Origin of the sequence: Klebsiella sp. MBT K-1 (genome assembly GCF_002556465.1) — a bacterium.
Lineage (GTDB): Bacteria > Pseudomonadota > Gammaproteobacteria > Enterobacterales > Enterobacteriaceae > Klebsiella > Klebsiella grimontii.
The window spans coordinates 1-57,671 of sequence record NZ_PDEL01000016.1; the positions used below are offsets into that span (position 1 = coordinate 1).

Here is a 57,671-nt window from a genome sequence, read left to right on the forward strand (position 1 = left end):
ATGGGCCCGAACGTGGCGGGAGTGATTGGCTCGGCGATAGCCGCCGGGGTGATGCTCAAGTACGTGCTGGCGATGTAAATCGTTACCTTTCCCGGATTGCGGCTGACGCCTTATCCGGGCTACCGGCGCGATCGGGTAGCCCGGACAGGCGCTACGCGCCGCCTCCGGGAAATACCCCAGGCGACGGTGCCAAAGCCCAAACCGAAGGTACGTAAAACGTCGTATTCCGACTAAGCGAGTTCTGAAATCAGTCAATCTGTGGGCCGATTCCGCGCCGACGGCCACTAAAAAAGAGAAAATAACCTTTTGATGTCAATTCGCCCAATGTTTGCCCGAAAAATCACGCACTGGTTTGCCCGACGTTCGTTTCAGAACCGCATCTTCCTGCTGATCCTGTTTACCTCGACAATCGTGATGCTGGCGATGTCATGGTATCTCACCAACATTACCGAGGAGCGCCTGCATTACCAGGTCGGGCAGCGCGCGCTGATTCAGGCGATGCAGATCTCCGCCATGCCCGAACTGGTTGACGCGGTGGAAAAGCACGATTTACCGCGCATTAAAGCACTTATCGACCCGATGCGTTCGTTTTCCGACGCCACCTATATCACCGTCGGCGACGCGAAAGGCCAGCGCCTGTATCACGTGAATCCTGAGGAGATCGGTAAATACATGGAGGGCGGAGACAGCGACGAGGCGCTATATAACGCCAAAAGCTACGTGTCGGTGCGTAAGGGATCGCTGGGTTCTTCACTACGCGGCAAGTCGCCGATCCAGGACAGCACCGGGAAAGTGATCGGCATCGTATCGGTGGGATACACCATCGAACAATTAGAGAACTGGCTGAGCCTGCAAATCGGATCGCTGATGATCCCGATGGCGATTATGCTGCTCCTGCTGCTTTACTGCGCGCGGCGCTTCTCGCTGCATATTAAAAAGCAGATGCTAAATATGGAACCTCAGCAGCTATCACAGCTGCTCATCCAGCAGAGCGTCCTGTTTGAATCGGTCTTTGAGGGGCTGATAGCCATTGACTCTCATTACAGAATTACCGCCATCAATCAGACCGCGCGGAGGCTATTAAACCTGAGCCAGCCGGAAACCATCCTGATTGGCAAAAGCATCAATAGCGTGATCTCTCAGGAGGCATTCTTCTATGACGCGCCGCAGACCAATAAAAAAGACGAAATCGTCACCTTTAACCAGATTAAAGTGATCGCCAGCCGCATGGCCGTCACGCTCAATAGCGAGCCTCAGGGCTGGGTCATTAGCTTTCGCAGTAAAGACGATATCAACACCCTGAGCCTGCAGCTTAGCCAGGTTCAGCAGTACGCGGATAATCTGCGGGCCGTGCAGCACGAGCATCGCAATCTGATCTCCACCATCGCCGGGCTGCTGTTTTTAAAACGCTATGACAACGCGCTGGATCTTATTCAGCAGCAGTCTGAAAGCCACCAGAAGGTGCTCGATTTTATTGCCCGTAACTTTAAAGTGAATCACCTTGCCGGGCTGCTGATCGGCAAGTATTACCGCGCCAAAGAGCTCGGAATAGAGCTGGTATTCGATCCCGCCTGCCACGTTGAGACCTTACCCTCGTCGCTTTCGCATAATGAGTGGATCTCGATCGTCGGTAATTTGCTGGACAATGCCTACAACGCCACCTTGCGCCAGCCGACAGGTTCAAGGCAGATCGAATGCCTGATCAACAGCGAGGGCGACGAAGCGATCGTCGAGATCGCCGACCAGGGCTGCGGAATTGACGAATCACTGCGCGATCGTATTTTTGAACGCGGCGTCACCAGCAGCGACAGCGGCGATCACGGCATCGGACTCTGGCTGGTTCGCAGCTACGTTGAGCAAGCCGGCGGCAATATCGTCGTCGATAACAACATTCCTTTTGGCACCATTTTTACCCTTTATATCCCCCTGACCAGAGATGAACATCATGGATAGCATTACAACTCTTATCGTTGAAGACGAACCTATGCTGGCGGAAATCCTGGTGGATACGATCAAGCAATTTCCCCAGTTCGAAGTCATTGGCATTGCCGATAAACTGGAAAGCGCGAAAAAGCTGCTTCGCCTCTATCAGCCCCAGCTCACTCTGCTGGATAACTTCTTGCCCGATGGTAAAGGGCTCGATTTGATCCGCCACGCCGTCAACACGCATTATCAAGGGCGTATCATTTTCATCACCGCCGATAACCATATGGATACCATCAGCGAAGCCCTGCGGATGGGCGTTTTTGATTACCTGATTAAACCGGTTCATTATCAGCGATTGCAGCATACCCTTGAGCGTTTTGCCCGCTATCGCAGCTCTCTGCGCTCAAGCGAACAGGCAAGCCAAACCCATGTTGACGCCCTGTTCAATATCCAGGCAAAAGAGCATACGGAAGCCGCAGGCTCTCCGCTGCGCGGTATTGATGAGAGCACCTTTAACCGGGTATTGCAGCTCTTCGCCGACCCGGAAACGGTCCATACCGCAGACACGCTCGCCCGTATTCTCGGCAGCAGTAAAACCACCGCCCGCCGTTACCTTGAGCAAGGGGTTAAAAATGATTTTCTTGAAGCTGAAATCAGCTATGGCAAAGTCGGCAGACCGGAGCGGATTTATCACGGTAAACATCCTGCGCCTCTTTAAGCCCCAGGAGATGCCCTGTTTATCGCGCATCTCCTTTCATGCGCTTATTCCACGGTGTAGCTGACAATAATTTGGCCTTTTTTCATCTTCACCTGGCTAATGACGATTTTCCCCAGCTCGGACAGGCTGGCAACGTGCGTACCGCCGCAGGGATAGCTCTGCATATCGCCGAACCCAATCTGGCGCAGGCCATCGGCAAAAGCGACCTGACGCGGTAAATTTCCTGCCTGCCAGGCGGCGACTTTTTCCAGCAGCGCGCTGGCTTCGGGCAGCCCGCCGTTAGCCCCGGCGGCAAAAATGATACGGCTTTCTCCCGGCCAGTGATGTCCTTTCATCGGCTGCCAGCCTGACTGCTCGCCGGCCTGGGCAAGCACGTGCCCGGCGGAGTGCAGGCGCGCGTGAAGCCGTCGGCTTTCCGCATCGATACGGATCGTGACCTCGCCTGACGGCAGCGGCTGTGAAACGATATGCGCTACGCTATCGCCGCGCGAAACCACGCCTTCGACCGCCAGATCGGCAATCCAGCCGCGATCCGCCGGCTGCCCGCCGCCCTGCGGGTGAAACAGCGTACGGTCCAGCTCAATGGCATAGCGGCCATCGGCTTCGCTCAGGCAGTTGACGACTCGCGCCAGGCATTCAGTGGCGTCGCTGGTGTAATAAAGGCGTTCTGTCATGGTTGTTCTCCTCTCTGTCAGGACAGTATATTGATATTACTGGTGGCGATAATCCCGCCTGACATCAATGCAATTTTGCCCTGGAAGCACAAATGAATCTAAGCCTACTGCCCGACCTCGCCCTGTTTGTGCAGATTGTTGAACAGGGCAGCTTTTCCGCCGTCGCGCGCCAGACGGGCGCGACGCCCTCGGCTATCAGCCGCAGCGTTTCTCGCCTTGAACAGGAGATGGGCTGCAAGCTGCTGCATCGCACAACGCGCAAGCTACGCCTCAGCGAGTCCGGTAAGACGGTGTATGAACATGCGCTGGAGATGCTGGAGTCGGCGCGTCTAGCTATGGATTCCGCCAGCAGTACCCAGGCGGTGGCGCAGGGCAAGCTCACGCTAAGCGTGCCGAAAGCCGTGGGCCGGTTTGCCATTCACCCGCTGATGCTGGAATTTTTTACCCGCTATCCGCAGGTCGACGTCTGTCTGCGGCTTGAGGATCGGGTTCTCGATTTTATCGATGACGGTATTGACCTGGCGCTGCGTATCACCCATACCCCTTCCCCGGGTCTGCACGGTAAACCGTTGATGACGATAAGCCACGTCGTCTGCGCGACGCCCGGCTACCTGGAACAACATGGAACGCCGCGAATGCCGCAGGATCTGCGCGCTCATAGCTGTATCAGCCTTGGCGAAACGCCCGCCGATGCGCGCTGGAAATTCCGCCGTGCGGGGAAAACGGAGACGATCCAGACCCACGGCCGCTACGCCGCCAACCACACCGCCGTGCGCCTCGATGCCGTGAAGCAAAATCTGGGGATCGGCAGCCTGCCGCTGTTTACCGCCCGTGAGGCGCTGGCGCGCGGCGAGATTGTGCAGGTTTTACCGGAGTGGGAGTTTATCAGCAGCTATTCCGGCCAGCTGTGGCTACTGTGGTCGGGCAACAAGCATATGCCCGCCAGAATGCGGGCGATGATTGATTATCTCAGCGAGAAGATGCAGCCGGCTTCAGGCAGCACAGCCATAGCGCGACGATCAAAAACCATGGAATAATAAGGCACAGGGCGAACCACCATCCTGAACAACCGATATCGTGCATCCTGCGGCAGCCAACGGCCAGCAGCGGAACAATCATCGGCAGCGAAAGAAGACCGCTGAGCGGTGCAGCGAAAAAAATGAAAACGCCGTACTGAGAGTTATGCTGCATCGCCAAAAACCAGGTCGCCAGCGGCAGGGCAAGAATCAACAGGTTGATGAGCAAAAAAGACCAAAACTCCTGCCTGCTGGCCACTCCGCTAAAATCGAGGCCCTTTTTCCATCCGTTAAAATACGCTTGTCCATTCGTCATTTTTCTCTCCCTGTTCATAGCCCAATCCAGTATTGGCTGCGTACCGGAGAGATTACGCCAGAATAACCCATCATGCGATAGCGCAAAACGGCGAGAGTTTTGAACGTGAGTTATTTTGCCTCGGCTATGAATAAAACGGGGATGATATATCATCCCCGTTTTATTCATCTTGCCGATGAAGATCATTTAATGTTGGTGGGTTGTTAAGCGTAATTTATTATAATTAATTAAGCTCCCCGCTTTAATAATCTCCCGCTCTGATGCGGTTAATCCCTCCATATAAAGCGAGATCTCTTTAACGGGATGCTGAGGGCTAATCACGAAGGCGGTAATTTGACTCATATTGGTTTCCAAAGCGGACTTGATTCCCGGAATATAGATGAAGTCGCCCACTTCAAATTCCGGCAGCGCCTCCATCTGCAGCGGCAGCATCCCCCAGTTGATAACGTTTGAACGATAGCGCTTGGTCGCATACTGCTGGGCAATATTCGCCAGGCCGCCGAGGACTCTCTGGCAGCTGGCGGCCTGCTCGCGCGCGGAACCATCGCCGGGTTTTACCGCATACACCATACTGCCTATCTCCGTCTGCTCGAGGGTGACATTTTCCTGTCCCGGCAGCTGTCGGATCCGGGAAAAAACCGCCTCAAGCTCCGGCTCCAGACGACAAGGGTTGTCGCCTGTCATCCGCCGTGTTTCCAGAGCGGCAATCTTCTTACTGCGGCCAACGTAGCCCGGGTCGCGTCGTGAAAGGGTAAACTCGGCCAGCCCTAAAGGATTGGAGCGGAATGAAGAGGTTTCTCCTGATGGAATAAGTTCATCGGTGGTGGTCACCGGATCCATTATCTTTGAGGTCACGTTTAACAGAATATTTTCCGTTAGCGCACTCATCTCCGGCCAGTCTTTAATATTCGGACCATAAATCAGCGATTGTTGCGTCGCCCCCTTAATAAAGCCTTGATAAACGCGATTTTTATAAGGCGAAGCATCAAATTCATACTGCGGAATGTTTTCCCAGCAATCGAGTTCGCAAGCCGATGTCAGCACGCCCCCATTGGCTGCCGTCGCCGCAATGGAGCGGGCATCCATCAGCGCGACAGCCGACATTTGCCCATTCCCCGGTTTTGACCCTTCCCGGTTTGGAAAATTACGCGTCGTGTGGCGAATGCTTAATCCGTTATGCATGGGCGTATCGCCTGCGCCAAAACAGGGTCCACAAAATGCGGTGCGCATAATCGCGCCGGCGCTCAACAGCGCGCTGGTCATGCCTTTTTTAGTCAGGTCCATTAATACCGGTTGGGAAGAGGGATATATCGACAGAGAGAAAGCGTTGTCACCACAGGAGCGGTTTTTTAAGGCATGCGCCGCTTCGACCACGTTAACATAATTTCCGCCGGCGCAACCGGCGATAATTCCCTGCTGAATCCGCAGTTTGCCATTTTCGATTTTATCCCGCAGGGTGAGCGCTGCGCGTCCCTGGGAAATTTTATCGGCCGCCGTTTCGACCTCATGCAAAATATCCTGCAAATTGTCATTAAGCGTATCAATTTCATATACGTTGGCGGGATGAAAGGGCAAGGCGATCATCGGCTTGATGCTACTTAAGTCCACTTCTATGCAGCCATCATAGTAAGCCATCTCTTTTGCCGAGAGCGGACAATAGTCCTGCTCCCTGCCATGAAGGCGTAAGTAGTGTTTGGTCTCTTCATCGGTTTGCCAGATAGAGGATAAACACGTGGTCTCCGTTGTCATCACATCCACGCTATTTCTGAAGTCGGTAGACATCGTCGCCACGCCCGGGCCAACAAACTCCATAAGTTTATTTTTTACGTAACCGCGCTCAAACACCGCGCCAATGATCGCCAGGGCAATATCCTGAGGGCCAACGCCGGGAGAGGGTTTACCCGTCAGATACACCGCAACTACCTCTGGATAATCAATATCCCAGGTCTCACCGAGCAGCTGCTTAACTAATTCTCCGCCCCCCTCGCCAACCGCCATCGTTCCCAAAGCGCCATAGCGGGTATGGCTGTCTGAGCCCAGGACCATTTTCCCGCTGCCGGCCATCATCTCACGCATATATTGATGAATAACGGAAATATGGGGCGGGACATAAATGCCGCCGTACTTTTTCGCTGATGACAAGCCAAATATATGGTCATCGCTATTGATCGTCCCGCCGACGGCGCAAAGGGAGTTATGACAATTCGTTAAAACATATGGCAATGGAAAACGCTCCATGCCTGATGCCTTAGCGGTCTGGATGATGCCCACAAAAGTAATATCGTGGGAAGCCATTGAATCAAATTTAATTTTTAACTTATGATCATCCCCTGACGTATTATGGGCGGAGAGAATCGACCATGAGATCGTTCTCTTGCGCGCCTCCTCCTTCTCCTCTACCGCGGCTGAACGATTATCAGCACAAATAATACCATGCTGATGCGAGATATAGACTCCATGGTCATATAATTTAATCATGACATATATCCTTAGATGTAGAAAAAATCACGCCTGAGCGATTAGCCCTACTTTTTAAAAGATCGCTGGCCGCGATTAATAAAATGGAAAGAAAATGGGCAGCAAAACAAAGCTAACAATTACCGATATCAAAATAAGCGGCAAACCAACTTTTACATAATCGACAAACTTATATCCGCCGGCGGAAAAAATCATCATATTGGCAGGCGTTCCCACTGGCGTCGCATAAGCGCATGAACAGCCGATAACAATCGCCATTAACACCGCCCGGGGATCGGCGCCCATCGAATGGGCAATAGACAGGCCAATCGGCATTAATAAAGCCGCCGTTGCCGTATTTGACATAAAATTGGTTAAAATGCAGGAGATGATTAATACGGCGCTTAAAAGTAAGAAAGGCGAGGCCTGGTGTCCGAGCAAGTCTATTATTGAGCGCGCCATGATCGCGCCAGCGCCGGTGGTTTCCAGTGCCTTTGCTAATGCCAGAGTACCGCCGAACAGGAAAATCGTCTGCGAGTCGATGGCCTGGTAGGCCTGTTTTTCAGTAATCACCCGGGTAATAACCAACGATAAAGCGCCAATTGAACCAATAATCGCGATCGGCAAACCAATGCGCTTTTCGAAGATCATGCCCAATACCGTCGCGATCAATACCGACAGCGCAATCACCTGCTTATACGTCGGGCAATCGACCGTCCTGATGCTTTCAGCGCCGTGCTTCTGAAGCGTATTTTTGCCGGGTAATATCCGGTAGCCGATAGTCACAAAATAGAGAATACCGCAGGCTAACATGGGAATACCTAACTTAGCGTATTCAAAAAAACCGAAACTTTGGCCAACCTGTTCCAGCGCCGATTGCGCGATCAGGTTGCCGGGTGAACCGATCAGCGAAAGATTACCGCCCAACGCCGAGGCAAACGCCAGCGGCATAAGAAGCCGGGAGCGGGCGTACCCTGATTTAATCGCTGCGCCTATTACCACAGGAATTAAAACCGCCGCCGTGCCAGTATTGGACAAGACTCCGGAAAGGAGCCCACAGACTAACATAATGATGACAATGAGCTGCTTTTCGCTCCGCGCATAACGCGTCACAATACCGCCAATCTTATCCGTTACGCCGGTTTCAAATAAGGCGCCGCCGACCACAAACATTGCCACAAACAAAATGACATTTTGATTAATAAAACCGGAAAAAGCCGTTTGCACATCAAAAACGCCGGTAACCACCAGAGTAATACAAACAATCATGGCCGTTACAGCCAGCGGGATTTTTTCCCATACAAACATTACTATAGAAAAAACTAATAGCGACAATGTAATCGTAACTGGAGACATAAATATATCACACCTCACCTTATCAAAGGCCATATAATCATATTTGAAATCAGGTAACTTCACCCACACTTAAACGCTCAAATAAAAAGAGCAGATAAGCCACATGCCGCTCTGAATAATAAACCTTGCCCCTGGGCACCCTGTGATGCCCAGCTAAGCTATCATTTCCTCAAAAAATTTTTAAATTACCTTCCAGGCGATTAATATTTCCCACCACCATACTCCTAGCGTGATTTGCAGGAGGAAAGTAAGTAACGCTAATATTCCACCGATAATCCACCATGATTTAATATCATTATAGCCAACGCCAAAAATAACTGGCCCTGCCGCCCCGCCGTAGTGGGTTACCATGCCACCATAAGAGTTGCTGAAGAGTAAGGCGAGCGCAGTTAGCATGACCGGTGCGCCAGAAACGTTCGCCAGCATAGCAAAAACGGGAACCATCGCCACAATATAAGCGCTGCCTGACGCAAAGAAGTAACGCACTAAAATGCTTAAGGCAACAATAACGATGAAAGCGACATTACCATGACCGTTAAATGAAATATTATTTTTTAATAAATCAGCCAACCATAAGAAAAAGCCAACTTTGGAGAGCAGAGAACTTAAACCAATAATACCGCCGTACCATATGAGCGTATTCCATCCCCCCTTATTCTTAATCACGTCATCCCAGGTGACGATTCTCAACACCAGCATTAACGCCATAACGCCGATCGCCACGGTAGACTCATTCACTCCCAGCGATTGACTAAATACCCAACCGCCAAGCGCAAGAACAAAGAGGCAGGACAGCATCTTTTCACGTAGCGTCATTGGCCCCAAAGCTTCCATACCGGCTTTGGCGATCTTTTTGTTATCGACTTTCTTCAGTTCTGGCGGGTAAAGCTTGTAGGTAATCAGCGGCGTCAACAGTAACATGATAATTCCGGGTAATCCGGCCGCCAGCGCCCATCCTCCCCAGCTCAATTTTATATGGCAAATATCTTCGATCATTTTTAGCGCAAGTATATTTCCGGCCATCGCGGTGAAGAACATATAGCTGGTTGTTTTGGTCACCATATAGACGTTCAGCATGAGATAATGACCAACGCGCTTTGCGCTGCGCTCCGGCTCGGACCCAAGAGCGACGGCAACACTGTTAATAATCGGCAGTACAATTCCGCCGGCACGCGCTGTATTTGAAGGCGTCGCGGGCGCCAGGATCAGGTCAAGGAAGGCGGTAACGTAGCCCAGACCCAACGTCGTACTGCCAATTTTTCCGATCAGAATATACGCAATTCTTTTACCCAATCCGGTAATGACAAATGCCGCGCTCAGGGTAAATGCAGAAAACACCAACCAGGTGGTACCTGATGAATATCCGCTTAACACGCTGGCCGCTTTTATCGAACCGTCGCCTAAATTTCCCACAACCACCATTGATGCGGCCACCGCGATCAGCAGGACCACGGGCTCAGCAAAAGGTTTAATGACTAACCCGACAATCGCGGCCAGATAGATACCGGATAATACCCAGGCAAGTTTTGATAACCCTTCTGGCGCTGGGAATAAACTGATGAGTAACGGTATTGCTATTATAACAAGCAGTTTCCATAATTTATTCTTTTGCATTTCATTCCTTCCCTGCAATCAATATGTAAGGATGCTGGTGAAACGTATTCACATCACTCCCTCCCCGATTCCGGGTATTTTTATAGATACTCAGAGAGTGGGTATTTATTCGGGAATGTAAACCGTTCCTGAAAGGATCTTCCGCGCAGTACGAATAACCGAAGCCCGGATATCTTCTGGGCGTTCAGTCGTCTGGCTTAAGTCGACTTCAATACCGCCGCTGGGGTGTTCGACTTTAATGATTCCGTCGCCTGATAGCTTCGTCAGTTCATTAGCAATGGTTTTCGGAATAATACATGCGCTTGCCAGACCGATAGCACCGGTAATCGCCAGCGATTTATGGCAATTATGCGGCATAAAATAGCGTACGTTTATACTTCCGCCGCTTAATGCAGGAGAAATCAGAACCGGTTTTGGGATAACCCTATTCGTTACATCCCCAAACCCCATCGCCTTACCGGCCTGGATACGAATAGATTCAAGCGATTTTAATAACCCGCTATCCCGATCTAATTCACTCGCAGATTCATATCCGGTTTTGCCCAGACTCTGAGCCGGGATCACCACCATGGGCATCGCCATATCAATACAGGTCACTCGTACATCATCGAATACGTCCATACGATTACCCGTCGGGAAAAGGCGTCCGGATTTGGCCCCCGCCGCATTCAAAAAAGTCAATGCAACCGGCGCGGCGCGCCCCGGAACGCCATCGATTTGGCTATCCCCTTCATAGATAACCTTGCCGTCAGGTGTTTGAACGTCAGCGTCAATAAAAGTATTGGTGTTCACGTTTCTTATACGCACTCGCGTAACCGGAGACGCCGCCTCAACTAACCCATGTTCAATCGCAAACCCGCCTACCGCACACAGCATATTGCCGCAGTTTGGCGTTGTATCCACCCGCCGTTCATTAACGATGACCTGAACAAACAGATAATCGATATCCGCTTCTTCGCTAAGCGATTGACTGATAATCGCCACCTTACTGGTTTGTGGGCTCCCTCCGCCAATGCCGTCAATTTCCAGCTCATGACCCGAACCCATGATGGCTAATAAGCAGTCATCACGTTTCTGAATATCCTTGGGTAAATCATCTGCTAAAAGAAAGGCGCCTTTCGATGTCCCACCACGCATTAATACACAGGGAATGCTCTTCATAGCATGTTCCTTATTCGCTAAGAAATAGAAGAATGGTGTAAAACGGCTCCGTGAATTTAATTGGTTTTATGTTTTTTAAGATTTTTATTTACTTAATTAACGGCCAATATCAATCACCTCAGGCATTTTACAAATTCATTCTACTTGCCAGAATCTCACCGGTTGATAAAATTTTGCCATAACAGTTATTCCTGCTGAGTATTAATAAAAAAGCATTCCCGCTTAATAATGACTAGTCATCTACTTAGAGAAACGCTTATTAACCCCTACGGAGCAATAATGAAAAATGAACTATCCGGTATGAAGGCTTTTGTCACGGTTGCGGAGCTAGGCTCATTTAGTAAAGCAGCCGAGCAGCTCAACCTCACGCAACCCGCGCTGACTAAAAAGATAAAAAAAATAGAGGATAATCTGAATATTGCGCTGTTCGAACGAACCACGCGAAAAATTGCGCTTACTCAGGCCGGAAAAATGCTTCTCCCAAAGGCCAAAGCGTTGATTGCCAGCCTTGATGCGGCAATATTTAACCTCAACGATTTAACGTCTCAAATACATGATACGGTAACGCTATCTTGCATTCCGACCGCCGTATTTTACTTTTTACCGCGTGCTATCGTGCAATTTAACCAAAGCTATCCCAACATCAAAGTACGAATTTATGAACAAGGTATAGAAACGTGCATGAACTCGGTACGCAAAGGCGATGTTGATTTTGGAATAAACATGAACTTCATCACATATCCAGACATCGATTTTATCCCTCTGGTGAATGAACCTTTTGTTCTGGCGTGTCGGCAAGACCATCCGCTGGCGGGGAGACAATTAGTTGAATGGCGGGAACTGGTGAGCCAAACCTTAATCGGGGTAAGGAAATCAAGCGGCAACAGACAGTTAATCGAGAAATGCCTGGCTGATAAGCCCTGGCGACTGGATTGGTTTTATGAAGTCCGACACTTGTCGACCTCGCTCGGTCTTGTCGAAGCCGGGTTGGGCGTCTCGGCGCTCCCCTGCCTGGCGATGCCCCATAGCGGCAACAGCACCGTCGTGAGCGTTCCGCTTGTCGAGCCGGTGATCCGGCGCACGCTGGGTATGATCCGCGTAAAGAACCGGCCCCTTTCCGCGGCGGCAGAACGATTAGCGTCGCTATTACTGCTGATGTGGACCGATGAAGCGGGCACGCTATGGCGCAACGTCGTCGACCCCATTCAGAGCACCTGAGCGCCATGCCCGGCCGCTTCGTTACCGGGCTAGGGCGCCAGCGCAATCACCTCGGCCGCCCAGCGCTGAAATCCTTCGACATCCAGCCCCAGCGCCACCTGCGCATTTGCCGGTTGGCCCAGTTTGCCTTCGATATCCACCACCGTGGTGCCTGAGGTCCATATGCCCTGGGTTTCTACCGCCACAAAGCACGGTGCAAGGGTAAACAGCTGCGGACGGACCAGCCAGGCAATCGCGCACAGGTCGTGCATACGCAGCCCGCTGCTCATGCTCCCGCTACGGTAGTGGCTAAACAGCGCGTGCAGCATCTTTCCGGTCTGATTAAGCGTCGGCAGAGTGGCGAGATACGCCGGCGCCAGCATCGCCTGATTGGTGACATCCAGCCCGCACATAACGATCTCCAACCCGCTGCTGAACACTTTAGCCGCCGCTTCCGGGTCGATGGCGATGTTAAATTCCGCGTTCGGCGTAAAGTTACCGCGCCCGGCGGAGCCGCCCATAATCACCAGACGACGGATGTTAAAACGGCATTCAGGGTACTGGGTCAGCAATAGCGCGATGTTGGTTAACGGGCCAATCGCCACCAGCGTCATCGGCTCCGGAGCGTGCATCAGCGCGTCGCGGATCGCCTGAAACGCCGGTTTCGCCAGCGGCTGACGGTGATGTTCAACAAAATCGTAGCCTTCCATCCCGGATTCGCCGTGCACGGAAGCGGCGTCGCGCAGCGGGCGAACCAGCGGCATCGACGCCCCCTGGGCCAGCGGGACACCAGCGTTCCAAAAATGCAGAAGCTGCAGGGCGTTGCGGGTCGTTTTCTCCACCGACACATTCCCCGCGACCGTGGTCATCAGCTGCAGATCCAGCTCGGGGGCGAACAGCGCGGCGGCAATCGCCGCGGCGTCATCAATGCCGGGATCGGTATCCAGAATGATAGGTAAGCGCATAGTTTCTCCATAAAAAATGCCAGACGTTAAGCCTGGCATCTTCTCATACTGCGGCGGAAAAGAACTTACTCTACTTCACGGACGTCTACGCGCAGCTCTTTCGGCACCTCGAAAACGATGTTCTCTTCGCGCCCTTCCAGCGGCACCGCTTCGCCGCCGCCCAGCTCCTGCAAACGCGTAATCACGTTCTGGACCAGAATATCCGGCGCCGAAGCGCCCGCGGTGACGCCGACGCACTGCGCTTCTTTCACCCACGCTTCCTGGATATCGGTCGCGTCGTCGATCAGATAGGCCGCTTTCCCCATCCGCTGAGCCAGCTCGGCCAGACGGTTAGAGTTAGAGGAGTTCTTCGACCCTACCACCAGCACCACATCGGCCTGCCCGGCCAGCGCGCGGACGGCTTCCTGACGGTTAGTCGTGGCATAGCAGATATCATCTTTGCGCGGCCCGACGATTTTCGGGAAACGCTCGCGCAGAGCGTCAATCACGTCGGAGGTATCGTCGACGGAGAGCGTCGTCTGGGTCATAAACGACAGCTTAGCGTCGTTTTTCACGTCCAGCGTCCAGACATCGTCCGGCGATTCCACCAGGTACATTCCCCCCTGCGGGTTGCTGTACTGGCCCATGGTACCTTCGACTTCCGGATGACCGGCGTGACCAATCAAAATGGATTCTTCGCCGCGACGGCTGGCGCGGGCGACTTCCATATGCACTTTGGTGACCAGCGGACAGGTAGCGTCAAACACCGTCAGATCGCGGCTTTTCGCCTCGTTGCGAACGGCCTGAGAGACGCCGTGGGCGGAGAAGATCAGGATTGCGCCGTCCGGCACTTCGCTAATCTGCTCAATAAAAATCGCGCCGCGCTGCCGTAGGCTATCGACAACATAGCGGTTGTGCACGACTTCATGACGCACGTAGATCGGCGCGCCGTATAGCGTCAGCGCGTTTTCAACAATGCTGATAGCGCGGTCAACGCCTGCGCAGAAGCCGCGCGGGTTAGCCAACAGAATCTGCATCTTACCCCTCCAGCGCCGGATCGATCTCCAGCACTTCAACATCAAAATGAACGGTACGCCCGGCCAGCGGGTGATTGAAATCAACGGTGATCGAATCGCCGTTCACTTCGCGGATCACGCCGGGCATTTCGCTGCCATCCATTGCGGTAAAGAGCATAATCGCGCCGATTGAAGGCTCGCCCGCGTCGATAAATTCCCGGCGCGAGAAGTATTGGATCAGGTCCGGGCTCGGTACGCCAAACGCGGCGTCCGGCTCCAGCGAAAAGGTGGTTTTATCCCCTTCTTTCAGCCCCAGCAGATGCTGTTCAAGACCTTCAGAAAGCGAGGTATCGCCCAGGCGAAACAGCGCGGGTTTACCGTTATTGCGTGTTGACTCTGCGGTGGAGCCATCGTCGAGCTTTAAGGTGAAGTGCACCAGCACCGCACTGTTGCTCTGTACTGATTTAGACATGCAGGTTGCTCACTTGTTTTGCCCGGCGGCGATGGCGCCGCCGGGCGAGTTTTGTTACGCCTGTTTCTTCGCAGCCGCGTTCGGTAAGAAGCCTTCCAGCACGATCAGCGCCGCGCCGATACAGATAGCGGTATCGGCAAGGTTGAAGGTGGCGAAGTGCCAGTCCCCGACGTAGAAATCGATCATATCGACGACAAAACCATGCCACAGCCTGTCGAATAAATTCCCCAGCGCGCCGCCAATAATCAGCGCATAGGCAATGTTATTCAGCTTTTGCGTCGCCTTAGAACGATACATCAGCACCGCGAGGATCACGCAGATACCGATAGCGATACCGGCGAAGAACCAGCGCTGCCAGCCGCCGCTGTCGGCGAGGAAGCTAAAAGCCGCGCCATAGTTGCGCGCATAGTGCAGATTAAGCGATGGGAACAGCGATACCGTATCCCCCAGAGCGAAGTTCTGGAGGATCAGGAATTTACTGCCTAAATCGATAATCAGCACGGCTACGACGACCCACAGCCAGCGTAGCCCCGTTGAACAAATCGGTTTACTCATCAGGCAAACTTACGTTTTTCGCCGTCACCGGCGATGTTGCTGACACAGCGTCCGCAGATATCCGCGTGTTCCGCCACCTTGCCGATATCCGTGGTGTAATGCCAGCAGCGCGGGCACTTGTCACCTTCGGCTTTGCTCAGCACGACTTTCAGGCCTTTCAGCAGCTCACTCTGCCAGGCGTCGGCCGGAGCCTGCGCATAATCGGCAACTTTCGCCCCAGAGGTCAACAGGACAAATCGTAATTCGTCGCCCAGCGCGTTGAGCTTCGCCGCCAGATCGGCATCGGCGTACAGGGTCACCGCCGCCTCCAGCGAGCCGCCAACCTGCTTATCCGTACGCGCCTGTTCGATAACCTTGTTGACTTCGCCGCGCACCTTCAGCAGCGCGTCCCAGAAACCGTCGTTCATCGCTTCGTCAGCGTCCAGGCCAAACAGGCCGGTATACCATTCGCCGGTAAAGACGTATTTCTCGCGGTCGCCCGGCAGGTAACCCCAGATTTCGTCAGCGGTGAAGGACATGATCGGCGCCATCCAGCGCACCAGCGCTTCGGCAATATGGTACAGCGCAGTCTGGCAGCTACGACGCGCGATGCTGTCGGCCTTGGTGGTGTACTGGCGGTCTTTAATGATATCGAGCCAGAACGAGCCCATTTCGATGGAGCAGAAGCGCATCAGGCGCTGCACCACTTCGTGGAAATCGTAAGATTCGTAGGCTTTGACGATATCGTCCTGAGCCGCTTGCGCGCAGCCTACAGCCCAGCGGTCCAGTACGACCATCTCTTCCGGTTTCACCATGTCTTTTGCCGGGTCGAAGCCGTTGAGGTTCGCCAGCAGGAAGCGCGCGGTGTTACGGATACGACGATAGCTGTCGGCGGCGCGTTTGAGGATCTCGTCGGAGACGGCCATTTCGCCGGTATAGTCGGTGGAAGCCACCCACAGGCGCAAAATATCCGCACCCAGCTTGTTCATCACGTCCTGCGGCGAAACGGTGTTGCCGATGGATTTGGACATCTTGCGGCCCTGACCATCAACGGTAAAGCCGTGGGTCAGTACCTGGCGGTAAGGCGCTTTGCCCTTCATCGCGGTAGAGATCATCAGCGAGGACATAAACCAGCCGCGGTGCTGGTCGGAACCTTCCAGATACATGTCGGCGGCGTGACCGGTAAATTCCGGACGCACGTCAACAACGGAGGAGTGGGTCGACCCGGAGTCAAACCACACGTCCAGCGTATCCGGCACCTTCTCGTAGCTATCCGCATCGGCGCCGAGGATATCGCGGGAATCGAGATCCCACCACGCCTGGATGCCGTCAACTTCTACGCGTTTGGCGACTTCTTCCATCAGCTCCAGCGTACGCGGGTGCAGCTCTTGCGTCTCTTTATGCACGAACAGCGACATCGGTACGCCCCAGGTGCGCTGACGAGAGATACACCAGTCAGGACGGTTGGCGACCATCGATTCGATACGCGCCTGGCCCCAGTCCGGGATCCACTGCACGCCTTTGATTTCGGAAAGCGACTGCGCGCGCAGGCCTTTTTGATCCATGCTCACGAACCACTGCGGCGTGGCGCGGAAGATGATCGGCGTTTTGTGGCGCCAGCAGCACGGGTAGCTGTGCTGCATTTTTTCAACGTGCAGCAGCGCGCCTTTTTCTGACAGCAGCGCAACGACAACATCGTTAGCTTTGAAGACGTTTACGCCGTCCAGCGTCGGGTAAGTTCCCGGCAGGTAGGCGCCGTCCGGACCAACCGGGTTAGCGACTTCCAGACCATATTTTTGACCGATGACATAGTCATCCGGACCGTGGCCTGGCGCGGTATGTACCGCACCGGTACCCGCGTCCAGCGTGACGTGATCGCCCAGGATCGCCGGGACGTCGAAATCGAGGAACGGATGCTTAAAGCGCATCAGCTCCAGCTCGGCGCCGTTCACCACCGCCAGGATGGTGTAATCAGCAATGCCGGCGCGCTTCATCACGCTTTCGACCAGGTCTTTCGCCAGGATCAGCGCCTGATCGTCAACCTGCACCAGCGCATAGTCAAACGCCGGGGAGAGGGAGATGGCGCGGTTCGCCGGCAGGGTCCACGGGGTGGTGGTCCAGATAACCAGAGAAACCGGGCCGTTAACGTCGGCCACGCCGAATTTCGCCAGTACCGCCGCTTTATCGGTCGCGTGGAACGCCACGTCGATGGACGGGGAGGTTTTGTCGTAATACTCGACTTCCGCTTCCGCCAGCGCTGAGCGGCAGTCTACGCACCAGTGCACCGGCTTAGCGCCTTTGTGCAGGTGGCCGTTGCCGATGATTTTACCCAGCGCGCGGATGATGTTGGCTTCGGTTTTGAAGTCCATGGTCAGGTACGGGTGCGACCAGTCGCCGAGCACGCCCAGACGGATAAAGTCTTTACGCTGTCCGTCAACCTGGGTGGCGGCGTATTCGCGGCACTTGGCGCGGAACTCGGCGGCGGTGAATTTCTCGCCCGGCTTGCCGTACTCCTGCTCCACTTTCAGCTCGATCGGCAGACCGTGACAGTCCCAGCCCGGTACGTACGGGGAGTCATAGCCCGCCAGCCCTTTGGACTTAACGATAATGTCTTTCAGAATCTTGTTAACCGAGTGACCAATATGAATGCTGCCATTCGCATAAGGAGGGCCATCATGCAGAATGAAGGTTTTTTTGCCTTTTTTGGCTGCACGAATGATGCCGTACAGGTCATCATCGGTCCAACGCGCCAGCATTCCCGGTTCACGCTTGGCGAGATCGCCGCGCATCGGGAACCCTGTTTCCGGCAAATTCAGGGTCGATTTATAGTCACTCATCAGATTCTCGGTTCCGTATTTCGGTTTGATAAACACCGTCAGGGTTATGCCTGCCCGGTTAGCCCAAAGAAGTCGCGGGCCGTTAACTCATCACGTGCGATTTGCGTTTTTAGTTCATCAAGCGACGCAAATCGCTGCTCGTTACGTATTTTTTTACGCAGTATTACATCTATATGGCGACCGTAGAGGTCCATTACAACATCCAGGAGATGAACTTCCAGCTGCTGACGCACGCCGGATACCGTTGGACGAGTACCAATGTTGGCGACGCCCATAAACGGTTTGTCGCCAAGCCCTGTCACTTCTACCGCATAGACCCCTTTTACCGGGGAAACCTGACGGCGCAGCGGTAAATTCGCCGTCGGGAAGCCTATTGTGCGCCCGAGCTCATCGCCGTGCACTACGCGCCCGGAGATGGTAAACGGATGCCCCAGCAGCGTCTCCGCGAGGGGCAGATCGTCGTCAGCCAGCGCCTGGCGCACCGCCGTGCTGCTGATGCGCACGCCGCCTTCACAGAAGGTTTGGGTGCTGGTGACGTCAAAGCCATACTCCACGCCGGCTTTTTGTAATAACAAGAAATCCCCCTGGCGACCCGCGCCAAAGCGGAAATCATCGCCAACGGCGAGGAACTGGACTCCCAGCCGGCGGACCAGCAGTTCGCTGATAAAGTCCTGGGCGGTCAATGCGGCAAAGCGCCGATCGAAGCGCACGCACAGGACGTAATCGACGCCGCTTTCGGCCAGATAGTTCAGCTTCTCACGCAGGCGCGTTAATCGCGCTGGCGCTTTATCGGCGGCAAAAAGCTCAAGCGGCTGTGGTTCAAAAATCATCACCACCACCGGTAAGCCACGCTGGCGACCTTCTGCGCGCAAACGCTGCAATAATGCCTGGTGCCCGCGATGCACGCCGTCAAAATTTCCAATGGTCAGCACGCACCCGTGCGGGGCCTGACTGAGATTATGTATGCCGCGTATCAGCTTCATGTCTGGCTCAAAACAGTGAAAATCGTCCGAGTATACCTTGTACAACTGGCGACGTTAACCAGCGATTGCACCTCTTCACTGAAAGATCCCGGTAATTCATTCACTCAGCGCGAGATTGCGGGAAAATCTCTCCGGCATCGTCGATTTTTATGGTCGAAAGGCTGTATTCGCCAGCAACAAGCTGGTAGAATCTTGCGCCATCACTACGTAATGAAGCGTTGTTAGTTTGAACGACGCTTATTTGCACAAATCCATTGACAAAAGAAGGCTAAACGGGCATTCTCCTCGGCCTTTGAATTGTCCATATAGAACACATTTGGGAGTTGGACCTTGGCTAATATCAAATCAGCTAAGAAGCGCGCCGTTCAGTCTGAAAAGGCCCGCAAGCACAACGCTAGCCGTCGCTCTATGATGCGTACTTTCATCAAGAAAGTATACGCAGCTATCGAAGCTGGCGACAAAGCTACTGCACTGAAAGCATTTAACGAAATGCAACCAATCGTGGACCGTCAGGCTGCTAAAGGTCTGATCCACAAAAACAAAGCTGCGCGTCATAAAGCAAACCTGACCGCTCAGATCAACAAACTGGCTTAATCGCCAGCGCGTTGTCGCTTTGAAAAAAACCCGCGAAAGCGGGTTTTTTTATGTCTGCCATTTATGACGCTGGAGCCTGGACCCGGCCTCGGCATTGTCCTCGTGCAGCCCTACGCCTGAGGTGGCGTAAAAAGCGCCGAATAGTCACGGTTACAAATCCGCTGCACCGCCGGATGCTGGATCATTCGTTCCGCAAAGATGGCGTGATACTCTTCCATGACGTTGTCCATGCGCCCGATCTCAACTATCGATTCATCGCTATAGAAATCATGCGCATATAGCGTCGGCGCAACGAAAATCGCATTGTGCGCCGCGCCGAAGGCCTTCATCAACGCCGCATCGTCAAACTCGCCCAGAATTTCCACCTGCAGCCCCTGCGAGTTAAACCAGTTGAGCAGCTTGCGCCCTAACATGGAACGACGGCCGGGGATCAGCAGACGACGTTCTTCCAGGCAGCCCGGGAAGGGTTTTTCCGGCGGCGGATTCATGCACCAGAAGCTCACGCTGCACTCGCCGATTTTTACCGAAAATAGCCCTTCCTGCTGAGTGGAGTCGATGGGGCAGTCGGAGATGATCATATCGAGCTTATGCTGGCTTAGCTGCTCAAGCAGCATTTCGTGGGTCGACTCGAAACAGCGTAAATGGATCTGTTCGTTATCGACGACGGCGGCATCCAGTACACCGCTGACCAACCGTTTCGACAGCGCGTCCGCGACGCCAACATCAAACAGCAGATTCGACTCTTTACGATAGTTAACGATGTCGAGCATTTCCTGGCTTAGCGTAAACATACGATCCGCGTAGCGGAACACAAGCTCACCGAGTTCGCTGGGCTCCAGCCCTCTTCCTTTGCGCTTGAACAGCTTCCCCTGCAGGCGCTCTTCCAGGGCTTTAATTTGCCCGGTAATGGTCTGCGGCGTCAGGAACAGCGCTTCCGCGGCGCCGACAACGGAGCCTTCTTTGTAGACGTGCCAGAAGTAGTACAGGTGATTGTAGTTGATATGCGACATGCTTCTCTCCCTGATAATGTCCTGGAGAGCCGTAGCCGGCTCTCCGTGAGATGTTAAGCCGCGTAGCCCGAATCCGTTACGCGCTTACGCAATATGATGTATCCCGTGACGGCCGATAGTATCGATCCAATCAGGATGCCAAGCTTAGCCCAGTTGATCAATCCGGGGTCTACGCTGCCGAAGGCCAAAGTGGCAATAAAAATCGACATCGTGAAGCCAATACCACACAAAATGCCGACCGCCATAATCTGCTTACAGGTAGTCCCTTCAGGCAACGAGGCCCATTTCAGCTTCAGCGCCAGCCAGCAGAACACGCTAATGCCCAATGGCTTACCGATAAACAGCCCGGCAATAATACCCAACGGCAGCAGCGAGGTCAGCCCTTCCAGCGTCACGCCTTGCAAAGACACACCCGCGTTAGCGAAGGCGAACAGCGGCAGGATCAGGAACGCTACCCATGGATGCAGAACGTGCTCAAGATGCTTCGCCGGTGATTTACCGTTCTGCTCTTTTAGCGGGATCATAAAGCCGACGATGACGCCAGCCAGCGTGGCATGAACCCCCGATTTCAGCACCGCGGTCCACAGTATGGCGCCGACCAGGATATAGATACCGGTCCGCCTTACGCCACACAGATTTAACGCCGCCAGCACAATAATGGCTCCGGCAGCGACAACCAATGACACCACGGAAAGATCGTGCGTATAGAACAGCGCAATAATAATGATGGCGCCCAGATCGTCGATGATAGCCAGCGCCATCAGAAAAATCTTCAGCGCAGCGGGAACCCGATTACCCAACAACGCCAGTACGCCAAGTGCGAAGGCAATATCGGTCGCCGCCGGAATCGCCCAACCCTCTCTGGCAATCGGATCCTGGCCGTTAAACGCGAGGTAGACCAGCGCCGGAACCACCATTCCGCCCAGCGCCGCGACGACCGGAAACACAGCCTGTCGACGGCTGGCCAGCGCCCCTTGATTCATTTCACGCTTCACTTCAAGGCCGATAAGCAAGAAAAATACCGCCATCAGCGCGTCGTTAATCCACAACAGCATGTTCTTGTTGATCTCAAGCGCGCCAACCTTTAGCTGAACCGGCGTCTCAAGGAAAGCATGATACCAACCGCTGGTCAGGCCGACATTAGCCATCAGCATAGCCAGCGCCGCGGCGATGATAAGAATGATGCCCCCGGAGGCATCACTACTAAAAAAACGATGCAGATGTTTCACTTTTTATAATCTCTTTCTGGGGAATACTTCGTAATTACTATCCTACTCCGCTTGAATCATCGTTAAAATTAGATTATACATGATAAATGGATCGGTTTTTACGAACTATAAAACCCACAACTGGTGATGTCATAGCGATAACCTGCGCCATTAGTTATCTCATTTTTGTAATAACCTGAGATCATCGTCGCTTCAAAAGCACGGTTTTCGTTTCAGGTTCAATCTCCTGCAAGATCAGATATGGAGATTAACGATAAGATGCACAATCCAGCTGTCGTTATCCGCTGGCAGCAGGATTTTGTTATCATCCCGGGAGCGGAAATTACCGTTATCAAGGACCATCAACTCAACGATTCCCGAACTGTCGTTCGCGAGCTCCACAACCTGGTGCTGCCGGCCGTTTCCATCTCACGGCCCGCAGCGTATCCAGCGACATGAACAGTTTTGCATGCGGGTTATACCGGTACATTTCCAGCGTAATACGCTGAAAGATAATAGTTTTCGGCAATGCCAGTGCTTCCACCGTCGGGATCAGCCCGTATTTACCCCTGACGAAAAGTTGCTCATTATAAAAAAGCTGTAGCCTGGTTAGCGCGATGGAAACAGCCGCCGACGTTTCGGATAATCGTTTTGATGCTTTTGTCACATTCCCTGCCGATATAACGGCATCCAGCACTTTCACCAGATTATAATCAACCTCTTTTTAAAATTTCCTGAATTCCCCCCCTGAAATAAATACAATACAAATAATTATTTAAGCAATGCACATCATATATAAAAAGGTATTTTGAGCACTATATCGCTCGTCTTGCATGCATTTTTGTAAGGTGTTTACGGTAGATAAAATAAAATCAAAGATGACCCAGGAAAAATAAAATCACCATAAAAAACAAAGAATAACATTACCACCAAAAAATTGAATATTTATTACCGAGGAAAAACTTTTTATTGCCAATACGTAAGATATAAAAAACCCGAAATAAATTTCGGGTTTTTTATATAAAGTGATGATTAACGCGTCAAATCATCGAAAAATTTCTTCACACCGTCGAAGAAACTTTTGGAGCGTGGACTGTTCTTCTCGCCCGTCGGCCCGCCAAAGCTTTCCTGAAGATCTTTCAGCAGCTGCTTTTGTTTATCGTTAAGACCAACCGGCGTTTCGACCACCACGCGGCACAGCAGATCGCCCTGCGCGCCGCCGCGCACGGACTTCACGCCTTTGCCACGCATCCGGAACAGCTTCCCTGTCTGCGTCTCGCCAGGCACCTTAAGGTTCACGCGACCGTCCAGCGTCGGGACCTCAATCTCGCCGCCGAGAGCGGCCATGGTGAAGTTAATCGGTACTTCACAGTACAGGTTGTTGCCTTCACGCTCGAAAATGGCGTGCTGCTTAACCTGAACCTGAACATACAGATCGCCTGCTGGCGCGCCGTGCTCGCCGGCTTCACCTTCGCCAGCCAGACGAATACGGTCACCGGTATCGACGCCCGCCGGAATTTTAACCGACAGCGTTTTGGTTTTCTCTACGCGACCATGACCATGGCATTTATTGCACGGATCTTTGATCAGCGTACCGCGTCCCTGACAATGCGGACAGGTCTGCTGAACGGCGAAGAAGCCCTGGCGCATCTGCACCTGACCCGCACCGTGGCAGGTAGGACAAGTCTGCGGCTGGCTTCCTGCTTTGGCGCCGCTGCCGTGACAAACGTCGCACTCTTCTAGCGTCGGAATGCGGATCTCTTTAGTGACTCCGCGAACCGCCTCTTCTAAGGTCAGATCCATGTTGTAGCGCAGGTCTGCGCCGCGCGATGCGCGCTGGCGACCACGACCGCCGCCAAAGATATCGCCGAAAACATCGCCAAAGATATCGCTGAAATCCGCGCCGCCGCCAAAACCGCCGCCGCCCCCGCCCATACCGCCTTGCTCAAAGGCGGCGTGGCCGTACTGATCGTAGGCTGCGCGCTTCTGGGCATCGGTCAGGACTTCATACGCTTCTTTGATTTCTTTGAATTTAGCTTCAGCCTCTTTATCGCCCTGGTTACGGTCCGGGTGATACTTCATGGCCAGGCGCTTATACGCCTTTTTGATTTCACGCTCTTCCGCCGATCTGGAAACGCCTAAAATCTCGTAATAGTCTTGCTTTGCCATTGGTGTTTTTCAGCCCCTTAACATGCGTGCACGGGCGGAGAGGAAACCTCTTCGCCCGTGCCAGTGTTTTACCCGTTCAAAGGGCGATTATTTTTTGTCTTTCACTTCTTCGAACTCAGCGTCAACAACATCGTCGTCCTTCGCGTTGCTCTCGGAAGCGTCAGCGCCGCCAGCCTGCTGCTGAGCGTGCTGCTGCTGCGCGATTTCCATCAGCTTCTGAGAAGCCTGAGCCAGCGCCTGCATTTTCGCTTCAATATCAGCTTTATCTTCACCTTTCAGGGAAGTTTCCAGCGCGGTCAACGCAGACTCGATAGCGGTTTTATCGTCAGCCGGCAGCTTGTCGCCTGCTTCCTCAACCTGCTTACGCGTGCTGTGCAGCAGGTGGTCACCCTGGTTGCGGGTCTGTACCAGCTCTTCAAACTTACGGTCAGCTTCCGCGTTCGCTTCAGCATCGCGAACCATTTTCTGAATCTCTTCTTCGTTCAGACCAGAAGACGCTTTAATGGTGATCTTCTGCTCTTTACCGCTGTTTTTGTCTTTCGCGGAAACGTGCAGGATACCGTCAGCATCGATATCGAAGGTCACTTCGATCTGCGGCATACCGCGCGGCGCCGGGTTGATACCATCCAGGTTGAACTGACCCAGTGATTTGTTATCAGAGGCGCGTTTACGCTCACCCTGAATAACATGGATGGTTACCGCGGACTGGTTGTCTTCAGCGGTAGAGAACACCTGGCTGTGCTTGGTCGGGATCGTGGTGTTCTTATTGATCAACGCAGTCATCACGCCGCCCATGGTTTCGATACCCAGAGACAGCGGGGTAACGTCCAGCAGCAGTACGTCTTTCACTTCACCGGTCAGGACACCGCCCTGTACGGCTGCGCCAATGGCGACGGCTTCGTCCGGGTTAACGTCTTTACGCGGTTCTTTACCGAAGAACTCAGCGACTTTTTTCTGCACCATCGGCATACGGGTCTGACCACCGACCAGGATAACGTCCTGGATATCGGATACGGACAGGCCAGCATCCTGCAGAGCAACTTTCAGCGGCTCGATAGAACGGTTAACCAGATCTTCAACCAGGCTTTCCAGTTTCGCACGGGTCACTTTGATGTTCATGTGTTTCGGACCGGTGGCATCTGCGGTGATGTACGGCAGATTGACGTCGGTCTGCTGAGCGGAAGAGAGTTCAATCTTCGCTTTCTCAGCGGCTTCTTTCAGGCGCTGCATAGCCAGCGGGTCGTTACGCAGGTCAATGCCCTGATCTTTCTTAAACTCGTCAACGAGGTAGTTGATCAGACGAGTATCGAAGTCTTCACCGCCCAGGTGGGTATCACCGTTGGTCGCCAGAACTTCAAAGGTTTTTTCGCCGTCAACTTCGTCGATTTCGATAATGGAGATATCGAAGGTACCACCACCGAGGTCGTATACCGCGATGGTGCGGTTGCCGACTTCTTTATCCAGACCGTAAGCCAGCGCGGCGGCGGTCGGTTCGTTGATGATACGTTTGACTTCCAGACCTGCGATACGGCCGGCGTCTTTAGTTGCCTGACGCTGAGCATCGTTAAAATAAGCAGGTACGGTGATAACCGCTTCAGTTACTGGTTCACCCAGGTAATCTTCAGCCGTTTTCTTCATTTTCTTCAGCACTTCAGCAGAGATCTGCGGCGGTGCGGTTTTGGTGCCTTTCACATCAAGCCATGCGTCGCCATTGTCTGCGGCAACGATTTTATACGGCATGATAGAAACGTCACGCTGGACTTCTTCGTCCTGGAAGCGGCGGCCAATCAGGCGTTTAATCGCAAACAGGGTGTTTTGCGGGTTTGTCACTGCCTGACGTTTAGCCGGCTGACCAACCAGAGTTTCACCATCCTGGGTATAGGCAATGATAGAAGGCGTGGTGCGATCGCCTTCGGCGTTCTCCAGCACGCGTGCAGTAGTGCCATCCATAATCGCTACACAAGAGTTGGTAGTACCCAGGTCGATACCAATAATTTTACCCATCTAAACGTCTCCACTAAAAATTCAGTCAACATGTGGTTGTGAACCTGTAATAAGGGCGAAACGTGCGGTTTCAACTGCCCAGACATCATTTTTTTTCAGGTTCATTCACTGCGGTTGACTACAAGATGGGGTCACCCGCCGCTTCATCAAGGGGGGGATACAAAAAATTTTTGTCCTGATCCTGCCGCAGAGGGGGACCGGGCATCAGAAGAAGGCCGAAAAGCGGGTTTAAAAATGCACAATATATAATGAATAAAAATAATTAAATTAAAATTCATTCATATTGTAATTGACATAATCCGCAATGATTACGCGCTAAAGACAATAAAGTTCTGGTGATAAAATATTTATCACTGATAACACATCAAATAATAAGGAAATCCTCATGAAATCACTCATTCATATATCAGCAGGATTATTGTTAAGCGCCGCGTTAATCACATCCGTTTCCGCTAACGATCATAAAATTTTAGGCGTTGTCGCCATGCCGCGAAATGAGACTAACGATCTCACCCTGAAGCTGCCGGTTTGCCGGGTGATTAAGCGAATCAAGCTCACCGCCGATCGCGGCGATATCCAGCTTTCCGGCGCGACGGTGTACTTTAAAGCCAGCAATAGCGCCAGTCAGAACCTCAGCGTGCCGTCAACCATCAAAGAAGGGGCAACCAGCGACTGGATTAACATTAATAGCGACAACGATAACAAGCGCTGCGTTAAAAAAATCGCTTTTTCCGGCCACACTATTAACTCTTCTGACATGGCTTCGCTAAAAATCATTGGCGACGATTAATATCACTGTTCACATTATCTGAGATTTATGAAAATTAATTATCTGGATGATGAAGACCTCTCTTTTCTTCATCGCTGCAGCGAAGAGCATCTGGAAACATTCACCAGAATTCTGACCCACAATGAGAATGGTAAGCCGCGGCTTTCAAGCGCGCTATTGCGTAATGAAAATTTTCAGGCGATGGCCGGGCATCCTGAGCGCTATCGTCGCAACTGGCAGCTTATTGCCGGCGAGCTCCAGCACTTTGGCGGCGACAGCATCGCCAACACGCTGCGTCGTCACGGAAAGTTCTACCGGGAAATTTTGCTGGACGTCTGCAAGAGGCTAAAAATCAAAGTAGAAAAACAGATGTCTACGCCGGAAATCGAGCAGTATCTTCTGGAGCATTTTCTGGAACATAGCTGGAAGAAGATGGACGATCGGCAGAAGGCTGACTTTTTCATTGCCGTTGAGTGTCGGGTCAACGAGCATAAAGAGATACTCCCCTTTCTGCTACAGACGAATAAGCTGGCGCAGGGCGTCTCGCATCTTCTCGAGGCCCGGCTGACGAAGATCCTCCGCACGCACGCCGCCGTTAGCGTAATCGGCCACGGTTTGGTGCGTGGAGCCGGACTTGGCGGCCCTCTCGGCGCCGCGTTTAATGGCGTCAAAGCCGTGAGCGGCAGCGCTTATCGCGTGACCATTCCGGCCGTGTTGCATATTGCCTGTTTGAGGCAAATGACCAGACTTCATCAGGTGAAAAATGAAATTGGTGAAAAATACCCCGCCAGATCATAGACAGTAACGCAGCGCCTAATTATTATGCCGCGCCCCGCCGCTGAGTGGCGGGGAATGCTTCCCTTTCTAATCATTATTTTGAGGAATTATGGGCAACACTAAGTTGGCTAATCCGGCACCGCTGGGCCTTATGGGCTTCGGCATGACCACTATTCTGCTTAACCTGGCAAATAGCGGCCTGTTCGCGTTTGATGTAGCTATCCTGGCGATGGGCATTTTTTACGGCGGCATTGCGCAGATTTTTGCCGGTCTGCTGGAATTTAAAAAAGGCAACACTTTTGGTTTAACCGCATTCACGTCTTACGGCGCTTTTTGGCTGACGCTGGTTGCCATTCTTTTGATGCCGAAAATGGGGCTTGCAGAAGCGCCTAATGCGCATTTCCTCGGTATGTACCTTGGACTGTGGGGCATTTTTACCCTGTTTATGTTCTTTGGCACCCTGAAAGCCGCGCGTATGCTGCAGTTTGTATTTCTCAGTCTGACCGTGCTGTTCGCGCTGCTGGCGATTGGTCACCTGGCTGATAACGAAGGCATTGTGAAGATTGCAGGCTGGGTCGGTCTGGTCTGCGGCGGCAGCGCCATCTATCTGGCGATGGGTGAAGTGCTGAACGAACAGTTTGGCCGTACCGTTCTGCCAATTGGCGAAAAGCATTAATTAACTTCGCCGCCCGTCCGCGAGCGGCGAAGTAAGCCCTATCGATTTACGGCAGGCGCTGCAGTTCAGCTTTCGGCGCAGCGACCTGCTCATCCAGTCCCTGGCGTAGCCAAATCCCCAGCCCCAATCCCATAAACGACAGTGCCAGTACGTACCACGCGGGCGCCATCGGCGAAACGCCCATCAGCATGGTCACCGCAATCGGCGTCAGGCCGCCAAAGATGGCATAAGAGACGTTATAAGAGAATGAAATCCCGGTAAAACGCACTTCAGCCGGGAACGCGCGCACCATCACATAAGGAACCGCCCCTACCACGCCGACGCACAGGCCCACCGTACCGTAGAGCAGAAACAGACGCTGCGGGCTAGCGCCGGAAAGATGGTAGAAAGCCCAGCTTGCCGCCGCGAGGAATACGCTGCCGACAATAAACGTGCGGCTGGCGCCAAAACGGTCGGCGGCAAGGCCTGCCAGCAGGCAGCCGATACACAGCATGATGGTGGCGATACTGTTCGCCTGCAGGGTGATGGCGGGGGCAAAGCCGTAGTGTTTTTGCAGCCAGACCGGCGACATCAGGATCACTACCACCACGCCGGCGGATAAAAGCCAGGTCAGCAGCATTGAGACCGCCACCGCTTTCTGATGCTTCAGCGCGACGGCCTTAACCGGCAGCTCCTGCGCTAACGCCTTGCGCTGCTGCATTTCGAGGAAAACAGGCGTCTCCTGGAGCCAACGGCGCAGATACATGGCGACGAGCCCAAACGCGCCGCCCAGCAGGAATGGAATACGCCAGCCACCCTCATGGATCCCCTGCGGCGTCAGGTTGGTATTAATCAGCGTCGCCACGACCGATCCCAGCAGGATCCCAACCGTCAGGCCGGCGGTCAGCGTCCCGCAGGCGATACCGATTCTTTTTTCCGGTACATGCTCCGCCACAAAAACCCAGGCGCCGGGGACTTCGCCGCCAATCGCCGCCCCCTGAAGAATACGCATAAATAGCAGCAAAAGCGGCGCCACGATGCCCACCGACGCGTAGGTGGGCAGCAGGCCAATCGCCAGCGTAGGCAGCGCCATCAGTAAAATGCTCAGAGTAAACATTTTCTTACGCCCGACCAGATCGCCAAAGTGGGCCATAATGATGCCGCCAAGAGGACGCGCTAAATAGCCCGCCGCAAATATGCCGAAGGTCTGCACCTGGCGCAGCCATTCCGGGATATCCGCTGGGAAAAATAGCTCGCCGACGACGGCGGCGAAGAAGACAAAGATGATGAAATCGTAAAACTCCAGCGCGCCGCCGAGGGCGGCTAGCGTCAGCGTTTTATAATCCTGTCGATTCAGAGGTCGGGTGCAGTGTGACATAACGGGCAATCATCCAGAGGTATGAAGTTATTCTACGTACTGTGTAAAGTAAAAAACACTATATCGTAAATAAAACAACACACCACTGGTGATGCAGGTTATATCAGGAATACGATAAATTCAGGATAATGTTTCACGCCTGGCGCTTTTAGGACGGAAAGCTGCTACTACCTCGCCGTTTGTTTCCACATAAGGCCCCTCAAGTAGCTGTACACAATACGGTACACTTGCGAAAACGCCGTGCACCAGCACGTTACCTTCCGCATCTTTCACGCCTTCCAGCGTTTCCTCAATCGCCTTTGGCTGGCCGGGCAGGTTAAGGATCAGCGCCTGCTTGCGGATAACGCCAACCTGACGAGAAAGAATGGCCGTCGGTACAAAGTGCAGGCTCACCTGACGCATTTGCTCACCAAAGCCGGGCATCACCCGATCGGCAATCGCCAGCGTCGCATCCGGAGTGACGTCACGACGGGCCGGGCCCGTGCCGCCGGTAGTCAACACCAAATGGCAGCCCATTTCATCCACCAGCTCGCACAGCGTTTGCTCAATAATAACCTGTTCATCCGGGATCAAGCGGGTCTGCAATTCGAAAGGCGTGGAGAGCGCGCGGGCCAGCCACGCTTCAAGCGCGGGGATGCCTTTATCCTGATAGACGCCGCTGGAGGCGCGATCGGAAATGGAAACTAAGCCGATTCGTAAGGTGTTCATGATTATTCCGTTCAAACAGTATCAATAAACAGAATAATACACCGAGGGGAGCAAGGCAGACAGTTTAATGTGGCCGACGGGCGTCGGCCACATGCGGGATTACAGCAGATCGCCGATCATTTTTTCCAGTTTTTCCTGGTCGATCGCAAACTTGCGGATACCTTCCGCCAGTTTGTCTACCGCCATCGGATCCTGATTGTGCTGCCACAGGAACTCGGATTCGGTGATACGAGCCGGACGCGCTTTAACTTCGCCGCTAAAGGCCAGTTTACGCTCGATAGCGCCTTCGCTTTCCGCCAGCTCTTTCAGCAGCGCCGGGGCGATAGTCAGGCGATCACAGCCAGCCAGCTCCAGGATCTCGCCGAGGTTACGGAAGCTTGCGCCCATAACCACCGTCTCGTAGCCGTGCTGTTTGTAGTATTCATAGATTTCGCTTACCGAAACCACGCCCGGATCTTCTGCCGGCGCGTATTCTTTCTTATCGGTATTGGCTTTGTACCAGTCGAGGATACGGCCAACGAATGGAGAAATCAGGAATACCCCCGCTTCCGCACAAGCGCGTGCCTGAGCGAAGGAGAACAGCAGCGTCAGGTTACAGTTGATGCCTTCTTTTTCCAGCTGCTCGGCGGCGCGGATGCCCTGCCAGGTCGAAGCCAGTTTGATCAGAATGCGATCGTTACCGATGCCGGCATCGTTATACAGCTTGATGAGACGCTTAGCTTTGGCGATAGATGCCTCGGTGTCATAAGACAGGCGAGCATCGACTTCGGTGGAAATACGGCCAGGGATCAGCTTAAGGATTTCGAGACCAATATTCACCGCCAGCTTATCGGAAGCATCGATAATCTGCTGCGCGCGGTCGCTGCTCTGGCCGCGAGCCCATGCAACAGCGTCATCAATCAGCTTACGGTACTCAGGGATCTGAGCCGCGCCGAGAATCAAAGAAGGGTTAGTCGTGGCGTCCTGAGGCTGATACAGCTTCATTGCCGCGATATCTCCGGTATCAGCTACGACAGTGGTGTACTGACGCAGAGAGGTCAATTTATCCGTCATGATAGTGTTTCTCTTAAACAGCAGTTAAGGGGATGTAACCGGTCTGCCAAGATGATAACACGCTGCCGGGGCAGCGCAACCGCCTACAATGCATGAGCGCAGAGTGTGATAAACTGGGTCAATTAATTACCTGAACACTAAAGGATTGTCACTGGATTGGTAGCGCTTACACTCGCGCACCGATATGGGCAAGAGGATGCTTGATGCCTGATTTTCTGTCGTTTATCAATGAAATACTCTGGGGCTCGGTAATGATTTACCTGTTACTGGGCGCCGGCGTCTGGTTTACCTGGCGAACAAAATTCATTCAGTTCCGTTATATCCGTCAGTTCAGCAAAAGTCTGAAAAGGAGCCTTCAGCCGCAGCCCGGCGGCTTAACGTCTTTTCAGGCGCTGTGTATGAGCCTGGCGGCGCGCGTGGGCAGCGGCAATATGGCAGGCGTTGCGCTGGCCATTGCCGCAGGCGGCCCCGGCGCCGTTTTCTGGATGTGGCTCTCGGCGCTACTCGGTATGGCCAGCAGCTTCGCCGAATGTTCTCTCGCCCAGCTTTATAAAGAGCGCGACTCCCGCGGGCAGTTTCGCGGCGGCCCCGCCTGGTATATGGCCCGGGGACTCGGTATGCGCTGGATGGGCGTGCTGTTTTCCATTTTTCTGCTGCTGGCCTACGGGATCATCTTTAATACCGTACAGGCCAACTCCGTTGCCCATGCCATGGCGTATGCATTTCATTTACCTGAGGCGATTACCGGCGGCGTCCTGGCGGTTCTGACCCTGCTGGTCATCGTTCGCGGCATTCGCGGCGTAGCGCGAATGATGCAGTGGCTTGTGCCAGTGATGGCCCTGCTATGGGTGGCGACCAGCCTGGTCATCGGCCTGTGGCATATCACCGCCCTGCCGACGATTTTTGAAACCATCTTCCGCTGCGCTTTCGGCTGGCAAGAGGCCGCCGCGGGCGCAGTCGGCTATACCATCAGCCAGGCGCTAACCAGCGGCTTTCAGCGCGGGATGTTTTCCAATGAAGCGGGGATGGGCTCAACGCCTAATTCCGCTGCCGCCGCTGCCTCCTGGCCCCCTCACCCTGCGGCGCAGGGGATCGTACAGATGATTGGCGTTTTCATTGACACCATCGTGATCTGTACCGCCAGCGCCGTCATCATCATGCTGGCGCCGCGAGACGGCAATGGAGAAGCGGTGAACGGCATTCAGGCTATTCAGCACTCGATGAACAACCTCATCGGCGACTGGGGTTCCAGCTTTGTCGCTATCGTGGTGCTGCTGTTCGCCTTCAGCTCGATCGTCGCAAACTATATCTATGCCGAAAATAATCTCATTTTTCTCCGCATGGATAGTGACCGTAATATCTGGCTGCTGCGTCTGCTTACGCTGTGCATGGTTGCTACCGGGGCGATGATCGGCCTACCGGTGGTGTGGCAGATGGCGGATACCATCATGGCGCTGATGGCGATAACCAACCTGACGGCTATCCTGCTGCTCTCGCCGACGGTACGCATCATTGCCAGTGATTACCTGCGGCAGCGGCGGCTGGGCCAGCGGCCGGAATTTGACGTCACCCGCTACCCTGAGATTCATCAGCAGCTGGTGCCGGGTACCTGGGACAACCTGCCGCGCGAATAGCGCGGCAATCGCAGCTATCGATCCTCTCATGACGTTTTTTTGCTAAAGTCGTCAAAAATTTCCCGCAAGGACTGGATATGCTCATTCTGATTTCACCTGCAAAAACGCTCGATTATCAAAGCCCGCTGGCAACGACGCGTTATACCCAACCTGAACTGCTGGAACACTCTCAGGAGCTTATCGGTATTGCCCGCCAGCTGTCGGCGCCGCAGATTGGCAAACTGATGGGTATCAGCGACAAGCTGGCTGACCTGAACGCGACTCGTTTCCACGACTGGCAGCCAGACTTCACCCCGGACAACGCCCGTCAGGCGATTCTGGCGTTTAAGGGGGATGTCTATACCGGCCTGCAGGCAGAAACCTTTAGCGAGGCTGATTTCGATTTTGCCCAGCAGCATCTGCGAATGCTTTCCGGCCTGTATGGCGTTCTGCGCCCGCTGGATCTGATGCAACCTTACCGCCTGGAAATGGGAATTAAGCTTGAGAACGCGAAAGGCAAAGATCTGTATCACTATTGGGGAGACGTGATTACCGATAAGCTGAATCAGGCGTTGAAAGCCCAGGGCGACGATATTGTGGTGAATCTGGCTTCTGATGAGTACTTCAGGTCGGTTAAACCCAAACGGCTTGAGGGGCAATTGATTAAGCCGGTGTTCCTCGATGAGAAAAACGGCAAGTTTAAAGTGATCAGCTTCTACGCTAAGAAAGCGCGCGGCTTAATGAGCCGTTACATCATTGAAAATCGTTTAACGAAGCCGGAGCAGCTGACCCGCTTTGACAGCGAAGGTTATTTCTTTGACGCCGACGCGTCGGGCAAAGGGGAGTTGATCTTTAAACGCCACGAGCAGTAAAAGAAAACTCCCCTGCCGCGGATAACGCAGCAGGGGAGCGCGAGCTCGGGTTTAACCCATCATCAGCTTACGCAGCGCGGCAAAATCGGCCGGCAGATTATGCGACAGCAGCGGCAGGTCTGCGCGTTCGGCCAGCTCTTTTGGCAGCGGCAGCGTCTCTTGCAGAATCTCTTCCACGCTCTCTTTAAATTTCGCCGGATGCGCCGTGCCGAGGAACAGGCCGTACTCGCCCGGCTGCAGCTGGTCGCGCAGCGCGCGATAGGCAATCGCCGCATGCGGTTCTGAGGTATAGCCGATGGCCTTCAGCTCGCGCATGGTCTCTTTGGTGGTTTCATCATCCACCGCCGCGTAGCCCAGCTCATTCAGACGCCAGATTTTACGGCGGAACAGCTCTTCCACGCGCGGCCAGTTATTCGGCTGGCTGACGTCCATGGCGTTGGACAGCGTGGCCTGAGTCGCTTTCGGCGACCAGTTGCCGTCCTGCAGGAAGCGCGGCACGGTGTCATTGGCGTTAGTTGCCGCGATAAAGCGTTTGATTGGCAGACCCAGGGATTTGGCCAGCAGGCCGGCGGTCAGATCGCCAAAGTTACCGCTGGGTACAGAGATAACCAGCTGATTACGGGCTTCCTGAGGCAGTTGAGCAACGGCTTCAAAGTAGTAGCAAATCTGCGCCAGCAGGCGGCTGATATTGATTGAGTTAGCCGAGTTCAGACCCAGAGCGGCCTTCAGCTCTTCATCATCAAAGGCCTGCTTAACCAGCGCCTGGCAGGCATCAAAATCACCGTCGATAGCCACGGTTTCAATATTGCCGCCAAGGGTGCAGAACAGCTTTTCCTGCAGCGGGCTGATCTTGCCGCGCGGGTAGAGAATGACGACTTTGACGTTTGGCAGGCCATAGAACGCATGCGCGACCGCCGCGCCGGTGTCGCCGGAGGTTGCCGTGAGGATAGTGACCGGTTTGTCGCCGGCGATATGGGTCAGCATCTGCGCCATAAAGCGGCCGCCGAAGTCCTTAAACGCCAGAGTCGGGCCGTGGAACAGCTCGAGGCAGCCGACATCGTCCTGCACTTTGCTGACCGGCGCCGGGAAGGTGAACGCGTTGCCGATGCGCGCTTGCAGCACGTCCTGCGGGATCTCGTCGCCGATAAATGCCGACAGGATTTTCGCGCTACGCGACACCAAGTCCTGCTGCAGCATTTCGTCGATTTCAGTCAGGCTGAATTCCGGCAGATCGTGCGGAAAGAACAGCCCCTGATGCTTGCCAAGCCCCTGAGTGACGGCCTGCGCAAAGCTGACCTGTTCGTTATGATCTTTTAAGTTATAGAGTTTCATTGGTTATCCCACTACTCGAGCGCCCGCCGTGTCCAGCCGGCAAATATGAACGAAGCCTTCCTGATTTTGCAGATAGTGCGTAGCCAGCCAGTCGGCGACGCGCTGCGCGGTTTCCGGTTTATCGCATAATGCGAACAAGGTTGGACCGGAACCGGAAATGCCGCACGCCTGCGCGCCAATTTCCATTGCTGCCTGACGCGCTTCGCTGAAGCCCGGCAGTAGTTTGGTACGATACGGTTCGGCAATCACGTCTTTCATCAATTTCGCCGCCAGCTGAGGCTGACGGGAATAGCAGGCGTGAATAAAGCCCGCCAGGTGACGACCGTGGGCAATACAGTCCTGACGGCGATACTGCGCCGGCAAAATTGCCCGCGCTTCCGCCGTTGAGACCTTAATCCCCGGATAGGCCAGCACCCACAGCCACTCGTCGAAGGACGGAATCTGCTGGCTGATGATGCCGTTTTCCTCAAGCATCAGCTGTATCCCGCCAAGATAGCACGGCGCGACGTTATCGTAATGGATACTGCCGGAAATCCGCCCTTCCATCTCGCCCATCAGCGCCAGCATTCGGCTCTCATTGAGCGGCTTGCCGCAGAACTCATTCATCGCCACCAGCGCGGCGACCACGGAACAGGCGCTGGAGCCCAGCCCGGAACCGATCGGCATGTTTTTTTCCAGCGTCATCGCCACCGGTACCTTCTTGCCAATCTCCTGGCAAAAGCGCTCCCAGCATTGATAGACGATGTTTTCCTGCGGCGCCGTCGGCAGCTTGCTGGCGAAGCGACCCACGTTTTGCAGGCTAAAGCTCGCCGCCGCCTCAACGGAGACGTTGTCCCCCAGCAGCGTGCCGTCAACCGGCGTCACCGCAGCGCCCAGCACGTCAAACCCGACGCTCATATTGGCACTGGAAGCCGGGGCATATACTTTGACCATCTTAAACTCCTAACTTCCATGACAGGGTACGCAGCAGGTCGGCGAAAACGCCAGCCGCCGTCACATCGTTCCCCGCGCCATAACCGCGCAGCACCAGCGGCAGCGGCTGGTAATAGTGGCTGTAGAACGCCAGCGCATTCTCGCCGTTTTTCACTTTGAACAGCGGATCGTTGCCGTCAACCGCGGCGATTTTGACGCGACAGGTGCCATCCTCTTCGATATTACCGACATAGCGCAAGACTTTACCTTCATCGCGCGCTTTGGCGACCCGCGAGGCAAACTCATCATCCAGAGAAGGCAACCGCGCCATAAAGCTGTCGACATCGCCACTGGCATCAAACCCCGCCGGCAGCGCCGGTTCCACGATAATGTCAGACAGTTCGAGCTCACGTCCGGTTTCACGCGCGAGGATCAGCAGCTTACGCGCGACATCAACGCCAGAAAGATCGTCGCGCGGATCCGGTTCGGTATAGCCCATCTCACGCGCCAGCCTGGTCGCCTCAGAGAAGCTCACGCCCTCGTCGAGCTTACCGAAGATAAACGACAGCGAGCCGGACAGAATACCGGAAAAGCGCAGCAGCTCATCGCCCGCGTTCAGCAGATTTTGCAGGTTTTCGATAACCGGCAGCCCCGCGCCGACGTTGGTGTCGTATAAAAACTTACGCCGTGAGCTGCTCGCGGCGTGGCGCAGCTGATGATAGTAATCCAGCGATGAGGTATTGGCCTTTTTGTTCGGCGTGACCACGTGGAACCCTTCGCGCAGGAAATCGGCGTACTGATCGGCCACGGCCTGGCTGGAGGTACAGTCGACAATCACCGGATTCAACAGATGGTACTCTTTCACCAGACGAATGAGTCGGCCCAGATTGAACGCCTCTTTGGCTTCCGCCAGCTCGTCGCGCCAGTGTTCAAGGTTCAGGCCGTGTACGTTAGTCAGTAAAGCGCGAGAGTTGGCCACGCCGCAAACGCGCAGATCGATATGCTTACTCTTCAGCCAGCTCTGCTGGCGTTTGATCTGTTCGATCAACGCGCCGCCGACGCCGCCGATACCAATGACAAACACTTCAATAACCTGATCGGTATTGAACAGCATCTGGTGGGTCACGCGCACGCCGGTGGTGGCGTCATCGTTGCTGACGACAACGGAGATAGAGCGCTCGGAAGAACCCTGGGCAATGGCGACAATGTTGATATTGGCGCGGGCCAGCGCAGCGAAGAACTTCGCAGAGATGCCGCGCAGCGTGCGCATACCGTCACCGACAACGGAAATAATCGCCAGACGCTCCATTATCGACAGCGGCTCAAGCAGCCCCTCTTTCAGCTCCAGATAAAATTCATCTTCCATCACCCGCTTCGCCCGGGCGCAGTCGCTCTGCGGTACGCAGAAACTGATGCTGTATTCGGAAGAGGACTGGGTGATAAGCACCACTGAAATTCCCGCGCGGGACATGGTGGCAAACACCCGCGCCGCCATGCCAACCATGCCCTTCATCCCCGGACCGGAGACGTTGAACATCGCCATGTTATTGAGGTTGGAGATCCCTTTCACCGGCAGGTCGTCTTCATCGCGGCTGGCGCCGATAAGCGTACCCGGAGCCTGCGGATTGCCGGTATTTTTGATTAAACAGGGGATCTGGAACTGGGCGATAGGGGCGATAGTACGCGGGTGCAAAACTTTAGCGCCGAAGTAGGACAGCTCCATCGCTTCCTGATAGGACATCGACTTCAGCAAACGCGCATCCGGGACCTGACGCGGGTCACAGGTATAAACGCCGTCAACGTCGGTCCAGATCTCGCAGCAGTCGGCGCGCAGGCAGGCGGCCAGCACCGCGGCGGAGTAATCAGAGCCATTACGGCCCAGCACCACCAGCTCACCTTTTTCGTTACCCGCGGTGAAGCCCGCCATCAGCACCATATGGTCCGCCGGGATCTGGCTGGCGGCAATGCGGCGAGTCGACTCAGCGATATCAACGGTGGATTCGAGGTAATGGCCAACGGCCAGCAATTTTTCAACCGGGTTAATCACCGTGACGTTATGACCGCGCGCTTCCAGCAAGCCGGCCATAATGGCGATAGAGAGCTTTTCTCCCCGGCAAATAAGGGACGCGTTAACGCTATCCGGGCACTGCCCAAGCAGGCTAATGCCGTGCAGGACGTGTTTGATTTGTGCGAATTCCTGCTCAACAAAAGCTTTCAGCTGCGCGAGCGGAAAACCCGGTTGTGCATCGGCGAGACCTTGCAGAAGTTCGGCGAAAATGCGTTCGGCATCGGCGATATTGGTCAGCGCATCCTGCCCGCCAATGGTTTTTTCGATCATGGCAACCAGGTGATTAGTGATCTTCGCCGGGGCAGACAGTACGGTCGCTACCTGCCCCTGCCTGGCATTACTCTCCAGAATATCGGCAACGCGCAGAAAACGTTCTGCATTTGCCACTGATGTACCGCCGAACTTCAACACACGCATGGTTATGACCCCTTGATTTTTTATCGAAAAAAAAGCCCGCACTGTTCAGGTGCGGGCTTTTTTCTGTGTTTCCTGTACGCGTCAGCCCGCACCGTTACCTGTGGTAATAGTGGTGGTGATAATCGTGGTGATCATGCCGATGCGATTCATGGATGTTGTGTACTCTGTAATTTTTATCTGTCTGTGTCCTGTGCCTATATTGGTTAAAGTATCTGTCGACTTAAGTCAACGAATTTCTACTTTTGGCCCATTTTTTCACACCTGGCCAATACGCCATGGCCCCCTGATAATTCATCCGCATTTGCGCATCAGGAGGCCAATAATTAGCACATAAGACCATATGAAAATAATATGACAGAACTTTAATCTGGAAGGTTTTTTTCAATATCGTGCAGTAAACGATGCAGCATGGCGGTGTCCCGCTGCTGCAAAAGACCCATTCGCTGCTGGAGCCAGTCGGTCAGTTTTATATCGTCCTCCACGCCGAGGCGCTCGAGCAGATCGCGAGTGCGAAGGCGTAGCGCCTGCAGCTGATTGTCATCCCCGCTGGCGGATGTTGACGGGGTATTCTGCAGCAACGAAGTCAGCTGATAGCAATAGACCATCACCGACTGCCCCAGATTGAGCGAGGGATAGTCAGCCACCATCTGCACGCCGCTCAGCACATCGGCAAGGGCCAGCTCTTCATTGGTTAATCCGGAATCTTCCCGGCCAAACACCAGCGCGGCATGATGCATCCACTGCGCTTTTTCTTCCAGCAGCGGCAAGAGCTGTTGCGGCGTTGCGTAGTAGTGAAAACGCGCCCGGCTACGGGCGGTCGTAGCGACGGTAAAATCAACATCGTGCAGCGCCTGCTCTAACGTGGCATAAGTTTTAACATTATCGAGGATCTCGCCAGAACCGTGCGCGACCCAGCGCGCCGCAGGCTGCAAATGAGCATCGCTATCGACGATACGCATATCGCTAAACCCCATGGTTTTCATCGCTCTGGCTGCCGCGCCCACGTTTTCTGCCCGAGCCGGGGAGACTAATACAATTGATAAACGCATTTGGTTTCTCTTTTACTTTTTAGGCGGCGGGAATGACGATTTTTCCCTTCATATTACGCGCCGTGAATTTACAAATTTGCAACAAAAATCACTAAATTTGAGCTTTATCACCCATAAAAAAAACTAAACTATTCCCAAGGCACCATGTCACAGAGTATGTTAACAGAACGGCTTTATCCGTATGTTTGGCAATGAAATTTATGTCCGAATACGTTTTGAGGCTTTGGATTCATCACGTTTATTATTTTCTTAGCGCAACTAATTGTGCAGGATATGAATTGTGACGATGAATCCCGTTTAGATGCAATGATTTCACAAGACTGTTAACGTGCTACAATTGAACTTGATATATGTCAACGAAGCGTAGTTTTATTGGGTGTCATGCCTCACTTAGCCTGTTATGTTGCTGTTAAAATGGTTAGGATGACAGCCGTTTTTGACACCGTCGGGTCCAGAGGGAAAGTACCCACGACCAAGCTAATGATGTTGTTGACGTTGATGGAAAGTGCATCAAGAACGCAATTACGTACTTTAGTCATGTTACGCCGGGCATGTTAATTTGCGACATGCACCAGGCAGGTCAGGGACTTTGGTACTTCCTGTTTCGATTTAGTTGGCAATTTAGGTAGCAAACATGCAGACCCCGCACATTCTTATCGTTGAAGACGAGTTGGTAACACGCAACACGTTAAAAAGTATTTTCGAAGCAGAAGGTTATGATGTATTCGAAGCGACCGATGGCGCGGAAATGCATCAGATCCTGTCTGAAAATGATATCAACCTGGTGATCATGGATATCAACCTGCCAGGCAAAAATGGTCTCCTGTTAGCACGCGAGCTGCGTGAGCAGGCGGACGTCGCGCTGATGTTCCTCACCGGCCGCGATAACGAAGTGGATAAGATCCTCGGCCTCGAAATTGGCGCCGATGACTATATCACTAAACCGTTCAACCCACGTGAACTGACGATTCGCGCTCGCAACCTGCTCTCCCGTACCATGAATTTGGGTACCCCGAGTGAAGAACGCCGCAGCGTAGAAAGCTATAAGTTCAACGGCTGGGAGCTGGATATCAATAGCCGTTCGCTGGTTAGCCCTAATGGTGAGCAGTACAAGCTGCCGCGCAGTGAATTCCGCGCCATGCTGCACTTCTGCGAAAATCCGGGCAAAATCCAGTCGCGCGCGGAACTGCTGAAAAAAATGACCGGCCGTGAGCTGAAGCCGCACGACCGCACCGTGGACGTGACCATCCGTCGCATTCGTAAGCATTTTGAATCCACTCCGGACACCCCGGAAATTATCGCCACCATCCATGGCGAGGGGTACCGCTTCTGTGGAGATCTGCAGGAATAACATCATTTTTCTTGCTGTCATAACGTAAAAACGGCGCAATTCGCGCCGTTTTTTTATTTCCAGATCCTCAACTTATCGTCATCATCACCGCCCTCGGGCTGCCTCTCTTTTGGCTTCGGGAGAGATAGCGTGTACCAGTCAACGCGACGGGTCAGGAACATCAGCGCGCTGAGCGCCAGCAGTAGCACTCCCGTTCCCAATAGCAGCGCGCTATCTTCCGAACGCAATAGCATCCACATAACGCCATCCAGCAGCAGCAATGCGCAGACAAAAAGAAAGCTGTTAAGCCATCCCTTCAGCACCGCATTCAGATAAACCCCATTGATCAGCGCCCCTATCAGGCTGGCAACAATCCATGACGGCGTAAAGCCAATATGCTCGGACAGGGCCAGTAATATCAGATAGAACATCACTAGCGACAAACCAACCAGCAGATACTGCATCGGGTGTAAACGGCACTGAGTCAGGCTCTCGAAAACGAAAAACGCCATAAACGTAAGGGAGATTAATAGAATGGCATACTTTGTCGCCCTATCGGTCAGTTGGTACCGATCGGCCGGCGTCGTAACGTTAACGTTGAAAGCAGGCAGTTGACGCCACTCAATCTCGCGATCGTCCATAAAAAACCGGGCCATATTGTTCGCAAACCAGCTACTCTGCCAGCGGGCGCTATAACCTGATGGGGAAACCTCACGACTAACCGGGAGAAAATCGCCCAGGAAACCAGGATGCGCCCAGTTACTGGTCAGCTGTAATTGGCTATTGCGTCCGAGCGGCGCGACTGAGAAGCTTCCGGTTCCGTTCAGGTTGAGTGTGAATTCAACATCCAGCGTTTTTTGTTGAGGAGTTAACAGCGGCATTGGCATATGAATTCCCTCTCCGCTGCCGCTGATACCGATTCCGGGCTCCACTGGGAGTGCCTCTCCGTTAATTTTCGGAGCAATAATGGTGCCAATCCCGCGTGCATCGCTAACGCCGACCACCATAACCGGTTTACCTAACGTAATATTATCTTTTCTGAGTTCAGCCAGACGGGAAACATCAAATTGCGCCTTAATCCCCAGATCGTTGTGCCAGATTTGGCCTTCATAAATCCCTATTTTTCTGGATTCAACGTTCTGTTTTCCGGCTATCGCCAGCGACTCAGGTAACCAGTAATGCAGCCAGTGACGTTGATATGTGACCTCTTTTTTATCCTCAATGCGGGTCAATACCTCGGTCACGGGAATGGCGATCAGCGGCCCGACCAGTTTCTGCGATCCGCTGGTACTGTTCTCCAGAGCTTCGATGACTTCGCTGCGATAATCCGCGCGTTCAACGATCAGCTGCCGGACGATCATCAGCGGGATCGATAACAGTAAAATACACCCCAGCAGGGTGCTCATTTTCCAGAATAGTGGTGATTTCAACATAGCCCTCTCCTTAGTAATGCGCTTACCTTAAAGGGGCTATGTGTGGAGAATTTGAAGCTATGTGAAGTGAGCGTGAAGTCTCAGCAAAGCGCACACGCCGCCTTCCGTGCGATTAACCAGCTCGATATCGCCCTGATGCAGGCGCGCAACTTCACGAACAAACGCCAGCCCCAGGCCGCTGCTTTTTTGGCCATTGTCACGGGGAAGAGAATAGAAACGCTCAAAAATACGCCCTAGCGCGTAGTCGGGAATGCCGCTTCCCGTATCGCATACGGTTAATCGCACGCCGCCATCACCGTCTTCCGCGCCAAGAACAATCTCCCCTTCGGCAGGAGTGAAATCGATAGCATTATCAAGCAGATTACCCAATGCTTGCGCCAGGAGCTCACCATCGCCCTCTACCGTCAGAGACGTTTCCTGCCAACGCAGCGTGAGGTTTTTCGCCGCCAGCGCGATGTCGCGCTCCTCGGCCAGACGACGAAAAAGCGCAGCGACGGAGACGGGACGTTGGGCGATCTCCAGCCGATTCTCCAGCCGGGCCTGCTGAAGTAAATTTTCCACCAGTGCCTGCATGCGCGCATTCTGCGCCAGGATATTGCGAGTAAAACGCGCGGCGACCTCAGGCGGAGGCGCCTCCCGAAGAATTTCTGCCGCGCCGCGAATCGCCGCCAGCGGGCTCTTCAGTTCATGGGTCAGCGCATAAACGTAGTTTTCAATCGCGTTTTTACCTTCAAGCTTAAGACGCATACTTTCCAGCGCCTGCGCCAGCTTGCGCAGTTCGCTGCTGCCCGCGTCCGGCAACGGAAGCGGACGGTCGGCGGTCACGGAGTCGGCGTAGCGAACCAGCTTGCCGATGGAAAAGTTAATCCACCATACCATCGCAACGCCGATCAGTAGCGCGATCCCCAGCAGCGCCCCTCCGGCCCACAGAATACGCCGCTCGCTGCGTTTGATGACCGGCGCCATGGCCAGATTAGGTTTTCCGACGCTGAGCACGCCAATGATTCGACCGTTATCCGTCACCGGCGCGGCAATATACATCACCGAGCTATTATCATCGTTCGGATCGCTTCGCGTGCTGCGCGCCCCGTATTGCCCGCGTAAAGTGAGCCAGACATCGTTCCAGCGCGAATAGTCCTGCCCCTGCGCGTTGCCCGCGGAATCAAACACCACCTTGCCCTGCGCATCGGTCATATAGACGTGATATTCGTTGCGAACTTTCTTAATGCCGGCAATATTGGCGTTGATCGGCTGGCGATGCAGCGTTTGAAAAGCCTGGGCCAGGCGCCCGTGCTGGGGATCGGCGGAGAGTAAATCCTCACGGGCCAGCTCGGCAAGCAGGGTCGCCGTATCAATCAGCGTCCCTTCCGTTGCGCGCCGAACCCCGGGTTTAATCTCCTGAACGAAGATAGAAAGCACAAACCAGGCAGCGATCGCCACTATCAAAAAGTAGCCCATCAGCAGCCGCATACCGATGCGCATCAGAAGCCTCCAAGGCTGTATCCCATACCGCGGTGCGTGTTGATCGGGGAGAGAACGGGATTCACTTCTCGCAGCTTAGCGCGCAGCGTTTTGATATGGGTATCAACGGTACGATCGAAGCTCTCGTTCGCGTCGCCCCATACTTGCTCCAGCAGCAGCTGGCGGGAAAAAATGCGCCCAGGAGAATGAAGTAGCGTTTTTAATAATAAAAACTCATAGCGGGTCAGATTCAGACCCTGGCCGCACCACGTAACCTGAGCCGCGGCGTCATTCAATGTGAATTCCCCCACGCGCAAAAGCGGTGAAGGGGCGGCGAATTTCTGCAGCCGCCGCAGGACGGTGCGAACCCTGGCGCAAACTTCACGGGGGGAAAATGGCTTGGCGATATAATCATCAGCGCCGATTTCCAGACCGAGCAGCTTATCCACCTCTTCGCTGCGGGCCGTCAGGAACAGCACCGGCAGCGCCGGATAGCGGGCCAGCAGTCGCCGACATAGCTCAAACCCGCTGATATCAGGCAGGCCGACGTCCAGAATCGCGAGGTCGGGTTGGTGATGATGCGCCGCGTCCAGCGCAGGGAGCCCGCGCTCGAACGCCGTAACGATAAATCCTTCCTGTTGCAGCATGTAGACGAGCGTATCGGCGATACTCATCTCATCTTCCACCAACCAGATCCGCGGTTGTTGCATCGGCGTTCCCTGTTATTTATTCCATGGCATAATCGGCACGGCGCTAAGCGCATTTTTCGGCGAGCCATCGACGATTTTATCCGAATAGGTCAAATAGATCAGCGCATTGCGTTTGGCATCGTAAAAACGCACGACCTGCAGTTTTTTAAATACCAGCGAGGTCCGTTTCTGGAACACCACATCGCCCTGCGTTTTACCGTTTTTGATTTTATCCGCCAGCTCAATCGGCCCCACCTGCTGACAGGAAATAGCGGCATCAGAGGTGTCTTCCGCCAGCCCTAACCCGCCTTTAATTCCTCCGGTTTTCGCCCGGCTGATGTAGCAGGTGACGTTCTGAACGTCCGGGTCGTCAAAGGCCTCGACGACGATTTTATGATCCGGTCCAAGGAACTTAAATACGGTATCCACAGAGCCGATTTGTTCCGCCTGCGCCATCTGGCAGCCCGCCAGCAAAAGCATTCCCGCCACTAACTTCTTGTATTTCATATTGTTACCATTCTTAAAAATTTAGCTGAGTGATTATCACACATTAAGAAGAAAAGTTTTATAGATCACAGCTTTACAAAATTACCACCGAAACTTCTGGAAGAATCGCATTTAAAAGCAAAAAAAACACTGAATGCTAAAACATCAAAAAATGCTATTATCCGCTACCTTTAGTATCAGGCACCTGAGTTTAAGGATGGGGATATTTTATGGATCAAGCAGGGATTATTCGCGATCTCCTTAGCTGGCTGGAAGGTCACCTGGATCAGCCTCTCTCACTGGACAATGTGGCAGCGAAGGCGGGCTATTCCAAGTGGCATCTGCAAAGAATGTTCAAGGACGTGACCGGCCATGCTATCGGTGCCTATATTCGCGCCCGTCGCTTATCTAAGTCGGCGGTTGCCCTACGCCTGACCGCGCGTCCGATTCTTGATATTGCGCTGCAGTATCGCTTTGACTCGCAGCAGACTTTTACTCGCGCCTTTAAAAAGCAGTTTTCGTTGACGCCAGCCCTCTACCGACGCTCTCCCGACTGGAGTTCCTACGGTATGCGCCCTCCGCTGCGTCTGGGCGAGTTCACCATGCCGCACTATGAATTCGTCACGCTGAACACCACTCAGCTGGTCGGCGTCACCCAGAGCTATACCTGTAAGCTGGAGGAGATCTCCGATTTCCGTAATCAGATGCGCGTCCAGTTCTGGCGGGAATTCCTCGCCAATACGCCATCGATTCCTCCGACGCTGTACGGCCTGCATGAGCCGCGTCCTAGCCTCGATAAAGACGATGAGCAAGAGGTGTTTTATACCACCGCGCTGACGCCGGAGCTGGCAAACGGCCACCTGCATAACGCCCATCCGGTAACGCTGGAAGGCGGCGAATACGTGATGTTTACCTACGAAGGTTTGGGCACCGGGCTGCAGGAGTTTATTCTGACGGTTTACGGCACCTGCATGCCGATGCTTAACCTCACCCGTCGTAAGGGCCTGGATATTGAACGTTTCTTCCCGGAAGATGAAAGCCGGAATCAGGAACCGCCTATTCAGCTGCGCTGCGAATACCTGATCCCGATTCGTCGTTAACGCTGGAGCTCATCCATCGCGGGGGCATCAAGATGCGACACATCCCCCGCGGTTTCCACCACCCATCCCGACGCCAGCCAGGGGCTTTGCTGATAGTCAACGCGGGAAATAGAGCAGTTGCGTAGACGCAGGCGACGCTCCGCGTAAGCGGGCAGACCAAGAATCGTACTCACCAGACATCCCAGCGCCATCCCGTGGCTCACCAGCAGCGGTCGGCTACCCGCAGGCAGTTCCAGACAAGACGTCAGCGCCGCGTGCATACGCTCGCTCAGCTCCTGCATTGACTCCCCCTGCGGGATACGCCCGTCGGGCGTGCCGTTAACCAGCTGTCGACGCCAGCCCTCCTCTTCTTCGCTCAGCGAGTCGATATGGCGCTTTTCAAGCACGCCCATATCCAGCTCACGCAAGCGTGAATCGGTCACGACGCTGCATCCGCAGGCTTCAGCGATGATTTCTGCGGTACGGCGCGTGCGGCCTAAATCGCTGGCGATAATATGCGTAATTCCCAACGTTCTGGCGCGCTCGCCCACCTGCCAGGCCTGACGCTCACCGTGGGCGGTAAGCGGGCTGTCGGACTGGCCCTGAATACGTCGCTCGGCGTTCCACTGCGTTTCACCGTGGCGAACAAGGTATACCTGTAACATGCTTTATTATCCGTTCTGAGCTCTTAACCCTCGAGCTACAAGCATAGCCGCCTGCAGCAAGAATGATTTGGAGTATACTGCGATGATGTTTAGTAATTCTGAGTTGTTTTGATTATGCACCATGTTGTCTCAGCTACCACTAATCCCGCCAAAATTCAGGCAATTCTGCAGGCTTTTAACGAGATCTTCGGCGAAGGATCCTGCCACATTGAGTCCGTCTCCGTCGAGAGCGGCGTGCCGGAACAGCCTTTTGGCAGCGACGAAACGCGCGCTGGCGCACGAAATCGCGTGGCTAACGCGCGTCGTGCGCGGCCAAACGCGGACTTCTGGGTCGCCATTGAAGCCGGCATCGACGAAGGCAGCACCTTTAGCTGGGTGACGATCGACGACGGCAGCCTGCGCGGCGAAGCGCGCTCGGCGACCCTGCCGCTACCGCAGGTTATTCTTGAAAAAGTCCAGGCAGGAGAAGCCCTGGGGCCGGTGATGTCTCAGCATACCGGCATCGATGAAATTGGCCGCAAAGAGGGCGCTATCGGCGTATTCACGGCCGGCAAGCTCACCCGCAGTAGCGTTTATCATCAGGCCGTCGTGCTGGCGCTAAGCCCGTTCCATAACGCTATTTATCGTCAGCTTTAATCAACGCCTGCTCCAGCCACAGACGTAGCTCCGCCGGTGCCGATTTGAGGCTGTTCGAACCGCGGGTAATGGTGGCGATCCCGGCGCCGAGTTCGTTTTTCAGCTCGCGCTGGCTCATCTCGCCGCGCAGTAGTTCTTCAATGATGCGCACCCGCGTGCCGAGCGCCTCGCGCTCGTCGGGCGTCAGCATGAGCTGTAAAAGCGGCAGATGGAGATCGTCGGCGTACGCCTGCTGCAGGAGGGCGACAAAACGCAGCCACTCCTGATGACGCTGTTCGGCCACCGCCGCTGAATAGGGGGATTGTTGGGTCATGTTACGCCACCTGTCGAATGTACTCACTAACGAGTACAAAGCATAACATACTTCTGTCCGGACTCTACGGATTTCGGGCAACATCGCGAAATCCGATGTTGCCCGAAGGCGGCTGTATTAATAGCGCAGCTTCCACTCCGCATCGCTCAGCAGCGTGTCTTTCTGGCCCATAAAATAGCGATAGTAGGCATCATAGGACAGAACGTTTTTCACATAGCCGCGCGTTTCAGAGAACGGAATGCTCTCGATGAACGCCACCGCGTCAATGCGTCCGCCGCTGTTGCCCCGCCAGGTGCGCACTCGCCCAGGACCGGCGTTATAGGCCGCAGAGGCGAAGATTCGGTTATTGCCAAACTGCTGGTAAACATATTGCAGATAGCTGGTACCAATGTTGATGTTCATTTCCGGATCCAGCAACTGCGACGGACCGCTATAGCCGGGAATACTGAACATGCTCACCGTATGCGTTGCCGTACCCGGCATAATCTGCATCAGACCGCGGGCGCCAACCGGTGAACCGGCTTTCGGGTTCCAGGCGCTCTCCTGGCGCGCGATGGCCATCGCGTAGCTTTGCGGAATATCTTTACCGCTGATGTAGCGGGTAAAGAGGTCGTTATAGGCCAGCGGGAAACGCTCTTCCAGCTGATCCCACAGTTTTCCGGCGATGGTGGCCTGGACGCTCAGATCCCACCAGTCCTGATTAAACGCGTAACGAGCCAGCTGCGCCTGCTGATCTTTGGTTTTGCTGGTCACCAGGTTTGCCCACTCGCTGCGGGCGGTATTATCCATATTCCAGTACATCAGCTCGCGGACCCGCGCCATTTCCGGCCCCGAGGTCAGCGTCGGGTCGAGATTCGCCGGCGCTTTGTCGACGCGGAAGGTGTACTCCTCCCCAAGGCGCTGGGCGGCGACCATGGGATAAAAGCCGCGCTGCTGCATCAGCGAGCGCAGAATATCTTTCGCTTCGTCATCACGTCCGCGTTCCAGCAGCAGATCGGCCTGCCAATAGCGCCATTCGTCCTTCTCTTTCGCCTCCATCGGTAAACGCGCCAGCCAGGTGTTCAGGCCACGGCGATCCCCAAGCCCCAGCGCCATACGTACCCGGCGCTCCACCAGCGAGGTGGATTGCGAACGCATAATGGCGTCGTCGCGCCAGATGGCCTGCTCTTCGGTCACATCGCTGCCCATCAGGCGCCAGGCGACGATATCCCGCAGCTCCTGAATCTGATCTTCATTGAGCTGCTGCGCCTGCGCCAGTGAGGGGATCATCAGGCGCGCGTTTTCCACATCCTGCCGGGCAACGCTGGCAAACGCGACCGCCGCCATCTGGCGGGTGAAATCCGTCGCGCCGGTTGTGCGGGCGAAGGTCATCACGCTATTGGGATCGTCAGCCAGCGCGATGACCGCCGTGGCAATGGTTTGATAGTCGGCCGGCATCTGCTGGGCCAGAACCCGTACCAGGCTGGTATTGCCGGCTTTCATCGCCAGGCGAATGCGTTCAAGGTAGGCCAGCGGATCCTGCTGACCGGAGGCGCGCCAGGCGCCAAACAGCTGGTCACAGGCGTTTGGCTGGCTTTTGCCGCTCAGCCACAGCGCTTTCGCCCCATCCCAGGCTTCCTGAGCCTGGCCGACGTTCCATTTCGCATAGTAGTAATTGCACTGCGCCTCGGTGCCGGTCGGCTTATCCGGGCTGAAGGCCAGCAGGCCGCGCCAGTCGCTGCGGCGCGCCAGTTCGTTGACGAACCGTGATTTCAGCGATCGTGCGGGAGGCAGCGTAGGATTGGCGGCAATAAAATTGGTCACCACCAGCGCCGGCTGGTTCATCAGATCGTCGGTAATCTGCCGGTACTGGAGATAAGGATAGAGCGGATAGGTCGTTAGCGTGGGCATCAGCTGATTAACGACATCCATCTGTCGACCGTCCCACGCCTGTTTAATTTGAGCATAGCGGCTGCGCTGTTCATCCAGTGAATCCGCATGCGCCAGTTGGCTTAACGTCAGCAGACTTACGCCGGCGGCCAGAAGACGCCACGTCACAGTTTTGGCTTTTTCCACAAGCTCTTCCTCTATTCAGGTACACCACAGCAGCATCATGCCGCGGGCAAAAATTTCAGGTATTACGTAGATATGCTAATCAGACAACGCGAATCGCGCCACATCCCGGACATTTTTTTACTCTTTTGTGAATCCCATCGCCTCGCTGGGATTAAAGCGCGAAAAAGGCTACACTTCGCCTTTGAAAACTATTCACTACCCTACTCAATATCATTCTGGCTGCATCAAGCTAGCCTGAGGGATGAAGAGTATATAAAAGAGGCGAAGTCCAACGTGGCTCAATTCGTTTATACCATGCATCGTGTCGGCAAAGTGGTTCCGCCGAAACGTCATATTCTGAAAAATATCTCCCTGAGCTTTTTCCCTGGCGCAAAAATCGGCGTTCTCGGTCTGAACGGCGCTGGTAAGTCGACCCTGCTGCGTATTATGGCCGGCATCGATACCGATATCGAAGGCGAAGCGCGTCCGCAGCCGGGCCTGAAAATCGGCTATCTGCCGCAGGAGCCGCAGCTCAATCCGGAGCAGACCGTACGTGAGTCGGTTGAAGAAGCGGTGGCCGAAGTGGTCAATGCGCTGAAAGGCCTGGACGAGGTGTACGCCAAATACGCGGAGCCGGATGCCGACTTCGACAAGCTCGCCGCCCAGCAGGGCAAGTTCGAAGAAATTATCCAGGCGCACGACGGGCATAACCTGAACGTGCAGCTGGAACGCGCCGCCGATGCTCTGCGCCTGCCGGACTGGGATGCGAAAATCGCCAATCTCTCCGGTGGTGAACGCCGCCGCGTCGCGCTGTGCCGCCTGCTGCTGGAAAAACCAGACATGCTGCTGCTCGACGAACCGACCAACCACCTGGATGCGGAATCCGTGGCCTGGCTGGAACGCTTCCTGCACGACTTCGAAGGCACCGTGGTGGCGATCACCCACGACCGTTACTTCCTCGATAACGTCGCCGGCTGGATCCTTGAGCTTGACCGCGGCGAAGGTATTCCGTGGGAAGGCAACTACTCCTCCTGGCTGGAGCAGAAAGATCAGCGTCTGGCGCAGGAAGCGTCTCAGGAAGCGGCGCGTCGTAAGTCAATCGAGAAAGAGCTGGAGTGGGTCCGTCAGGGCGCGAAAGGCCGTCAGTCTAAGGGCAAAGCCCGTCTGGCGCGCTTTGAAGAGCTTAACAACGTTGAGTACCAGAAGCGTAACGAGACCAACGAACTGTTTATTCCGCCAGGCGCACGTCTGGGGGATAAAGTGGTGGAAGTCAGCAACCTGCGTAAATCCTACGGCGACCGTCTGCTGATTGACGATCTGAGCTTCTCGGTACCGAAAGGCGCTATCGTCGGCATCATCGGTCCTAACGGCGCGGGTAAATCGACGCTGTTCCGCATGATGTCCGGTCAGGAACAGCCTGACGCCGGTTCTATCACCCTCGGTGAAACCGTCAAGCTGGCTTCCGTCGATCAGTTCCGCGATGCCATGGACAACAGCAAAACCGTGTGGGAAGAAGTTTCCGGCGGGCTGGATATCATGAAGATCGGCAACACCGAGATGCCGAGCCGCGCCTACGTGGGCCGCTTTAACTTCAAAGGGGTTGACCAGGGCAAGCGCGTCGGCGAGCTGTCCGGCGGTGAACGCGGACGTCTGCATCTGGCGAAGCTGCTGCAGGTGGGCGGTAACGTCCTGCTGCTCGATGAACCAACCAACGACCTGGATATCGAAACCCTGCGCGCGCTGGAAAACGCCCTGCTGGAGTTCCCGGGCTGCGCGATGGTTATCTCGCACGACCGTTGGTTCCTCGACCGCATCGCGACCCATATTCTGGACTACCAGGATGAAGGTAAGGTGGAGTTCTTCGAAGGTAACTTTACCGAATACGAAGAGTACAAGAAACGCACCCTCGGCGCCGATGCGCTGGAGCCGAAGCGTATCAAGTACAAACGTATCGCGAAATAAAAGCAAAAGGGCAACGCAGGTTGCCCTTTTTGGTGTTTGCCCTCTCTCCCGCCGGGAGAGTGTTGTAGCCCGGCTCAGGCATTCAGGCCGCAGAAGGCCTATCCCTGCTCGCCCATCATCTCTTTTACCAGCTCAACGCAGCGCAGGAAGCGGGCATCGTAATCGGCCTCTTTCACATGCACAAAATCTATCTCGTTTTCTTTGAGCAACGACAACAGCATCGTCTGAAACTCCTTGCGGTCTACCGAGCTGCCAAGGCTACGTAAACCGTCGGCTACCCACGGCGTGTTGTTTTCCAGCAGGATGACCAGGTCAAAACGATACTCGTCGATCAGCGCTTGAACAAAGGGGTGTTCCCGCCCTTCGTACTTGAGACAGAACGCCTGGGTGCTGACAAAATCCGTGTCGATGAACGCCACCTTGTTGGCATACTTCACCGCGAAATCAATATATTGCGCGTGCCCAAGGGCAATCTTGTCATAGTCGGAGTATTGCAGCGCCATCTCATCGCCGCCGAGGTGCGAAAAGACATAGTCGCGGCCATATTCCCAGGCGCTGGTGGTATTAAAGATATTGGATAGCTTATTCACCAGCGTCGATTTACCGCTCGACTCACCGCCGAGGATCGCCACCGTGCGCACAAAAAACGGCTTCACTTCGGTAGGAATATATTCCCAGTAGCGGAACGGATTTTCACGGATCTGCCCGCCGCTGATGTTCATAAAGGTGCGTTTAGGATCGATGAGTACGGTTTCAATTCCCAGATGATCCAGATACTGCGGCGCGTCGCCCTCTTCCGAGGTGTAGATCCAGTTAGGTTCGATGCCCTTCTCGCTCATAAAGGCGCGGATCCCGCGGCTCCAGACGTCCCAGCCGTGCGGATAAGGCTCCATTCCCTCTTCATTGAAGGCGTGGATGCGGATATTCTTCTGATACTTAAAGGTTTGCAGCAGCCAGCGCAGGCGGTCAGGTACGGTCGGCTGCTGCGACATCGCGCTCTTTTCAAACAGCTCACGGTCACGGGGATCGTCGTAGCCCATAATGATGTGCAGCTCATCGACCTGGCTACAGGCGCGCTGAATCAAGTAGATATGGCCGGTATGCAGCGGGTAAAACTTACCAAATACCACGCCAACGCTTTTTTGCCGACGCGGAAACTCCAGCCCGAGAAACCGGTGCAGCGCTTCCAGCTTCTGCGCGCTGGGGCTTTTAATTTTCGCGTTCAGCAGCTGGCTCAGATAGCCTTTTGTCATCCCGCTGGCGTCCGCTACCTGCTGTAGCGTACAGCCCTTCTGCTTAATGGCGCTTTTTAAATAGTCAAATGACGACATAGCGAGTCTCCTTTTCACTTATTATAAGTCGTCAAAGACGCTTAGCGCGTCCGCAAGCTTTTTCACGCCAAAGATTTGCATCCCTTCCGGCGCTTTTTTCGGCACATTCGCTGCCGGAACAATCGCCCGACGAAAACCATGCTTAGCCGCTTCGGAGATACGCTCCTGCCCGCTCGGCACCGGGCGAATTTCGCCTGCCAGCCCCACTTCGCCGAAGACGACCAGATCCTGCGGCAGCGGACGGTCGCGCAGGCTGGATATCATCGCCAGCAGCAGCGCCAGGTCGGCGCTGGTTTCGGTGACCTTCACCCCGCCAACCACGTTGACGAAGACGTCCTGGTCGGCCATCTGCAGACCGCCGTGACGATGCAGGACCGCCAGCAGGATCGCCAGGCGGTTTTGCTCCAGCCCCACCGCCACGCGGCGCGGGTTGGACATCATCGAGTGATCGACCAGCGCCTGGATCTCCACCAGCAGCGGTCGCGTGCCTTCCCAGACCACCATCACCGAACTGCCGGAGGTCACTTCGTCCCCGCGGCTCAGAAAGATGGCCGATGGGTTGCTTATCTCACGCAGCCCCTGCTCGGTCATGGCGAATACGCCCAGTTCGTTGACCGCGCCGAAGCGGTTTTTATGGCTGCGCAGGGTGCGGAAACGAGAATCGGCGTCGCCGTCGAGCAGCACGGAGCAGTCGATACAGTGCTCCAGCACTTTCGGCCCGGCCAGCGAGCCGTCTTTGGTGACGTGACCGACCATGACGATAGCCACGCCGCGCGTCTTGGCAAAGCGCGTTAAATAGGCCGCCGTTTCGCGCACCTGGGCCACGCTGCCCGGCGACGACTGCACGTCGGCCATATGCATGACCTGGATGGAGTCGATAACCATCAGCTGCGGCTTTTCTTCGTCGGCTATCTGGCAAATCTGCTCAATGCTGGTTTCTGACAGCATATTGAGGTTGGCCGTCGGCAGGCCTAAACGGTGAGCGCGCATCGCCACCTGCTGAAGCGACTCTTCCCCGGTGACGTAGAGCGTTTTCATGCCTTCGGAGAGCTTACACAGGGTTTGCAGCAGCAGCGTCGACTTACCCGCGCCGGGGTTGCCGCCAATCAAAATCGCGCTTCCCGGCACCACGCCGCCGCCGAGCACGCGGTCAAACTCTTTAAATCCGGTCGAAAAACGCGGCAGCGCTTCGAGGCTGATATCGGAGAGCTTCTGCACTTTCGACACGCCGGCATTACCGGCATACCCTGACAGGCGTTCGTTTCTTGCCACCTGCGGCGAAGCGGCAATGCGCATCTCGGTTATGGTATTCCAGGCATGACAGGCGCTGCACTGCCCCTGCCAGCGCGGATAATCCGCACCGCATTCATTACAGACAAATGCGCGTTTTGGAGCTTTCGCCACGTTAACCTCTTACTTTTGATTCATGCTGCCGGAGAGAATACAGAATACCCCCATCAGGTCAGCGTGGCGGATTGTCACCTCCGCCAGTTCATTAACTTTTGGCTTTGCATGATAGGCAATGCCGAGCCCTGCCGCTTTAATCATCGGCAGATCGTTTGCGCCATCGCCAATGGCGACGGTTTGCGCCGGCGGGATCTCATACTTTTCCGCCAGTTTACGCAGCGTATTGGCTTTATATTTCGCATCGACGATATCACCGATGACGTTGCCGGTCAGCTTACCGTCCCTGATCTCCAGTTCGTTGGCGAACACCGCGTCGAGATGCAGCTTGTCGCGCAGATACTCGGCAAAGAAGGTGAAGCCGCCGGAGGCGATCGCCACCTTCCAGCCAAGCGTCTCCAGCTTCAGCACCAACTGGGTCAGGCCCGGCATCAGCGGCAGCGATTCGCGCACCTGCAGCAGAATGCTGGCATCGGCATCTTTCAGGGTCGCCACGCGCTGGCGCAGGCTGGCGGTGAAATCAAGTTCGCCGCGCATCGCGCGCTCGGTCACTTCCGAGACCAGCTCGCCGGTCCCGGCCAGTTTGGCGATTTCATCGATGCACTCAATCTGAATCGCCGTCGAGTCCATATCCATGACCAGTAAGCCCGGCGTACGTAAATGCGGGATTTTACCCAGCGGCGCCACGTCAAACCCGGCCTCATGGGCCAGACGGGTGGCACGAAGCGTAAGGGAGCCCGCCAGCCGCATCACCTGATAGTCGTCAACCGCCCAGGAGGCGACGATAACCAGCGCCGCGCCCAGCTCGCGCTGCCACTCGGTCAGACGATGCTTGTTAAGACCGCGACCATACAGCAGCCAACCGCTGCGTCCGGCATGATAATCCAACGGCATGACCTCATCACCGCTCAGGGAAAGCGGCAATCCAGGCCACAGGGAAACATCTTCAGGCAGGTCGCACCAGGTCAAACTGTTTGGCATCACGGCTCCACATAACTTCATTCAGGCGAGGAAAATAACGCATGAGGCTACCTTGTAACCAGCGCTTCTGGCAACATTAAGCTGCAAATTTTCAAAGGTGGAATATGGTACGCGCAAAACTTAAATTCCGACTGCATCGCGCGGTAATTGTTCTGATCTGTCTCGCACTCCTCGTCGCCCTGATGCAGGGGGCCTCTTGGTTCAGCCAGAACAGTCAGAAGCAGCGCAATCCGCAGTTGGAAGAACTGGCACGCACGCTCGCCCAGCAGGTCACGCTAAACCTGGCGCCGCTGTTGCGTAGCGAAACGCCCGATGAAAAGCGGATTAGCCAGCTGCTGGAACAGCTTACTCACAAAAGTCGCATCCTCGACGCCGGCGTTTATGACGAGCAGGGCGACCTGGTGGCGCGTTCAGGCGAAAGCGTCGAGGTCCGCGATCGGCTGGCGCTGGACGGTAAAAAAGCGGGCGGTTACTTCAACCAGCAAATTGTCGAGCCTATCCAGGGAAAAAACGGCCCGCTCGGCTACCTGCGCCTGACGCTGGATACGCATACCTTAGCCACCGAAGCGCAGCAGGTCGATAATACCACCAATATCCTGCGCCTGATGCTGCTGCTATCGTTGGCCATCGGCGTCGTCCTGACGCGCACCCTGCTGCAGGGAAAACGTACCCGCTGGCAGCAATCGCCTTTCCTGCTCACCGCCAATAAGCCGGTGCAGGATGAAGATAAAGATGAATCAGAATAAGGAAATCGCTATGTCCACGTTGCGCCTGCTGCTCTCCGACTCTTACGACCCCTGGTTCAACCTGGCGGTTGAGGAGTCTATTTTTCGCCAGATGCCCGCCACCCAGCGGGTACTGTTTCTGTGGCGCAATGCCGATACGGTGGTCATTGGCCGGGCGCAAAACCCGTGGAAAGAGTGTAATACCCGACGCATGGAAGAAGATAACGTGCGCCTCGCGCGCCGCAGCAGCGGCGGCGGTGCGGTATTCCACGATCTGGGCAATACCTGCTTTACCTTTATGGCCGGCAAACCGGAGTACGATAAAACCGTTTCCACGAATATCGTCCTGTCAGCGCTGAATGCGCTGGGCGTCGAGGCGGAAGCCTCGGGCCGCAACGATCTGGTGGTGAAAACCACTGAGGGCGACCGCAAGGTCTCCGGCTCCGCCTATCGCGAAACGATGGATCGCGGCTTTCATCACGGTACGCTGCTGCTGAACGCCGATTTAAGCCGTCTGGCCAACTACCTCAATCCTGATAAGAAGAAGCTGCAGGCCAAAGGCATTACCTCCGTACGCGGACGGGTAGCCAATCTGGTCGAGCTGCTGCCGGAGATTACCCATCAGCAGGTCTGCGAGGCGATTCAGGAGGCATTCTTCGCCCATTACGGCGAACGCGTCGCAGCTGAAGTGATCTCGCCGGAGAACATGCCGGACCTGCCGAATTTTGCCGCGACCTTTGCGCGCCAGAGCAGCTGGGAGTGGAACTTTGGCCAGGCGCCCGCCTTCAGCCATCTGCTGGATGAGCGTTTTACCTGGGGCGGCGTAGAGCTCCATTGCGACGTCGAGAAAGGCCATATCACGCGCACGCAGGTCTTTACCGACAGCCTTAACCCGGCGCCGCTGGAGGCGCTGGCCGCCAGATTGCAGGGTTGCCTGTACCGCGCGGATATGCTGCAGCAGGAGTGTGACGCGTTGATTGGGGATTTCCCGGAGCAGGAAAATGAGCTGCGGGAGTTGTCAGCGTGGATTGCACAGGCCGTACGCTAGCTACGGCCTGGTACCCTCATCCCGGCCCTCTCCCATAGGGAGAGGGAGGAAGAGATGATTACTCTTTATCGCCCAGCAGAACGGATTCCAGCGCGATTTTAATCATGTCGTTGAAGGTCGTCTGACGTTCAGCGGAACTGGTCTGCTCGTGGGTACGGATATGGTCGGAGACCGTGCAGATGGTCAGCGCTTTAGCGCCAAACTCCGCCGCGACGCCGTAGATACCGGCCGCTTCCATTTCCACGCCCAGGATACCGTATTTTTCCATCACGTCGAACATCTCGC

At 54.7% G+C, this 57,671-nt stretch carries 52 protein-coding genes, 3 pseudogenes and 1 other annotated feature (1 of these 56 running past the window's edge); of the genes and pseudogenes, 17 read left to right on the top strand and 38 right to left on the bottom strand.

Features of this window, described 5'->3' with window-relative positions:
- From CMQ96_RS21975 to CMQ96_RS21985, 3 genes and pseudogenes are all read left to right on the top strand, one after another.
- Positions 1–78 (top strand): annotated as a pseudogene (locus CMQ96_RS21975) (oxaloacetate decarboxylase beta chain); the annotation flags it as partial.
- A gap of 246 nt (positions 79–324) precedes the next feature.
- Positions 325–1,953 carry a sensor histidine kinase gene (locus tag CMQ96_RS21980; RefSeq protein ID WP_004872278.1) on the top strand — a complete coding sequence of 543 codons (1,629 nt, stop codon included), beginning with the start codon at positions 325–327 and terminating at the stop codon, positions 1,951–1,953.
- Positions 1,946–2,644, top strand: a complete 699-nt coding sequence (locus tag CMQ96_RS21985) for a response regulator (protein WP_049130048.1) — start codon at positions 1,946–1,948, stop codon at positions 2,642–2,644. The genes CMQ96_RS21980 and CMQ96_RS21985 overlap by 8 nt, the downstream gene beginning before the upstream one ends.
- 44 nt (positions 2,645–2,688) lie before the next feature.
- On the opposite strand, the gene CMQ96_RS21990 is transcribed toward CMQ96_RS21985, so the two are convergent.
- A complete protein-coding gene (locus CMQ96_RS21990; RefSeq protein ID WP_049088265.1) occupies positions 2,689–3,318 on the bottom strand; it encodes an alanyl-tRNA synthetase in 630 nt (209 codons plus the stop codon).
- A 92-nt stretch (positions 3,319–3,410) separates the two neighbouring features.
- Between CMQ96_RS21990 and CMQ96_RS21995 the strand changes: the two genes are divergently transcribed.
- Positions 3,411–4,355, top strand: a complete 945-nt coding sequence (locus CMQ96_RS21995; RefSeq protein ID WP_082236765.1) for a LysR family transcriptional regulator — start codon at positions 3,411–3,413, stop codon at positions 4,353–4,355.
- Here the strand turns inward: CMQ96_RS21995 and CMQ96_RS22000 are convergent.
- From CMQ96_RS22000 to CMQ96_RS22020, 5 genes are all read right to left on the bottom strand, one after another.
- Positions 4,288–4,650, bottom strand: coding sequence for a DUF805 domain-containing protein (locus CMQ96_RS22000; RefSeq protein ID WP_098067332.1), 363 nt, complete (start codon positions 4,648–4,650; stop codon positions 4,288–4,290). The genes CMQ96_RS21995 and CMQ96_RS22000 overlap by 68 nt on opposite strands.
- 186 nt (positions 4,651–4,836) lie before the next feature.
- Positions 4,837–7,128, bottom strand: coding sequence for a hydratase (locus tag CMQ96_RS22005; protein WP_098067333.1), 2,292 nt, complete (start codon positions 7,126–7,128; stop codon positions 4,837–4,839).
- Between the two features lie 75 nt (positions 7,129–7,203).
- Positions 7,204–8,463 carry an SLC13 family permease gene (locus CMQ96_RS22010; RefSeq protein WP_049086846.1) on the bottom strand — a complete coding sequence of 420 codons (1,260 nt, stop codon included), beginning with the start codon at positions 8,461–8,463 and terminating at the stop codon, positions 7,204–7,206.
- A gap of 180 nt (positions 8,464–8,643) precedes the next feature.
- Positions 8,644–10,077, bottom strand: a complete 1,434-nt coding sequence (locus tag CMQ96_RS22015) for an anion permease (protein ID WP_004872289.1) — start codon at positions 10,075–10,077, stop codon at positions 8,644–8,646.
- 105 nt (positions 10,078–10,182) lie between these two features.
- On the bottom strand, positions 10,183–11,238 hold the full coding sequence (locus CMQ96_RS22020) for a 4-oxalomesaconate tautomerase (RefSeq protein WP_098067334.1): 1,056 nt from the start codon (positions 11,236–11,238) through the stop codon (positions 10,183–10,185).
- A 279-nt stretch (positions 11,239–11,517) separates the two neighbouring features.
- Here CMQ96_RS22020 and CMQ96_RS22025 point away from each other — a divergent pair, with 279 nt between their 5' ends.
- A complete protein-coding gene (locus CMQ96_RS22025; protein ID WP_049086844.1) occupies positions 11,518–12,456 on the top strand; it encodes a LysR family transcriptional regulator in 939 nt (312 codons plus the stop codon).
- Between the two features lie 29 nt (positions 12,457–12,485).
- Here CMQ96_RS22025 and rihC read toward each other — a convergent pair whose 3' ends face one another.
- The 6 genes from rihC to ribF form a co-directional block, all read right to left on the bottom strand.
- Positions 12,486–13,400 (bottom strand): ribonucleoside hydrolase RihC, encoded by a 915-nt coding sequence (rihC, locus tag CMQ96_RS22030; protein ID WP_049088261.1) that lies wholly within the window; start codon positions 13,398–13,400, stop codon positions 12,486–12,488.
- A 65-nt stretch (positions 13,401–13,465) separates the two neighbouring features.
- Positions 13,466–14,416, bottom strand: coding sequence for a 4-hydroxy-3-methylbut-2-enyl diphosphate reductase (gene ispH, locus CMQ96_RS22035; RefSeq protein ID WP_049086835.1), 951 nt, complete (start codon positions 14,414–14,416; stop codon positions 13,466–13,468).
- A gap of 1 nt (position 14,417) precedes the next feature.
- Positions 14,418–14,867 (bottom strand): FKBP-type peptidyl-prolyl cis-trans isomerase, encoded by a 450-nt coding sequence (gene fkpB / locus CMQ96_RS22040; protein ID WP_004872298.1) that lies wholly within the window; start codon positions 14,865–14,867, stop codon positions 14,418–14,420.
- A 54-nt stretch (positions 14,868–14,921) separates the two neighbouring features.
- Entirely contained in the window at positions 14,922–15,422 is a 501-nt protein-coding gene (gene lspA, locus CMQ96_RS22045; protein ID WP_024360376.1) for a signal peptidase II, read from the bottom strand.
- Positions 15,422–18,238: an isoleucine--tRNA ligase gene (ileS, locus tag CMQ96_RS22050; protein WP_004872303.1), complete on the bottom strand. Its 2,817-nt coding sequence runs from the start codon at positions 18,236–18,238 to the stop codon at positions 15,422–15,424. Before ileS ends, lspA begins: the two co-directional genes overlap by 1 nt.
- Positions 18,239–18,282: 44 nt before the next feature.
- Positions 18,283–19,221 (bottom strand): bifunctional riboflavin kinase/FAD synthetase, encoded by a 939-nt coding sequence (ribF, locus tag CMQ96_RS22055; protein WP_004872305.1) that lies wholly within the window; start codon positions 19,219–19,221, stop codon positions 18,283–18,285.
- A 330-nt stretch (positions 19,222–19,551) separates the two neighbouring features.
- On the opposite strand from ribF, the gene rpsT reads away from it, so the two are divergent.
- Complete coding sequence (gene rpsT, locus CMQ96_RS22065; protein WP_003018940.1) at positions 19,552–19,815, top strand: 30S ribosomal protein S20; 264 nt, start codon at positions 19,552–19,554, stop codon at positions 19,813–19,815.
- A gap of 110 nt (positions 19,816–19,925) precedes the next feature.
- On the opposite strand, the gene nhaR is transcribed toward rpsT, so the two are convergent.
- The 6 genes and pseudogenes from nhaR to dnaK form a co-directional block, all read right to left on the bottom strand.
- Positions 19,926–20,825 carry a transcriptional activator NhaR gene (nhaR, locus tag CMQ96_RS22070; RefSeq protein ID WP_004872310.1) on the bottom strand — a complete coding sequence of 300 codons (900 nt, stop codon included), beginning with the start codon at positions 20,823–20,825 and terminating at the stop codon, positions 19,926–19,928.
- A 53-nt stretch (positions 20,826–20,878) separates the two neighbouring features.
- Positions 20,879–22,054 carry a Na+/H+ antiporter NhaA gene (gene nhaA, locus CMQ96_RS22075; protein ID WP_098067335.1) on the bottom strand — a complete coding sequence of 392 codons (1,176 nt, stop codon included), beginning with the start codon at positions 22,052–22,054 and terminating at the stop codon, positions 20,879–20,881.
- A gap of 98 nt (positions 22,055–22,152) precedes the next feature.
- Positions 22,153–22,447: pseudogene (locus CMQ96_RS28945) on the bottom strand (aryl-sulfate sulfotransferase); the annotation flags it as partial.
- Positions 22,448–22,559: 112 nt separating this feature from the next.
- Positions 22,560–22,739, bottom strand: a pseudogene (locus tag CMQ96_RS22080) (LysR family transcriptional regulator); the annotation flags it as partial.
- Between the two features lie 326 nt (positions 22,740–23,065).
- Positions 23,066–24,202, bottom strand: coding sequence for a molecular chaperone DnaJ (dnaJ, locus tag CMQ96_RS22085; RefSeq protein ID WP_024360381.1), 1,137 nt, complete (start codon positions 24,200–24,202; stop codon positions 23,066–23,068).
- A gap of 87 nt (positions 24,203–24,289) precedes the next feature.
- The gene (gene dnaK / locus CMQ96_RS22090) at positions 24,290–26,206 is read right to left on the bottom strand and encodes a molecular chaperone DnaK (RefSeq protein WP_004128758.1); all 1,917 of its coding nucleotides are present in this window, start codon (positions 26,204–26,206) and stop codon (positions 24,290–24,292) included.
- Positions 26,207–26,591: 385 nt separating this feature from the next.
- Here dnaK and CMQ96_RS22095 point away from each other — a divergent pair, with 385 nt between their 5' ends.
- From CMQ96_RS22095 to satP, 3 genes are all read left to right on the top strand, one after another.
- Positions 26,592–26,996: a DUF2541 family protein gene (locus tag CMQ96_RS22095; RefSeq protein ID WP_098067336.1), complete on the top strand. Its 405-nt coding sequence runs from the start codon at positions 26,592–26,594 to the stop codon at positions 26,994–26,996.
- Between the two features lie 27 nt (positions 26,997–27,023).
- A complete protein-coding gene (gene msyB / locus CMQ96_RS22100; protein WP_024360384.1) occupies positions 27,024–27,773 on the top strand; it encodes an acidic protein MsyB in 750 nt (249 codons plus the stop codon).
- Between the two features lie 88 nt (positions 27,774–27,861).
- Positions 27,862–28,428 carry an acetate uptake transporter gene (satP, locus tag CMQ96_RS22105; protein WP_004132816.1) on the top strand — a complete coding sequence of 189 codons (567 nt, stop codon included), beginning with the start codon at positions 27,862–27,864 and terminating at the stop codon, positions 28,426–28,428.
- A 46-nt stretch (positions 28,429–28,474) separates the two neighbouring features.
- On the opposite strand, the gene CMQ96_RS22110 is transcribed toward satP, so the two are convergent.
- From CMQ96_RS22110 to tal, 3 genes are all read right to left on the bottom strand, one after another.
- Positions 28,475–29,785: an MFS transporter gene (locus tag CMQ96_RS22110; protein ID WP_024360385.1), complete on the bottom strand. Its 1,311-nt coding sequence runs from the start codon at positions 29,783–29,785 to the stop codon at positions 28,475–28,477.
- 120 nt (positions 29,786–29,905) lie between these two features.
- Positions 29,906–30,493 (bottom strand): molybdopterin adenylyltransferase, encoded by a 588-nt coding sequence (gene mog, locus CMQ96_RS22115; RefSeq protein WP_004098459.1) that lies wholly within the window; start codon positions 30,491–30,493, stop codon positions 29,906–29,908.
- A 99-nt stretch (positions 30,494–30,592) separates the two neighbouring features.
- Positions 30,593–31,546 (bottom strand): transaldolase, encoded by a 954-nt coding sequence (tal, locus tag CMQ96_RS22120; RefSeq protein WP_004098458.1) that lies wholly within the window; start codon positions 31,544–31,546, stop codon positions 30,593–30,595.
- 203 nt (positions 31,547–31,749) lie between these two features.
- Between tal and CMQ96_RS22125 the strand changes: the two genes are divergently transcribed.
- Positions 31,750–33,180, top strand: a complete 1,431-nt coding sequence (locus CMQ96_RS22125; protein WP_024360386.1) for a sodium:alanine symporter family protein — start codon at positions 31,750–31,752, stop codon at positions 33,178–33,180.
- A 77-nt stretch (positions 33,181–33,257) separates the two neighbouring features.
- Positions 33,258–34,031, top strand: a complete 774-nt coding sequence (gene yaaA / locus CMQ96_RS22130; RefSeq protein WP_098067337.1) for a peroxide stress protein YaaA — start codon at positions 33,258–33,260, stop codon at positions 34,029–34,031.
- A gap of 51 nt (positions 34,032–34,082) precedes the next feature.
- On the opposite strand, the gene thrC is transcribed toward yaaA, so the two are convergent.
- The 6 genes from thrC to yjjY form a co-directional block, all read right to left on the bottom strand.
- Positions 34,083–35,363, bottom strand: a complete 1,281-nt coding sequence (gene thrC / locus CMQ96_RS22135) for a threonine synthase (protein ID WP_004132826.1) — start codon at positions 35,361–35,363, stop codon at positions 34,083–34,085.
- Between the two features lie 3 nt (positions 35,364–35,366).
- Entirely contained in the window at positions 35,367–36,296 is a 930-nt protein-coding gene (thrB, locus tag CMQ96_RS22140; RefSeq protein WP_004132828.1) for a homoserine kinase, read from the bottom strand.
- A 1-nt stretch (position 36,297) separates the two neighbouring features.
- On the bottom strand, positions 36,298–38,760 hold the full coding sequence (gene thrA, locus CMQ96_RS22145; RefSeq protein WP_004132830.1) for a bifunctional aspartate kinase/homoserine dehydrogenase I: 2,463 nt from the start codon (positions 38,758–38,760) through the stop codon (positions 36,298–36,300).
- 25 nt (positions 38,761–38,785) lie between these two features.
- Positions 38,786–38,903 (bottom strand) — a sequence feature (Thr leader region).
- Positions 38,842–38,910, bottom strand: coding sequence for a thr operon leader peptide (thrL, locus tag CMQ96_RS22150; RefSeq protein WP_004222578.1), 69 nt, complete (start codon positions 38,908–38,910; stop codon positions 38,842–38,844). Its footprint overlaps the feature before it by 62 nt.
- Positions 38,911–39,122: 212 nt before the next feature.
- Positions 39,123–39,809 (bottom strand): tRNA/rRNA methyltransferase, encoded by a 687-nt coding sequence (locus CMQ96_RS22155; protein ID WP_098067338.1) that lies wholly within the window; start codon positions 39,807–39,809, stop codon positions 39,123–39,125.
- A gap of 398 nt (positions 39,810–40,207) precedes the next feature.
- Positions 40,208–40,348, bottom strand: coding sequence for a protein YjjY (yjjY, locus tag CMQ96_RS22160; RefSeq protein ID WP_001541509.1), 141 nt, complete (start codon positions 40,346–40,348; stop codon positions 40,208–40,210).
- A gap of 95 nt (positions 40,349–40,443) precedes the next feature.
- Here yjjY and arcA point away from each other — a divergent pair, with 95 nt between their 5' ends.
- On the top strand, positions 40,444–41,160 hold the full coding sequence (gene arcA / locus CMQ96_RS22165; RefSeq protein WP_004132265.1) for a two-component system response regulator ArcA: 717 nt from the start codon (positions 40,444–40,446) through the stop codon (positions 41,158–41,160).
- Between the two features lie 53 nt (positions 41,161–41,213).
- Here the strand turns inward: arcA and creD are convergent, their stop codons facing one another.
- From creD to creA, 4 genes are read right to left on the bottom strand one after another with little or no spacing between them, the layout of a single operon-like run.
- Positions 41,214–42,572, bottom strand: a complete 1,359-nt coding sequence (gene creD, locus CMQ96_RS22170) for a cell envelope integrity protein CreD (protein WP_049086822.1) — start codon at positions 42,570–42,572, stop codon at positions 41,214–41,216.
- Positions 42,573–42,629: 57 nt separating this feature from the next.
- A complete protein-coding gene (creC, locus tag CMQ96_RS22175; protein ID WP_098067339.1) occupies positions 42,630–44,054 on the bottom strand; it encodes a two-component system sensor histidine kinase CreC in 1,425 nt (474 codons plus the stop codon).
- The gene (gene creB / locus CMQ96_RS22180; RefSeq protein ID WP_098067340.1) at positions 44,054–44,743 is read right to left on the bottom strand and encodes a two-component system response regulator CreB; all 690 of its coding nucleotides are present in this window, start codon (positions 44,741–44,743) and stop codon (positions 44,054–44,056) included. Before creB ends, creC begins: the two co-directional genes overlap by 1 nt.
- Positions 44,744–44,755: 12 nt before the next feature.
- A complete protein-coding gene (gene creA / locus CMQ96_RS22185) occupies positions 44,756–45,229 on the bottom strand; it encodes a protein CreA (protein ID WP_024360392.1) in 474 nt (157 codons plus the stop codon).
- A 209-nt stretch (positions 45,230–45,438) separates the two neighbouring features.
- Here creA and robA point away from each other — a divergent pair, with 209 nt between their 5' ends.
- Positions 45,439–46,308, top strand: coding sequence for an MDR efflux pump AcrAB transcriptional activator RobA (robA, locus tag CMQ96_RS22190; RefSeq protein WP_004132273.1), 870 nt, complete (start codon positions 45,439–45,441; stop codon positions 46,306–46,308).
- Here robA and gpmB read toward each other — a convergent pair.
- Positions 46,305–46,952, bottom strand: coding sequence for a 2,3-diphosphoglycerate-dependent phosphoglycerate mutase GpmB (gene gpmB / locus CMQ96_RS22195; protein ID WP_004128725.1), 648 nt, complete (start codon positions 46,950–46,952; stop codon positions 46,305–46,307). The two genes, robA and gpmB, sit on opposite strands and share 4 nt — an antisense overlap.
- A gap of 114 nt (positions 46,953–47,066) precedes the next feature.
- Here gpmB and yjjX point away from each other — a divergent pair, with 114 nt between their 5' ends.
- Positions 47,067–47,588, top strand: a complete 522-nt coding sequence (yjjX, locus tag CMQ96_RS22200) for an inosine/xanthosine triphosphatase (protein WP_004132276.1) — start codon at positions 47,067–47,069, stop codon at positions 47,586–47,588.
- Here yjjX and trpR read toward each other — a convergent pair.
- Both trpR and sltY read right to left on the bottom strand, forming a co-directional pair.
- A complete protein-coding gene (gene trpR, locus CMQ96_RS22205; RefSeq protein ID WP_004132278.1) occupies positions 47,569–47,901 on the bottom strand; it encodes a trp operon repressor in 333 nt (110 codons plus the stop codon). The genes yjjX and trpR overlap by 20 nt on opposite strands.
- A gap of 117 nt (positions 47,902–48,018) precedes the next feature.
- Positions 48,019–49,956, bottom strand: a complete 1,938-nt coding sequence (gene sltY / locus CMQ96_RS22210) for a murein transglycosylase (RefSeq protein ID WP_049086192.1) — start codon at positions 49,954–49,956, stop codon at positions 48,019–48,021.
- Positions 49,957–50,229: 273 nt separating this feature from the next.
- On the opposite strand from sltY, the gene ettA reads away from it, so the two are divergent.
- Entirely contained in the window at positions 50,230–51,897 is a 1,668-nt protein-coding gene (gene ettA, locus CMQ96_RS22215) for an energy-dependent translational throttle protein EttA (RefSeq protein ID WP_014227837.1), read from the top strand.
- Positions 51,898–51,995: 98 nt separating this feature from the next.
- Here ettA and nadR read toward each other — a convergent pair whose 3' ends face one another.
- The 3 genes from nadR to serB are packed head-to-tail and all read right to left on the bottom strand — an operon-like array spanning position 51,996 to position 55,613.
- Positions 51,996–53,228: a multifunctional transcriptional regulator/nicotinamide-nucleotide adenylyltransferase/ribosylnicotinamide kinase NadR gene (gene nadR, locus CMQ96_RS22220; RefSeq protein ID WP_098067341.1), complete on the bottom strand. Its 1,233-nt coding sequence runs from the start codon at positions 53,226–53,228 to the stop codon at positions 51,996–51,998.
- A 21-nt stretch (positions 53,229–53,249) separates the two neighbouring features.
- On the bottom strand, positions 53,250–54,632 hold the full coding sequence (gene radA, locus CMQ96_RS22225; RefSeq protein ID WP_049086194.1) for a DNA repair protein RadA: 1,383 nt from the start codon (positions 54,630–54,632) through the stop codon (positions 53,250–53,252).
- Positions 54,633–54,641: 9 nt separating this feature from the next.
- The gene (gene serB / locus CMQ96_RS22230) at positions 54,642–55,613 is read right to left on the bottom strand and encodes a phosphoserine phosphatase (protein ID WP_049086195.1); all 972 of its coding nucleotides are present in this window, start codon (positions 55,611–55,613) and stop codon (positions 54,642–54,644) included.
- A 104-nt stretch (positions 55,614–55,717) separates the two neighbouring features.
- On the opposite strand from serB, the gene CMQ96_RS22235 reads away from it, so the two are divergent.
- Together CMQ96_RS22235 and lplA are read left to right on the top strand one after the other, a co-directional pair.
- Positions 55,718–56,359, top strand: coding sequence for a YtjB family periplasmic protein (locus CMQ96_RS22235; RefSeq protein WP_004128710.1), 642 nt, complete (start codon positions 55,718–55,720; stop codon positions 56,357–56,359).
- A gap of 10 nt (positions 56,360–56,369) precedes the next feature.
- Positions 56,370–57,386 (top strand): lipoate--protein ligase LplA, encoded by a 1,017-nt coding sequence (gene lplA / locus CMQ96_RS22240; RefSeq protein WP_004132289.1) that lies wholly within the window; start codon positions 56,370–56,372, stop codon positions 57,384–57,386.
- Between the two features lie 58 nt (positions 57,387–57,444).
- Here lplA and deoD read toward each other — a convergent pair whose 3' ends face one another.
- Positions 57,445–57,671, bottom strand: partial view of a purine-nucleoside phosphorylase gene (deoD, locus tag CMQ96_RS22245; RefSeq protein WP_004098401.1) — the 3' end only. The gene runs 496 nt beyond the window's last position; only the last 227 of its 723 coding nucleotides appear in the window; its start codon lies off the right edge, out of view; the stop codon is at positions 57,445–57,447.

What these genes read in the sequence shown, in the direction of transcription:
- CMQ96_RS21980 (WP_004872278.1), top strand. Translation starts at nt 325, where the DNA reads ATGTTTGCCCGAAAAATCACGCACTGGTTTGCCCGACGTTCGTTTCAG.
- CMQ96_RS21985 (WP_049130048.1), top strand. Translation starts at nt 1,946, where the DNA reads ATGGATAGCATTACAACTCTTATCGTTGAAGACGAACCTATGCTGGCG.
- CMQ96_RS21990 (WP_049088265.1), bottom strand. Translation starts at nt 3,318, where the DNA reads ATGACAGAACGCCTTTATTACACCAGCGACGCCACTGAATGCCTGGCG.
- CMQ96_RS21995 (WP_082236765.1), top strand. Translation starts at nt 3,411, where the DNA reads ATGAATCTAAGCCTACTGCCCGACCTCGCCCTGTTTGTGCAGATTGTT.
- CMQ96_RS22000 (WP_098067332.1), bottom strand. Translation starts at nt 4,650, where the DNA reads ATGACGAATGGACAAGCGTATTTTAACGGATGGAAAAAGGGCCTCGAT.
- CMQ96_RS22005 (WP_098067333.1), bottom strand. Translation starts at nt 7,128, where the DNA reads ATGATTAAATTATATGACCATGGAGTCTATATCTCGCATCAGCATGGT.
- CMQ96_RS22010 (WP_049086846.1), bottom strand. Translation starts at nt 8,463, where the DNA reads ATGTCTCCAGTTACGATTACATTGTCGCTATTAGTTTTTTCTATAGTA.
- CMQ96_RS22015 (WP_004872289.1), bottom strand. Translation starts at nt 10,077, where the DNA reads ATGCAAAAGAATAAATTATGGAAACTGCTTGTTATAATAGCAATACCG.
- CMQ96_RS22020 (WP_098067334.1), bottom strand. Translation starts at nt 11,238, where the DNA reads ATGAAGAGCATTCCCTGTGTATTAATGCGTGGTGGGACATCGAAAGGC.
- CMQ96_RS22025 (WP_049086844.1), top strand. Translation starts at nt 11,518, where the DNA reads ATGAAAAATGAACTATCCGGTATGAAGGCTTTTGTCACGGTTGCGGAG.
- rihC (WP_049088261.1), bottom strand. Translation starts at nt 13,400, where the DNA reads ATGCGCTTACCTATCATTCTGGATACCGATCCCGGCATTGATGACGCC.
- ispH (WP_049086835.1), bottom strand. Translation starts at nt 14,416, where the DNA reads ATGCAGATTCTGTTGGCTAACCCGCGCGGCTTCTGCGCAGGCGTTGAC.
- fkpB (WP_004872298.1), bottom strand. Translation starts at nt 14,867, where the DNA reads ATGTCTAAATCAGTACAGAGCAACAGTGCGGTGCTGGTGCACTTCACC.
- lspA (WP_024360376.1), bottom strand. Translation starts at nt 15,422, where the DNA reads ATGAGTAAACCGATTTGTTCAACGGGGCTACGCTGGCTGTGGGTCGTC.
- ileS (WP_004872303.1), bottom strand. Translation starts at nt 18,238, where the DNA reads ATGAGTGACTATAAATCGACCCTGAATTTGCCGGAAACAGGGTTCCCG.
- ribF (WP_004872305.1), bottom strand. Translation starts at nt 19,221, where the DNA reads ATGAAGCTGATACGCGGCATACATAATCTCAGTCAGGCCCCGCACGGG.
- nhaR (WP_004872310.1), bottom strand. Translation starts at nt 20,825, where the DNA reads ATGTCGCATATCAACTACAATCACCTGTACTACTTCTGGCACGTCTAC.
- dnaJ (WP_024360381.1), bottom strand. Translation starts at nt 24,202, where the DNA reads ATGGCAAAGCAAGACTATTACGAGATTTTAGGCGTTTCCAGATCGGCG.
- dnaK (WP_004128758.1), bottom strand. Translation starts at nt 26,206, where the DNA reads ATGGGTAAAATTATTGGTATCGACCTGGGTACTACCAACTCTTGTGTA.
- CMQ96_RS22095 (WP_098067336.1), top strand. Translation starts at nt 26,592, where the DNA reads ATGAAATCACTCATTCATATATCAGCAGGATTATTGTTAAGCGCCGCG.
- msyB (WP_024360384.1), top strand. Translation starts at nt 27,024, where the DNA reads ATGAAAATTAATTATCTGGATGATGAAGACCTCTCTTTTCTTCATCGC.
- satP (WP_004132816.1), top strand. Translation starts at nt 27,862, where the DNA reads ATGGGCAACACTAAGTTGGCTAATCCGGCACCGCTGGGCCTTATGGGC.
- CMQ96_RS22110 (WP_024360385.1), bottom strand. Translation starts at nt 29,785, where the DNA reads ATGTCACACTGCACCCGACCTCTGAATCGACAGGATTATAAAACGCTG.
- mog (WP_004098459.1), bottom strand. Translation starts at nt 30,493, where the DNA reads ATGAACACCTTACGAATCGGCTTAGTTTCCATTTCCGATCGCGCCTCC.
- tal (WP_004098458.1), bottom strand. Translation starts at nt 31,546, where the DNA reads ATGACGGATAAATTGACCTCTCTGCGTCAGTACACCACTGTCGTAGCT.
- CMQ96_RS22125 (WP_024360386.1), top strand. Translation starts at nt 31,750, where the DNA reads ATGCCTGATTTTCTGTCGTTTATCAATGAAATACTCTGGGGCTCGGTA.
- yaaA (WP_098067337.1), top strand. Translation starts at nt 33,258, where the DNA reads ATGCTCATTCTGATTTCACCTGCAAAAACGCTCGATTATCAAAGCCCG.
- thrC (WP_004132826.1), bottom strand. Translation starts at nt 35,363, where the DNA reads ATGAAACTCTATAACTTAAAAGATCATAACGAACAGGTCAGCTTTGCG.
- thrB (WP_004132828.1), bottom strand. Translation starts at nt 36,296, where the DNA reads ATGGTCAAAGTATATGCCCCGGCTTCCAGTGCCAATATGAGCGTCGGG.
- thrA (WP_004132830.1), bottom strand. Translation starts at nt 38,760, where the DNA reads ATGCGTGTGTTGAAGTTCGGCGGTACATCAGTGGCAAATGCAGAACGT.
- CMQ96_RS22155 (WP_098067338.1), bottom strand. Translation starts at nt 39,809, where the DNA reads ATGCGTTTATCAATTGTATTAGTCTCCCCGGCTCGGGCAGAAAACGTG.
- yjjY (WP_001541509.1), bottom strand. Translation starts at nt 40,348, where the DNA reads ATGACTAAAGTACGTAATTGCGTTCTTGATGCACTTTCCATCAACGTC.
- arcA (WP_004132265.1), top strand. Translation starts at nt 40,444, where the DNA reads ATGCAGACCCCGCACATTCTTATCGTTGAAGACGAGTTGGTAACACGC.
- creD (WP_049086822.1), bottom strand. Translation starts at nt 42,572, where the DNA reads ATGTTGAAATCACCACTATTCTGGAAAATGAGCACCCTGCTGGGGTGT.
- creC (WP_098067339.1), bottom strand. Translation starts at nt 44,054, where the DNA reads ATGCGCATCGGTATGCGGCTGCTGATGGGCTACTTTTTGATAGTGGCG.
- creB (WP_098067340.1), bottom strand. Translation starts at nt 44,743, where the DNA reads ATGCAACAACCGCGGATCTGGTTGGTGGAAGATGAGATGAGTATCGCC.
- creA (WP_024360392.1), bottom strand. Translation starts at nt 45,229, where the DNA reads ATGAAATACAAGAAGTTAGTGGCGGGAATGCTTTTGCTGGCGGGCTGC.
- robA (WP_004132273.1), top strand. Translation starts at nt 45,439, where the DNA reads ATGGATCAAGCAGGGATTATTCGCGATCTCCTTAGCTGGCTGGAAGGT.
- gpmB (WP_004128725.1), bottom strand. Translation starts at nt 46,952, where the DNA reads ATGTTACAGGTATACCTTGTTCGCCACGGTGAAACGCAGTGGAACGCC.
- yjjX (WP_004132276.1), top strand. Translation starts at nt 47,067, where the DNA reads ATGCACCATGTTGTCTCAGCTACCACTAATCCCGCCAAAATTCAGGCA.
- trpR (WP_004132278.1), bottom strand. Translation starts at nt 47,901, where the DNA reads ATGACCCAACAATCCCCCTATTCAGCGGCGGTGGCCGAACAGCGTCAT.
- nadR (WP_098067341.1), bottom strand. Translation starts at nt 53,228, where the DNA reads ATGTCGTCATTTGACTATTTAAAAAGCGCCATTAAGCAGAAGGGCTGT.
- serB (WP_049086195.1), bottom strand. Translation starts at nt 55,613, where the DNA reads ATGCCAAACAGTTTGACCTGGTGCGACCTGCCTGAAGATGTTTCCCTG.
- CMQ96_RS22235 (WP_004128710.1), top strand. Translation starts at nt 55,718, where the DNA reads ATGGTACGCGCAAAACTTAAATTCCGACTGCATCGCGCGGTAATTGTT.
- lplA (WP_004132289.1), top strand. Translation starts at nt 56,370, where the DNA reads ATGTCCACGTTGCGCCTGCTGCTCTCCGACTCTTACGACCCCTGGTTC.